The sequence below is a fragment of the Modestobacter sp. VKM Ac-2979 genome (assembly GCF_026967995.1).
Taxonomy (GTDB): Bacteria; Actinomycetota; Actinomycetes; order Mycobacteriales; family Geodermatophilaceae; genus Modestobacter.
The window spans coordinates 619,722-675,842 of record NZ_JAPVBO010000001.1 but is presented as its reverse complement, the minus strand read 5'-3'; the positions used below and the strand labels follow the sequence as shown (position 1 = coordinate 675,842).

Below are 56,121 nucleotides of genomic sequence, written 5' to 3'. Positions count from 1 at the left end.
CTGCTGGAGGAGGCGCACGAGGCCTACGACGCGATCGTCGACGACGACCCCGTGGCGATGCGGGAGGAGCTGGGTGACGTGCTGCTCCAGGTCGCCTTCCACGCCCGGGTCGCCGCCGAGGCCGAGCCCGGCCGGCGGTTCGACGTCGACGACGTGGCCGGTGACCTGGTCGACAAGCTGGTCCGCCGGCACCCGCACGTGTTCGCCGACGCCGGGCCGCGGGACGTCGCCGCCGTGGAGCGTGGCTGGGACGAGATCAAGGCGACCGAGAAGCAGCGCCGCTCGCCGACCGAGGGGGTGTCCCGCTCGCAGCCGGCCAGCTCGTGGGGGGCCGCCCTGGCCGGGCGGGCCGCGCGGGCCGGGCTGCCCACCCCGCCGGCCGCCGAGCTGACCGCCGCCGACCCGGCCGAGCTGGGGGAGCAGCTGCTCGGGCTGGTCGTCGCCGCCCGGCAGCGCGGGTGGGACGCCGAGGACGCGCTGCGCACCGCCGTCCGCCGCTACGCCGAGGAGCTCGACGCCGCCGCGCACGCCCGCGCCGACGGCTGACCTGCCCCGTCCGGGTCATCGCCGGACACCGGTGCCCGTCCCGGCCCCTAGCGTGGACGGCGACCGGCCGAGGAGGTGCCCGGTCGACCGCCCCGCCCACGAAGGAGTTCCCGCCGCGTGCCGCTGACACCCCCGCCCCCGTTCGCCGCCGCCGACGTCGTCTCCGCGGCGCTGCCCCGGAGCACCTGGCTGCTGCTGCTGGTGGTCGCCGGCGCCGCGCTGGTGGCCTGGCTGGTCGCCGTCGCCATCGGCGCGCTGGTGCGCCGCTTCGCCGGGCCCTCGCCGGTCGCGGCCGACCTGTCCCGGCGGGGGCGCCGGCCGCTGCGGGTGCTCCTCGTGCTGCTCGCGGTCACGCTGGTGCTGGACGCCGCGCCGGGGGTGGGCGACTGGCGCGACGTCGTCGTCCGGGTCCTCGGGCTGGTCCTGATCGGGGTGGTGGCCTGGCTCATCGCGGTCGCCGTGTTCGTCGTCGAGGACCTGGCGCTGGCCCGCTACGACGTCGACGTCGACGACAACCGGCACGCCCGGCGGGTGCGCACCCAGGTCACGCTGATCCGCCGGCTGACCGTGGCGGTGATCGCGGTGCTGGCGATCGCCGGCATGCTGCTGACCTTCCCCGCGGCCCGGGCGGCCGGCACCAGCATCCTGGCCAGCGCCGGGGTGCTGTCGGTGGTGGCCGGGCTCGCCGCGCAGACCTCGCTGGCCAACGTGTTCGCCGGGATGCAGCTGGCGTTCACCGACGCCATCCGGGTCGACGACGTCGTCGTGGTCGAGGGCGAGTGGGGCCGGATCGAGGAGATCACGCTGACCTACGTCGTGGTGCACGTCTGGGACGACCGGCGGCTGGTGCTGCCCTCCACCCACTTCACCACGACGCCCTTCCAGAACTGGACCCGCAAGGAGTCCGCCGTCCTCGGGTCGGTCGAGCTGGACGTCGACTGGACGGCGCCCCTGGACGAGATGCGCGCCGAGCTCGACCGGCTCGTGGTGGGCAACGAGCTGTGGGACGAGCGGGTCGTGGTGCTGCAGGTGACCGACGCCGTCGGCGCCGTGGTGCGGGTCCGGGTGCTGGTCAGCGCCAAGGACGGCCCCACCCTGTTCGACCTGCGCTGCCACGTGCGGGAGGGCCTGGTCGGGTGGCTGCAGCGCGAGCACCCGACCGCGCTGCCCAAGGTGCGCAACGAGGGCGTCGCCGGTCCGGACGTCGCGCCGCCGCGCCGACCGGTCGCGGGCGACGGCGGCGTGCGGGCGCCCGGCGCGCAGACCGGGCTGTTCACCGGGAGCGAGGAGGCGCGGGAGCGCTCCCGCGCCTTCACCGGGCCCAGCGAGGCGGAGCTGGCCGAGCGGTCCCGGCTCGACGAGGAGTCCCGGGAGCAGCCGCTCGCCTGAGGGTCAGCCCTGGCGGGTGGCCTGCGGGTCCGAGCCCAGCAGCTGGGGCACCCAGAACAGCACCGCGGCCGACAGCGCGGTCGCCACGGCGAAGCCCGCAGCGCCGCTGCTGTCGACGTAGGCCCACAGCAGGCCCAGTACCGGGGCGAGGAAGGGCAGGACGCCGTCCGCCCGGGCCTGCCGGGCCATCCCCAGCTCGACGGCGTCGGGGACGACGGGCGCCTGCCGCATCTCCCCGAGCGGTTCCTGGCTGCGCAGCCGACCCGAGGGCCACACCTCCGTGCCGTCGAGCACCGGCAGCACCAGCCGGCCGCGGGCCGGGTTCCCGCGCACCTCGATCCGGGTGGCCGGGGACAGCCGGTCCAGCTCCGGTGCCCAGTGGACGGGCAGCCAGCGCCGCCCGGCCGGCGTCTCCAGCTCCAGCCAGCTGCGCACCAGCAGACCGAGGTTCACCACGACGTGGGTGGCGGTCACCGCGGCGGCGGGCCGCGACCGCAGCCGCGGCCGGGTGAGCAGGCGGGCGAGGGTCAGCGCGGCGACGGCGAGCAGCACCAGCACGACGACGACCAGGCCGAAGACGACGTCCCCGACCGCGGCGTGCGCGGCGTCCCCGTCGGTGTGGACCCGGACCGGGTCGCTCGCGGGGGCAGCCGAGGGGTACTGCACCGTCAGCTCGGCGCCGACCGGCACGTCGAGCGGCTCGTCCAGCTCCAGGGTGCCGCTCCGCTCCCGGCCGGAGTCGTCGCGGAAGGCGACGTCCAGCCCACGGCCCTCGGGCGCGGTGCCGGCCGCGGTGACCGTCCCGGTCGCGGTGCGGTCGGCGGCGGCCAGCGGCGCCTGCACGTCGGACAGCCGCAGTGCCAGCGCGACCAGCACGACGACCCCGACCAGCAGCACCGGGGACAGCCCGAGGAGGAGTTGCCGGACGGCGCGCCGGTGCTGGCGGGGCGGGGTCGGGGGAGTCATCGCCGGCCATCGTCCCAGGCGTCCGCCGGCGGTCTGCCCGGCTGCTCCCGGCGCGGGTGTGCCGCACAGCCCCGGGAGCTGGCTAGGCTGCAGCCCGTGGCCAGCATCGATGCAGTAGGCGCGCGGGAGATCCTCGACTCGCGCGGAAACCCCACCGTCGAGGTCGAGGTGGCACTCGACGACGGGACGATCACCCGGGCAGCCGTGCCCAGCGGCGCCTCGACCGGCGCCTTCGAGGCGGTGGAGCTCCGGGACGGCGGGACCCGCTACGGCGGCAAGGGCGTGACCCAGGCCGTCGACGGCGTCCTGGACGTGATCGGCCCGGAGCTCGTCGGGTACGACGCCGCCGAGCAGCGGATGGTCGACCAGCGGCTGATCGACCTCGACGGCACACCGGACAAGTCCCGGCTCGGCGCCAACGCGATCCTCGGCGTCTCCCTCGCCGTCGCCAAGGCCGCTGCGGAGTCCGCCGGCCTGCCGCTGTTCCGCTACGTCGGCGGCCCCTCGGCGCACCTGCTCCCGGTGCCGATGATGAACATCCTCAACGGTGGCGCCCACGCCGACAGCAACGTCGACGTGCAGGAGTTCATGATCGCCCCGATCGGCGCGGCGACCTTCGCCGAGGCGCTGCAGGTCGGCACCGAGACCTACCACGCCCTCAAGTCCGTGCTGAAGAAGCGCGGCCTCGCCACCGGCCTGGGTGACGAGGGCGGTTTCGCTCCGTCGCTGCCCAGCAACCGGGACGCCCTGGACCTGATCGTCGAGGCCGTGCAGGCCGCCGGCTACACCGTCGGCACCGACATCGCCTTCGCCCTCGACGTCGCCGCGACCGAGTTCCACAGCGACGCCGGCTACGCCTTCGAGGGGAAGACCCTCAGCTCCGACGACCTGATCGAGTACTACCGCGGGCTGGTCGACGCCTACCCGATCGTCTCCATCGAGGACCCGCTGTCCGAGGAGGACTGGGACGGCTGGGTGTCGATGACCCAGGCGCTCGGCGACCGCGTGCAGATCGTCGGCGACGACCTGTTCGTCACCAACCCGACCCGGCTCGCCGACGGCATTGCCCGGGGTGCGGCGAACGCGCTGCTGGTGAAGGTGAACCAGATCGGCACGCTCACCGAGACCCTGGACGCGGTCAACATGGCCCACCGGGGCGGCTACCGGTCGATGATGAGCCACCGCTCGGGCGAGACCGAGGACACCACGATCGCCGACCTCGCCGTCGCCACCGACTGCGGGCAGATCAAGACCGGTGCCCCGGCCCGCAGCGAGCGCGTGGCCAAGTACAACCAGCTGCTCCGGATCGAGGAGGAGCTGGACGACGCCGCGCGCTACGCCGGCGCCGCCGCGTTCCCGCGCCTGGCCGCCCGCAGCTGAGCCCGGGCACTCCGTGAGCACCGCCCGCACCCGCCGCGCCCGGCCCGGTGGCACCCGCCGCCGGAGCTCCTCGCGGCCGGTGCGGGCCGGTGCCCGCGGCGCGGCCGACAACCGGCCGGGCCGCCGCACCACCCGGCGACCGGCCCGCAGCACCACCCCCCGGCGCGGTCCGCGGTTCACCGGCCGGGCCGTGCTGCTGGGCGCGCTGGTGCTGCTGCTGGCGCTGACCCTGGCCGGGCCGCTGCGCCAGTACGTGGCCGGACGGGCGGAGCTCGCCGAGCTGGCCGCCGAGCAGCAGGCGCTCGACCAGCGCGCCGCCGACCTGCAGGCCCAGCTGGACCGCCAGGCCGACCCGGCCTACATCGCCCAGCAGGCCCGGGAGCGGCTCACCATGGTGCTGCCCGGCGACCGGCTGGTCGTCGTCGGGGACGCCGGCGACCCCGGGGACACCGCCCAGGACCCGGCCGGCAGCACCGCCCGGAACGCGCCCGTGCCCTGGTACGAGGGGCTGCTCGGCTCGATCGCCGCAGCCGACGGCAGCCCCTCGGAGACCGATCCGGGCCCTCCCGCAGACTAGGGACGTGCACAGCCCCGACCCCGTGCCGGTCTCGCCGCCGGTCACCGACGCCGAGCGCGCCGTCATCGCCCGTCAGCTGGGCCGCCCGCCGCGCGCGCTGGTCGGCGTCGCGCACCGCTGCCCCTGCGGCCAGCCCGACGTGGTGGAGACCGCGCCCCGGCTGGAGGACGGCACCCCGTTCCCGACGCTCTACTACCTGACCTGCCCGCGGGCGACCGCGGCCGCCAGCCGGCTGGAGTCGGCCGGCCGGATGCGGGACTGGCAGGCGGAGCTGGCCACCGACCCGGAGCTCGCGGCGGGCTACCGGGCGGCGCACGAGTCCTTCCTGGCCACCCGGGACTCCCGGGACGTGCTGCCCACCCGGGCCAGCGCCGGGGGCATGCCCGATCGGGTCAAGTGCCTGCACGCCCTGGCCGGCCATGCCCTGGCCGCCGGCCCCGGGGTGAACCCGGTCGGCGACCGTGCGGTCGCGGAGATGGGGGAGTGGTGGGCGGCGGGGCCGTGCGCCCAGCCGTCCCCGCAGGACCCCGAGGACGTCCGATGACCCGGGTCGCCGCCATCGACTGCGGCACCAACTCGATCCGGCTGCTGGTCGCCGACGTGCCCGTCGAGGGCGCGCACACCGACCTGCTCCGCCGGATGGAGGTCGTGCGGCTCGGCCAGGGGGTGGACGCGACCGGCCGGTTGGCGCCCGAGGCGATCGAGCGCACCCGCCGGGTGCTCGCCGAGTACGCCGCCCAGGCGCGTGAGCTGGGTGCCGAGCGGGTGCGGATGGTGGCCACCAGCGCCAGCCGGGACGCCGCCAACCGCGACGAGTTCGAGGCGATGGTGACCGCGACCCTGGGTCAGCTGCCCGACGTGGTGACCGGGCTGGAGGAGGCCGAGCTCTCCTTCCTCGGCGCCACCGCCTCGCTGGCCGCCGCCGCACGGGTGCACGGTGCCACCGCGCCGCGGCCGCCGTACCTGGTCGTCGACATCGGGGGCGGTTCGACGGAGTTCGTGCTCGGGGATGCCGGCGGGGTGCGGGCGGCGCGGTCGGTGGACGTGGGGTGCGTCCGGCTCACCGAGCGGCACCTGCGCAGCGACCCGCCGCCCGCGGACGAGGTGCAGGGCGCGGAGGCCGACGTGCGGGCGGCCCTGGAGCTGGTCGCCGCCGAGGTGCCGGTGGGGGAGACCGCCACCCTCGTCGGGCTGGCCGGTTCGGTGACCACGGTGGCCGCCCTGGCGCTCGGCCTGCCCGCCTACGACCCGGTCGCCATCCACGGGTCACGGATCCCGGTGGGCGCCGTCCGCTCGGTGTCGGCCGGTCTGCTGACCGCGACCCGGGGGCGGCGGGCGGCCTACCCCGTGATGCACCCGGGCCGGGTCGACGTGATCGGCGCCGGCGCCCTGGTGCTGCGGGTGGTCATGGACGCGTTCGACCTCGACGAGGTGGTCGTCAGCGAGCACGACATCCTCGACGGCATCGCCCTCCGCCTCGGACGCCCCTGACGCCGTCCGCGGCGTCAGGGGCGTTTCGGCCCCCTGCAGGGCCCCGCCGCGAGCTTGCGAGCGGTGGGGGGCAGGGGGTCCTTTCTCAGGCCGCGCTGTCGGAGTTGATGCCCGGCGGCAGGCTGCCGGTGATCTTCTCGTAGACGGTGGCGGCGCCGGCGGCAGCGACCAGCCGGCCGGCGGCGTACAGGGCGCCGGAGATGGCGGCCCAGGCCAGCGCGTCGGGCCAGCTCACCCCGGCGGCCACCGGGTTCTTCGGCGGCGGGTAGCCGCGCACCTTCTCCCAGGTCGTGTCCGCGAGCTTCTTGACCACGATGCCAGCGGGGATGGCCATCGCCGGGCCGAGCAGCTTGTACAGCAACGGGGTCTTCACCTTCTGCTTCTTCGCCACCCCCCGATCATGCCGTGGGGGCGGCTCCGGCGCCCTTCGCGGCCTCGTGCTGTGCTGTCGGGGTGGCACGTGACGCCGACGGCTTCCCCGTCACCCGCAGTCCGGCCGGCGTCGTCCGCGCCGCCGCCGGCAGCCACGAGCTGACGGTCCTGGACGAACGGGTCTCCGGCTGCCGGGCCTGTCCGCGGCTGGTGACCTGGCGCGAGGAGGTGGCCCGGGTGAAGCGGGCGTCCTTCCGCTCGGAGGAGTACTGGGGACGTCCGGTGCCGGGGATGGGGCCCGCCGATGCGCGGATCGGCGTCGTCGGCCTGGCCCCCGCCGCGCACGGCGGGAACCGCACCGGCCGGGTGTTCACCGGCGACCGCAGCGGCGACTGGATCTTCGCCGCGCTGTGGCGGGCCGGGCTGGCCAACCAGCCGACCTCGGTGGCCAAGGACGACGGGCTGGAGCTGACCGACGTCCGGGTGTGCGCCGCGGTGCGGTGCGCGCCACCGGCCAACGCGCCCACGCCGGAGGAGCGGGACACCTGCTCGCCGTGGCTGGCTCGGGAGCTGGCGCTGTTGCCCCGGCTGCGGGTGATCGTGGTGCTCGGCGGGTTCGGCTGGACGGCGCTGTGGCCGGTGCTGGCCGGCGCCGGCGTGCCGCTGCCCCGGCCGCGGCCGGCCTTCGGGCACGGCGTGGAGGTGTCGCTCGCCGGCCCGAACGGCCCGCTGACCCTGCTCGGCAGCTACCACGTCAGCCAGCAGAACACCTTCACCGGCCGGCTCACCGAGCCGATGCTGGACGCGGTGCTGGACCGGGCGAAGGCGCTCGCCGCCGCGGGGTGAGCCGGCGGCAGGTGTCCGTCGGGGCGCGTGCGGGCCTACGGTGAGTCCATGGCCCAGCGACCGGTGATCCTGATCGTGGGCGGCGGCTACGTCGGCCTCTACACCGCCCTGCGCTTGCAGAAGAAGCTGCGTCGCGGGCGGGCGGAGATCATCGTGGTCGACCCGCAACCGCACATGACGTACCAGCCGTTCCTGCCCGAGGCGGCGGCCGGCTCGGTGGAGCCCCGGCACGTCGTCGTCCCGCTGCGGCGCACGCTGGACCAGTGCCGCGTCATCACCGGTGCGGTGGCCGGGCTCAGCCACGCCGACCGGACCGCGACGGTGACGCCGGCCGAGGGCGACTCCTTCGAGCTGCGCTACGACGTGCTGGTGATGGCCGCCGGCTCGGTGGCCCGCACCCTCCCCATCCCGGGGCTCGCCGAGCACGGCATCGGTTTCAAGAACGTCGGCGAGGCCATCTACCTGCGCAACCACGTGCTGGCCCGGCTGGACGCCGCGAGCTCCACCGACGACCCGCAGGTGCGCCGGCGGGCGCTGACCTTCACCTTCGTCGGTGGGGGCTACGCCGGGATCGAGGCGTTCGCCGAGCTGGAGGACATGGCCCGCTACGCCCTGGAGCGCTACTACCCCCGGCTGTCCCCGGCGGACATGCGCTGGGTCCTGGTGGAGGCGACCGGCCGGATCCTGCCCGAGGTCGACGCGGACATGGGTGCCTGGACGGTGCAGCAGCTGCAGGCCCGCGGCATGGAGGTCAAGCTCAACACCACGCTGGACTCCGTCTCCGACGACGGCGTCGTGCGCACCGGCGACGGCGACGAGTTCGCCAGCGACACCCTGGTCTGGACGGCGGGCACCAAGCCGCACCCGATGCTCGCCCAGACCGACCTGCCGCTGGACGAGCGCGGCCGGGTCCGCTGCCGGGCCACGCTGCAGGTCGAGGGCCCCGAGGGTGCGGCTCTGGACGGTGCGTGGGCCGCCGGTGACCTGGCCGCCGTCCCGGACCTGACCAAGGACGACCCCGGCGCCACGACCGCCCCGAACGCCCAGCACGCGGTGCGGCAGGCCAAGCGGCTGGCCGACAACATCGTGGCCGTGCTGGACGGCGAGCAGCCCACGGAGTACCGGCACGCCTACGCGGGGTCGGTGGCCAGCCTCGGGCTGCACAAGGGCGTCGCCCAGGTCTACGGGGTCAAGCTCAAGGGCCGGCCGGCCTGGTGGATGCACCGCGCCTACCACGTCAGCCGGGTGCCCACCCTGAACCGCAAGGTGCGGGTGGTCGCCGACTGGGCGCTCGCCTCGGTGTTCCGGCGCGAGGTCATCGCGCTGGGCCAGCTGCAGAACCCGCGGCGGGAGTTCGTCGCCGCGGCCACCGGCGGCCAGGCCCCGTCGATCCCGCCGCCCAGCGCGGCCGATCGGGACCAGTCGGGCCCGCGCGCCAGCTAGGGTCCGGGGCGGGCCACGAGCCCGCGCGCCCCCGTAGCCCAATCGGCAGAGGCAGGCCCCTTAAAAGGGTCCCGGTGTCGGTTCGAACCCGACCGGGGGCACCCGTCCGGGTGGTCCCGGGCACACGGGAACTACCGGCACTGACCTGGCGTTACACCAGACAGCGTGGGGCGGACAAGTTGAGCCCCACGGCCCGACCAGTCACCTCGAGGAGATGACGATGCCCAGCAGCAACCCGGCCTTCCGGGGCCTCCCGGCAGCCGGCAACGGCCAGTCCGCCGGCTGGGGCCCCGCCCCGCAGCAGACGTACGGCGGGGCACCCACCCAGCACGACCCGTACGCCGCTCCGTCGCCGTACGCCGCGACCGACCGCGCCTACATGACGATGGACGACGTCGTCACCAAGACCGGCATGAGCTTCCTGGTGACGGTGCTCTCCGCTGCCGTGACCTGGGCCGTGCTGCCGGACAGCCTCGCCCTGGGGCTGGCGCTGCCGGCCATCCTGGTCGCTCTCGTGCTGGGCCTGGTGATCGCGTTCAAGCAGGTCGCCAACCCGGTCGCGACGCTGACGTACGGCGCTCTCTACGGCGTCGCGCTCGGCGCGATCAGCGAGATGTTCAACGACCAGTACAGCGGCATCGTGGCGCAGGCGCTGATCGGCACCTTCGGTGTCTTCGCCGGGATGCTGGTGGTCTACAAGACCGGTGCCATCCGGGTCACCCCGAAGCTCACCCGCTGGATCGTGGGCGCGCTCTTCGGCGTCCTGGCGCTCGTGATCGTCAACCTGGTCGCCAGCTTCTTCATCCCGGGCGGCCTGGGCCTGCGCGACGGTGGCCCGCTGGCCATCATCTTCAGCATCGTCGTCATCGGCGTCGCGGCGTTCACGCTGCTGCTGGACTTCGACATGGCCGACGAGGCGATCCGTCGCGGCGTCGAGCCGAAGTTCGCCTGGTACATCGCCTTCGGCCTGCTCGTCACGGTCATCTGGCTGTACATCGAGATCCTGCGGCTGCTCAGCTACTTCCGCGAGTGATCGCAGGGCCCCGTCCCGGGGCCCGACACACGACGACCGTGGCCCGGTCCCCGCGAGGGGGCCGGGCCACGGTCGTCTGTGCGCGCGGCCCCGGGCGGCCGGTCGGCCGCCCGGGGCGCGACGTCAGGAGAGGCGCTCGAGCACCATCGCCATGCCCTGCCCGCCGCCGACGCACATCGTCTCCAGGCCGAACTGGCCGTCGCGGGCGCGCAGCCCGTTGAGCAGCGTGCCGGTGATCCGGGCGCCGGTCATGCCGAACGGGTGCCCGACGGCGATCGCGCCACCGTGCACGTTCAGCTTGTCGATGTCGATGCCCAGGTCGCGGTAGCTGGGGATGACCTGCGCCGCGAACGCCTCGTTGATCTCCACGAGGTCCATGTCCGAGATGGACATGCCCGCCCGGGCCAGCGCCTGCTCCGAGGCCGCGACCGGGCCGTAGCCCATGATCTCCGGCGACAGCCCGGTGACGCCGGTGGAGACGATCCGGGCCAGCGGGGTGATGCCCAGGTCCTGCGCCTTGCGGTCGCTCATGATCACCAGGGCCGCCGCACCGTCGTTGAGCGGGCAGGCGTTGCCCGCGGTCACCCGGCCGTCGGGCCGGAAGACCGGCTTGAGGCCGGCGAGCCCCTCGAGGGTGGTGCCGGCGCGCGGGCCGTCGTCCTTGCTGACCACGGTGCCGTCCGGCGTGGTGACCGGGGTGATCTCCCGCTCCCAGAAGCCGTTGGCGATCGCCTGCTCGGCCAGGTTCTGGCTGCGCACGGCGAACTCGTCCATCTCCTGGCGGGAGACGTCCTTGAGCAGCGCGAGGTTCTCCGCGGTCTGGCCCATGGCGATGTAGGCGTTGGGGAGTTCGCCGTCCTCGCGCGGGTCCTGCCAGCTCTCCGCGCCGCTCTCGGCGGTCTTGGCGACCCGGGCCTCGGCGTCGGCGAAGCGCGGGTTGTGGGTGTCCGGGATGGCGTCGGAGTTGCCCTTGGTGAAGCGGGACACCAGCTCGACGCCGGCGGAGATGAACACGTCGCCCTCGCCGGCCTTGATGGCGTGCAGCGCCATCCGGGTGGTCTGCAGCGACGAGGAGCAGTACCGGGTGATCGTCGTCCCGGGCAGGTGGTCCATCCCCATCAGGACGGCGACGACCCGGCCCATGTTGAAGCCCTGCTCACCGCCGGGCAGGCCACAGCCCAGCATCAGGTCGTCGATGTCGGTCGGGTCCAGCTGCGGCACCTGGTCCAGCGCGGCCCGGGTGATCGTCGCGGCCAGGTCGTCCGGACGGAGGTCCTTGAGCGACCCCTTGAACGCGCGGCCGATGGGGGAGCGGGCGGCGGCGACGATGACGGCTTCGGGCATGGGTCCTCCACGATGAGGCGCGCCACCTCGCGGGCGGCGACGGACGTCAGATGACCCGAACCTACCCCCGGGTAGCTCCGCCGTCCGTCGGCGGCGGGGGGCTCACCGCGGTGCGGCCTCGAGCGCGGACTCGTCGGCCTGCTCGGGCGTCGGGATCTCCGGGGGCTGCCGTCGACGGAGCCGGGCCCACGGGCCCCGGGGACCGGTCTCGTTCCCGCGGACGGCGGTCGGCTGCACCTCGGTGCCGGTGCGGCCGGCGGCCCGGGCCGCGGCCTGGGCGACCGGGCGGACGGTGTCCCGGCGCAGCCGCAGTCCCCGGTCGGCTGCCGCGGGCCACACGCCGATCGAGTCGGCGATCGAGGGCAGCACCGAGGCGGCCGCCGCGGCGTACCCGGCCGCCGACGGGTGGAACTCGTCGTGGCTGAACAGCTCCCGGTCGCTGGCGAACGAGGGGCCGAGCACCGAGCCGAGGGAGACGGTGCGCCCGCCCTCGGCGACCACGGCGATCGTCTGCGCGGCGGCCAGCTGGCGGCTCCAGCGCCGGGCCAGCACCCGCAGCGGCTGGGCGATCGGCCGGATGGTGCCCAGGTCGGGGCAGGTGCCGACGACGACCTGGCAGTCGGCGGCGATCAGCCGGCGCACGGCCTCGGCCAGCGCCCGCACCGAGTCCGCGGGCCGGGCCCGACTGGTGACGTCGTTGGCGCCGATCATGATCAGGGCGACGGCCGGGCGTTCGAGCAGGGCCTGGTCCACCTGGGCGGCGAGGTCCTTGGACACGGCGCCGGACCGGGCGAACTTGGCCAGCCGGACCGGCCGCTCGGCCAGCTCGGCCAGCGCAGCAGCGACCAGCACACCAGGGGTCTCCCGGGCGTCGTCCACCCCGAGCCCCACGGCGCTGGAGTCGCCGAGCACCGCGAACACGAGCGGCTTGCCTCGACCGCGGCCGTACACGCCGTTGCCGGTGGGAGGGTCGGCCTCGGACGGGTTCGCCTTGACCCGGCGTCGGGCGGCCCGGGCCTCCTGGCGCAACAGCGCCACCAGCGCGGCGCCGGCCAGCCCCACACCGCCACCGCCGTAGGCGGCGCCGGTCGCCAGCCGCCGCGCCCTGCTCGCTCGCGTCACCCGGCCCGTCCTCTCTCCTGGCTCCTCGGCCGCGTGCTGCGGTCGAGAGCGCTGAATCCCAGGCTAGCCACCCCCTACGGTGGCGCCGTGGACGAACGCACCCAGATCACCCCTGCTGGCGAGGACCCCGCCGACCGGCAGCAGCAGATCGTCGACGTCCTCGTCGACGCCTTCTCCGACCTCATGGCCGCCGATGCCGACGCCTTCCGCACCAAGTTCCGCAAGATGGCGGCGGACCCGTTCGCCTTCTACCGCGGGTCGGCATGTCTGTTCTACGCCGACATGGCAACGCTCACGGACCCGTGGTGTGACGAGCGGACGTCGCGGGTGTGGATCCAGGGTGACCTGCACGCGGAGAACTTCGGCACTTACATGGACGGGCAGGGGCGGATCGTCTTCGACGTCAACGACTTCGACGAGGCCTACCTCGGCCACGTCAGCTGGGACCTCCGCCGGTTCGCCGCCAGCTTCGCCCTCCTCGCCTGGCGCAAGGCGCTCGGCGACGACGTGATCGACGCCGTACTGCGCCGCTACCTGGAGTCCTACCTGGACCAGGTGCACGCCTTCGTCGCCGCCGACGACGACCGCTCCTTCGCCCTCCGCCGGGAGAACACCGAGGGTGCGGTGCACGAGCTCGTGCTGGAGACCACCGAGCACACCCGGATCGCGCTGCTGGAGCGGATGACGGTGATCGAGGCGCACCAGCGCCGCTTCGCCGACCGTCCGCGCACCCGCCGGCTGGACGACGGCGAGCGGGACCGCGTGCTGGCCGCCGTGGAGCGGTACCGGGAGACGCTGCCGCCCGGCAAGCGCCGCCGGGAGGTGACCTACGACGTGAAGGACGTCGTCGCCGCCGGTGGCTTCGGCATCGGCAGCGCCGGGTTGCCGGCCTACAACGTGCTGATCGAGGGGTACGACCAGGCGCTGGAGAACGACGTCGTCCTGTCGATGAAGCAGGGCAACGTGCCGGCGCCGAGCCGGGTGGTGACCGACCCGGAGATCCGCCGGCACTTCGAGCACGAAGGTCACCGGACGGCGATGAGCCAGCGGGCGCTGCAGTCCTACGCCTCGGCCTTCCTCGGGCACACCGAGATCGACGGTGTGGGCTTCGTGGTCGCCGAGCTCTCGCCCTACGAGCTCGACCTGGACTGGGACGACCTGACCGAGCCGGAGGAGATCCTGCCCGTGGTCGCCCAGCTGGGGCGGGCCACGGCCAAGATGCACTGCGTCGGGGACGCCGACAGCGACCACGAACTGGTCGACTTCCAGACCGAGGACGCGATCACCGAGATGATCGGCGACCGGCGCGAGGAGTTCATCGCCGACCTGATCGACTTCGCGCACTCCTACGCCGAGCGGACCCGCGCCGACCACCGGCTCTTCGTCAACGCCTTCCGGTCCGGTCAGATCCCCGGGGTCAGCTCCAGCGGGGCCCTCACGGTCACCTGATCGGCAGCTCGATCAGCATGCCCCGGTGCGCGCCCACCGGCCGCAGGTCGTACTCGTCGGTGACGATCTGGAAGCCCAGGCGCTCGTAGAAGCCGACGGCGGAGGCCCGGGCGTCGCACCAGACCAGCTGCCCGCCGCAGGCGGCGACCCGGGCCAGCCCCGCGGCCACCAGCGCCCGGCCGGCCCCGAGCCCCCGCACCCGCGGGTCGGTGGCCATGCCCCGCAGCTGCCAGGAGCCCTCGCCCTCCCGCCAGGGGCAGTCCCGCGGGTGGAAGCGGACCACGCCGACCACCTCGTCGCCGTCGATCCGGGCGGCCAGGTGCAGCGTGTACGGAGCGTCATCCTCGTCGATCCCGAGCGGTCGGCCCTGGCGCAGCTCCTGGGCACGCAGCGGGTAGGTCGTCGCCGCGTCGACCTGCTCGATGGTGATCGTCCCGGTCTCCGCCTCGATGGTCACCACAACAGTGTCCCCGATCCTGGCCCGGCGCGTCTCCGATCCCCGGTTCTTCACCGGATCCCCTGACCGGACGCGGTCCGCGCGCTCCCGCACCGGTGCAGAGGACAGCGCTGCTCACCTCATCTGGTCACTGTCCGTCACCGACCGCGTCGTCCGCGGCGTGTCCGGAGGTAGTCGGCGACGACGTACTCGCCCAGCCGCTCGCTGTCGGGCTGGAACACCCGGCCGCCGGCCCGTGCGGTGATGTCGTGCACGAACTCCACCAGCCCGGGCTCCGGGTCCAGGGCGAAGACGTTGAGCGTCGCGCCCGCGCGGGCCACCCGCTCCACCTCGGCCACCGTGCGGGCGATCGTCTCGGGCATCGGCGGCCAGCAGAAGTACGGCGTCCCGTCGTCCTCCAGGTGCGCGGTCGGCTCCCCGTCGGTCACCACGAGGACCACCGGCTCGGCGTCCCGGTGCCGGGCCAGGAAGCGGCGGGCCAGCATCAGCCCGTGCTGCAGGTTGGTGCCCTGCAGGGTGTCCACGCTCAGCTCGGCGAGGGTCTCCGGGCGGAGCACCTGGGCGGTGGAGGAGAAGCCGATGATCTCGATGGCGTCCTGCGGGAACTGGGTGGTCACCAGCGAGTGCAGGGCCATCGCGGTGGACTTGGCCGCGCCCCAGGTGCCGCGCAGCGCCATCGAGTACGAGAGGTCGACCAGCAGCGCCACCGCGGCCCCGGTGCGCCGTTCGGTCTCCACCACCTCGAAGTCCTCGACGGCGATCTGCACCCGGCGCTGGCCGTCCTCCCGGGGTGTGCCGGCGCTGCGCAGCACGGCGTTGCGCACCGTGCGGACGACGTCCAGCGGCTGCTCGTCGCCGAACCGCCACTCCCGCGAGGCGCCGGTCAGCTCCCCGGCGGCGCCGGCGTCGGCGACGTCGTGCTCGCCGCGCCCGGTGGCCGACAGCTTCGCGAACACCCGGCGCAGGGCCGTGGCGCCCAGCCGGCGCACCGCCTTGGGGGAGAGCTGCAGCGCCCCCTCCGAGCGGTCGAGCCAGCCCTGCCGCTCCAGTTCCCGCTCGAGCCGGCGCAGCGCGGCGAGGTCGTCGACGGCCGAGCGGCCCAGCGCCTGCTCCAGCAGCTCCTCGTCCACGTCGGCCAGGGAGGCGCCGGCGTACCCCTGGGACAGCTGCTGGGACAGCGCCTCCAGGTCGGCCAGCTCGGCGACGGCGGTCGTCGCGTCGCCCAGCCCCAGCGGCTGGTCCCCGTCGGGCACCGGGCCGCGCTGGCCCCACGGCAGGTCCGGCCGGGCCTGCCGCAGCGCATCGGACAGGTGCGCCATCTCGCTCTGCAGCCCGAGGTCGCCCATCGCCTGGCCCATCAGGTCCTGCAGCTCGGCCCGCTGCTCGGGCGACAGCCCGGCCATCATCCGTTCCTGGGCGGCCGCGCGGCGGGCGAGAGAGTCGATCAGCTCCTCCACCGACTGCGGGTCGTCGGGGAAGAACTGCCCGTGCTTGTCCATGAAGTCGGCGAACTGCTGGTCGGTGTCCTCGCCGCGGTTGTGCGCGTCGACCAGCGCGGAGAGGTCGGCGACCATGTCCTTGACCGCCTGCATCGCGGCGCCGTCGCCGTCCTGCATCTGCTGCAGGGCCTGCTTCATCCCCTGGAACGAGCTGTCCAGCACCTCCTGCCGGAGCAGGTCCTCGATCTCCCGGTAGGCCTGGGCCGCCTCGGGGGAGCGCCAGGCGTGGTCCTTGAGCGCGCGGACGGCCCCGGCGGTGTCCTCCGGCAGCGCGTCGAGCTCGGCCTCGGCCAGCCGGGCCGCGTCGTCGGGGTCGGGGAACAGCGCGGTCCGCTCGGCCTCGACGGCCCGGTCCAGCAGCTCCCGGACCTGCTCCAGCGTGCCGTCCAGCCGGCCGGCCTCGCGGGCCTGGCGCAGCCGGTCCCGGACGGTGCGGCGCAGCTGGTCCAGGCCCCGCCGGCCGTCGACGCCGCGGCGCAGCAGGTCGCGCATCGCCTCCCGCACGCCGCTGCCGGCCAGCACCTGGTCGCCGATCTCGTCGACCGCGGACCCCACGTCGTAGGGCGGCGCCAGGGGGTCGGGCCCGCCCCGCCACTTGCCGTACCGGTACCCGCCGTGCCGTCGCTGCGGCATCTCAGGCTCCGTAGACCGTGCGCGAGCCGTCGGTGTCCTTGGCCAGCCGGCGGGTCAGCCACAGGCCCTCGAGCGCGAACTCGACGGCGGCGGCGGCCTGCTCGGCGGACTGCTCGCCCTCGGGCACCCCGAGCCGGCCGAGCAGCTGGGCCAGGTGCGGGATGGTGCCCAGCTGTCCGAGCAGGACGGCGGCCGGCACCAGGTCACCGGACTCCACGGTGTCCCCGCCGGTGAAGTGCTCCTGCAGACCGGTGAGGTCCAGGCCGCCGCAGCGGGCCCGGAAGGTCTGGGCGGTGGCCTGGCGCAGCAGGTGCTCGAGCACCTCCAGGTCACGGTCGTCGTCGGCGTCGCTGCCGGAGTCGGCGAACTCCACCTTCCCGCGGCTGGCCGGGACGATGCTGGGCAGGTCGACCACCCGCGCCACCGGCCGGCTCTCCCCGGCGACGGCGGCCCGGCGCACCGCGGAGGCGGCCACCGTCTCCAGCCCGGCGATGGCGAACCGGGCGCTGACCCCGGAGCGCTGGTCGACGTGGCTGGACTCGCGGACCAGCCGGGTGAACCGGGCGACGATCTCCACCAGGTGCTGCGGCACCAGCGGGGTGCCGAGCTCACCGCTCCCGCCCAGCCAGGTGGTCTGCGCCTCCTGCTCCAGCAGTCGTACCTCGTCGGCGAGCTCGATCGGGTAGTGGGTGCGCACCTCGGCGCCGAACCGGTCCTTGAGCGGGGTGATGATCCGGCCGCGGTTGGTGTAGTCCTCGGGGTTGGCGCTGGCGACGAGCAGCAGGTCCAGCGGCAGCCGCACCCGGTACCCGCGGATCTGGATGTCCCGCTCCTCCAGCACGTTGAGCAGCGCGACCTGGATCCGCTCGGCCAGGTCGGGCAGCTCGTTGACGCTGAAGATGCCGCGGTTGGTGCGCGGGACGAGCCCGTAGTGGACCGTCTCCGGGTCGCCCAGGGTCCGGCCCTCGGCCACCTTGATCGGGTCGACGTCGCCGATCAGGTCGCCGACGCTGGTGTCGGGGGTGGCCAGCTTCTCGCCGAACCGCTCGCTGCGGTGCAGCCAGCCGACCGGGGTCGCGTCGCCGTGCTCGGCGACCTGGCGGTGCCCCCAGACGCTGATCGGCTGCAGCGGGTGCTCGTTGAGCTCGCTGCCGACCAGCACCGGGGTCCACTCGTCGAGCAGGCCGACCAGGGTGCGGATCAGCCGGGTCTTGCCCTGGCCGCGTTCACCGAGCAGCACCAGGTCGTGCCCGGCGATGAGCGCCCGCTCGACCTCGGGGACGACGGTGTCCTCGAACCCGACGATGCCGGGCAGCGTGGGCTCGCCGGCGGCCAGCCGGGCGAGGAGGTTCTGGCGGATCTCGGCCTTGACCGGCCGGGGGGCGGCCCCGCTGGCGCGGAGCTCGCCGAGAGTGGTGGGAGCGGGAGGGGTGGGGGACTGGGAGGTCCCCGTCAGTGCGGCGTCCGTCACCTCGACCACGGTACGACGGACCTGTGACACCCGGGTGTCCGTCGCACCGCGCATCCGCGGACTGCGAGGATCGGCGGCGTGTCCGTCCCCGGTGCAGTGCCCCTGGTCAGCGGTGCCGACGTCGAGTCGGCCGCCCGGTTGCTGGACGGCGTGGTGCGCCGGACGCCGCTGGAGCACTCCCGGGCGCTGGCGGAGCGGGTGGGCGGTCCCGCGTGGCTCAAGTGCGAGAACCTGCAGCGCACCGGCTCGTTCAAGATCCGCGGCGCCTACACCCGGATCGCCCGGCTCAGCGACGCCGAGCGCGCCCGGGGCGTGGTCGCGGCCAGCGCCGGCAACCACGCCCAGGGCGTCGCGCTGGCCGCCCGCGAGCTCGGTGCGGCCGCGACCGTGTTCATGCCGGAGAGCGCCCCGCTGCCCAAGGTCGCCGCCACGCGCGGCTACGGCGCGGACGCGCGGCTCGGCGGGGAGACCCTCACCGAGGCGATCGTCTCGGCGGTGGAGTACGCCGACCGGACCGGCTCGGTGTTCATCCACCCCTTCGACCACCCCGACGTCATCGCCGGGCAGGGCACCGTGGGCCTGGAAGTGCTCGAGCAGTGCCCGGACGTGGCGACGGTGGTCGTCTGCACCGGCGGCGGCGGGCTGGTGTCCGGGATCGCCGCCGCGGTGAAGGCCCGCCGTCCCGACGTCCGGGTGGTCGCGGTCCAGGCGGCGACGGCGGCCGCCTTCCCCGCCTCGCTGGCCGCCGGCCGGCCGGTGCGGCTGACCAGCATGGCGACGATGGCCGACGGCATCGCCGTCGCCGCCCCCGGTGACCTCACCCTGGCGCACGTCACCGGCCTGGTCGACGACGTCGTGACGGTGAGCGAGGGCGACCTCTCCCGGGCGCTGCTGTTCTGCCTCGAGCGCGCCAAGCTGGTGGTCGAGCCGGCCGGGGTCGCCGCGGTCGCCGCGCTGCTGGCCGACCCCGCCGCGTTCGCCCCGCCGGTCGTGGCGGTCGTCTCCGGCGGCAACATCGACCCGGTGCTGATGATGAAGGTCGTCCAGCACGGCATGGCCGCCGCCGGGCGCTACCTGTCGCTGCGGGTGCAGGTGCCCGACCGGCCGGGCTCGCTCGCCGGGCTGCTCCGGGAGCTGGCCGGTCTGGCCGCCAACGTGCTCTCCGTCGAGCACGAGCGGTTGACGCCGCGCCTGGTGCTGGGCGAGGTGGAGGTCGGCGTGCACCTGGAGACCCGCGGCCCCGACCACGCCGAGCACGTGCTGGCCGCACTCTCCGCGGCCGGGTACGCCCCTCGCGTCGACTGACCGGAGCGGACCGATGACTTCTCCGGGCGGGGCGGGTCTGCACCCGGTGAGCCGTCGCACCGCGACGGCCGGACGGACCACGCGTCGTCGGAGGAGTTGTTCATGGAACGGACCCGTCGGGTGCCCGGAAAAGACAGTGAGAACTGTCGGTGGGCGGGCCTAGCGTGCGCGGCATGACCGATGCCGTCGTCGTCGAGGGGCTCGTGAAGCGCTTCGGGGAGAACACCGCGCTCGGTGGGGTCGACCTCACCGTGTCCGAGGGGACCGTCCTCGGGCTGCTGGGGCCCAACGGCGCCGGCAAGACCACCGTCGTCCGGATCCTGAGCACGCTGCTGCAGCCCGACGCGGGGCGGGCGGAGGTGGCCGGGCTGGACGTGCGCACCCAGGCCGACCAGGTGCGCGCCATGATCGGATTGACCGGGCAGTACGCCGCGGTCGACGAGTACCTGACGGGTGCGGAGAACCTGGAGATGGTCGGGCGGCTCTACCGCCTGGGCAAGCGGGAGGCCAGGTCGCGCGCCGGCCAGCTGCTGGAGCGCTTCGACCTGTCCGACGCGGCCAACCGCCCGGCGAAGACGTACTCCGGCGGCATGCGCCGTCGGCTGGACATCGCCGCCTCCCTCATCGCCCGGCCCCGGGTGCTGTTCCTCGACGAGCCGACGACCGGGCTCGACCCGCGCAGCCGGCTGGGCATGTGGGAGTTCATCGCCGACCTGGTCAGCGACGGGACGACGATCCTGCTCACCACCCAGTACCTGGAGGAGGCCGACCGGCTGGCCGACCGGATGGTGGTCATCGACCGCGGCAAGGTGATCGCCCGGGGCACCGCCGACGAGCTGAAGGCCCAGGTGGGCGGCGAGCGGCTGGAGCTCACCGTGGGCACCGTCGAGCAGCTCGCGGTGGTGACCGACGCCCTGCGCCCGCTCTCCCACGGCGAGCTGCACGCCGACCGGCAGACCCGGCGGCTGTCGGTGCCGGTCACCGGCGGGACCGACACGCTGGCCGAGGCGCTGCGCCGGCTCGCCGGCACCAGCGCGCAAGTGCTCGACATCGGCCTGCGCAGACCCGACCTGGACGACGTCTTCCTGACCCTCACCGGGCGCTCCGCCGAGGACGCCGACACCACCACCGACGCCGAGGACTCGGCCACCGTCAGCGCAGGAGCGCAGTCATGACCACCCTGGCCGAGACCGTCTCCGACAGCGTCGTCATCACCAAGCGGAACCTGATCAAGGTCAAGCGGGTCCCCGACCTGATCGTCTTCGCGACCCTGTCGCCGATCATGTTCGTGGTGCTGTTCCGCTACATCTTCGGCGGTGCCATCAACCTGCCGCCGGGCATCAGCTACGCCGAGTTCCTGCTGCCGGGGATCTTCGCCCAGACGGTGGTCTTCGGCTCCACCGTCACCGGGGCGAGCATCGCGGAGGACCTGCAGAAGGGGCTGATCGACCGGTTCCGGTCGCTGCCGATGTCGCGGTCGGCGGTGCTGATCGGCCGCACCGTCGCCGACCTGGGGCTCAACGTCATCTCGATCACGGTGATGGCGCTGACCGGGCTCGCCGTGGGCTGGCGGATCAACTCCTCGATCGGGGAGGCGATCGGCGGGTTCCTGGTGCTGCTGGTCTTCGCGTTCGCCATCTCCTGGCTGATGGCGCTGGTCGGCCTGCTGGTCCGCACCCCGGAGGTGGTCAACAACGCGAGCTTCATCGTGATCTTCCCGTTGACCTTCGCCTCCAACGCCTTCGTCCCGCTGGAGAGCTTCCCGGCGCCGCTGCGGGCCTTCGCCGAGTGGAACCCGGTCTCCACCGTCGTCCAGGCGGCCCGGGAGCTGTTCGGCAACGTCCCCGCCGGGGCCCCGGTCCCCGACGTCTGGTCGCTGCAGAACCCGGCGCTGTACACGGTGCTGTGGACCGTCGCGATCCTGGTGGTCTTCGTGCCGCTGGCGGTCCGGGCCTACCTGCGCACCGCCAGCCGCTGATGAAGGACCCCGCTGCCCCCCGCCACTCGCAGGCTCGCGGCGGGACCCTGCAGCGGGGCCGATCCAGGTGACGGCCGGCCGGGCGTGGGGGTGAAGATGAGCGGGATGAGCACCACTGCACCGGCTCCCTCGCCGGACTCCGCGCCCCTGTCCGCGTCCAACCCGCTGGCCGCCCCGTCGGCGCTGCCCTACGAGCTGCCGCCGTTCGCCGACATCTCGCTGGAGCACTGCCGGGAGGCGCTGCTGGCCGGGATGGCCGAGCAGCGGGCCGAGGTCGCCGTCCTGCTGGCCGACCAGGCCGAGCCGACGTTCGACAACACCGTCGTGGCCCTCGAGCGCTCCGGCCAGCTGCTCGGCCGGGCGGAGGCGGTGTTCTGGAACCTGTCCTCGTCGATGTCCAGCGACCGGTTGCGGGAGATCGAGCGGGAGGTCGCCCCGCTGTCGGCGGCGCACTCCGACGCGCTGCGCCTGGACCCGGCGCTGTTCGCCCGGATCGACGCGGTCCACGCCGGGCGGGACGACGCCGGCCTCGACGAGGAGGCGGTCCGCCTGGTCGAGCGCTACCACCTGGACTTCGTGCTCGCCGGGGCCGGGCTGGACGACGCCGGCCGGGAACAGCTCCGCGAGCTCAACCAGCGGCTGTCCGAGCTGTCCACGACCTTCGGGCAGAACCTGGTGGTGGCCACCGAGGCGGCGGCGGTGCTGGTCACCGACGAGGCCGAGCTGGACGGGTTGAGCCCGGCCGAGGTCCAGGCCGCCGCCGGTGCGGCCGCCGAGCGCGGTCACGAGGGCGGGTACCTGCTCACCCTGGTGCTGCCCAGCGGCCAGCCGGCCATGGCCAAGCTGCGCAACCGGGAGCTGCGCCGCCGGCTGCACGAGGCGTCGCTGACCCGGGCCTCGGCCGGGGAGCACGACAACGGCCCGATCGCGGTGGAGATGGCGCACCTGCGCGCGGTCCGGGCGCAGCTGCTGGGCTTCGACACCCACGCCGACCTGATCGCCGCCGACCAGACCGCCCGTACGTCGGCCGCCGTCGACGAGCTGCTCGGTGCGCTGGTGCCGCCGGCGATGGCCAACGCGAAGGCCGAGGCCGAGGTGCTCGCCGAGGTGGCCGCCGCCGACGGGGTCGAGCTGGCCGCCTGGGACTGGTCGTTCTACTCCGAGCGGGTGCGGGCCGAGCGCTACGCCGTCGACAGCGCCGCGCTACGGCCGTGGTTCGAGCTGGACCGGGTGCTGGTCGACGGGGTGTTCCGCGCCGCCGAGCTGCTCTACGGCCTCACCTTCACCCCGCGTCCGGACCTGCAGGGCTACCACCCCGACGTCCGTGTCTGGGAGGTCTTCGCCGACGAGCAGCCGATCGGGCTCTACCTGGGTGACTTCTTCGCCCGGGAGGGCAAGCGCGGCGGGGCCTGGATGAGCTCGTTCGTCAGCCAGTCCGGCCTGCTGGACACCCGCCCGGTGGTGTTCAACTGCCTCAACGTCACCCGGGCCGCGGCCGGGCAGCCGACGCTGCTGACCCTGGACGAGGTGACGACGCTCTTCCACGAGTTCGGGCACGCGCTGCACGGGCTCTCCTCGGCGGTCACCTACCCGCGGTTCAGCGGTACCAGCGTGCCGCGCGACTTCGTGGAGTTCCCCAGCCAGGTCAACGAGATGTGGGCGCTGTGGCCGGAGGTGCTGGCGCACTACGCGAAGCACGTCGAGACCGGGGAGCCGCTGGCGCAGGAGACGGTCGACTCGCTCGAGGCCGCGGCCCTGTGGGGCGAGGGGTTCGCGACCGTCGAGTACCTGGGGGCCACGCTGCTCGACCAGGCCTGGCATCGGATCGGGCCGGACACCGAGGTCGCCGACGCGCAGGCCTTCGAGGCCCAGGCGCTGGCCGACGCCGGCGTCGCCTTCGACCTGGTGCCGCCGCGGTACCGGACGACGTACTTCCAGCACGTCTTCGCCGGCGGCTACTCGGCCGGCTACTACTCCTACATCTGGTCGGAGGTGCTGGACGCCGACACCGTGGAGTGGTTCAAGGAGAACGGTGGGCTGCGCCGGGAGAACGGCGACGTCTTCCGCGGTGAGCTGCTCTCCCGTGGTGGCTCGGTCGACCCGTTGGGCGCCTTCGCCGCCGTCCGCGGCCGGGCCGCCGACACCGGGCCGCTGCTGCGCCGCCGGGGGCTGACGCCCGTCGCCTGACCCCGACACGCAGAACGCCCCCGCGGACGACGTCCGCAGGGGCGTTCTGCGTGCTGACCGCCCCCGGCCGGGCGGGCTCGTGCCCCGTCCGTCAGGCGGCGGGCGCCGCTCTGCACGCCTTCCGTCTGCTCTGCCCGCGCTGCAGCACGTGCAGAGCAGAGGAAGAGCGTGCAGAGCGGCGGAGGGGGCGGCCGGTTCAGAGCCAGGGGAGGGCGAGCACCAGGTCGAGGTCGTCGGGGGCGGCGCCGTCCCGGACCAGGCGGTTGGGCTGGCGGTGGCCGCAGGCGGTGCAGCGGTGCACCACCTGCCAGCCCTTGCCCGACTTCTCGACCAAGCCGATGGGCTCCATCAGCTGCCGGCACTCGCTGGCCCGGTCGCCCGGCAGGTCGTCGACGTGCAACGACCACAGGCACCACGGGCAGTGGTTGCGGTAGTGCCCGTCGGTGTTCGCCGGCACCAGGGTCTGGCAGTGCCCGCAGACGAAGGTGGTGTTCTCCGCCCGTCGGGAACGAGCCCGCCCGCCGTCCACCGTGCCGGCCTCGTCCATCGCGCTCGTCACTGCCCTGACCTCACTGCCCTGGCCGTGAGGTCAGGGGATGAACGGCTCGACGGCCAGGACCTTCACGGAGATGTCCTTGCCGTTGGGTGCCTGGTAGGTGACCGTCGCGCCCGGCGCGGCGCCCACGATCGCCGCACCCAGCGCGGACTCGGGGGAGTAGACGGTCAGGTCGGTGGTGCCGGCGATCTCCCGCGAGCCCAGCAGGAACTTGTCGGTGTCGTCCTCGTCGCCGTCGAAGGCGATGGTGATGACCGTGCCGACGGCGGCGTTGGTCGCCGTCGTGGGCGGCTGGCCGACCCGGGCCTTGCGCAGCAGGTCGGTGAGCTGCCGGATCCGGCCCTCCGCCTTGCCCTGCTCCTCGCGGGCCGCGTGGTAGCCGCCGTTCTCCTTGAGGTCACCCTCCTCGCGGCGGTCGTTGATCTCCTTGGCCATCGCCGGTCGGCTCGCCACCAGCTGCTCGAGCTCGGCTCGCAGCCGGTCGTGGGCCTCCTGCGTCAGCCAGACGCCCTGGTCCTGCTCGTCAGTGGGGGTGGCCACAGTTGCTCCCGGTGCTCGTCGTCGCGACCCGCTGCGCTCGCAGGTCACCGGTGGTCAATCCGAGCAACGTAACACCGGAGCGCGGCCCCGTGCAGCCGTCTACGGAACGGATCCGGCCGGGACGGCTCTCCGACCTCGGAGCCCGCCGGAGTGGCGCGGGGCACACCAGGAGTCGCCGGGGTGCGTGCCACGACCCGTCGGCCGGGGGGACAATGGTGCCTGCGACCGGGCGTGCGTGTCGCGCACGGAGCAGGGCACCGTCGGGCACGGGTTCGACGAGCGGAGCGAGGAGCAGCACACGTGACCGAACCGGACCAGTTGCGCCTGCTCGCGGTGCACGCCCACCCCGACGACGAGTCGAGCAAGGGCGCCGCGACCATGGCCAAGTACGTCGCCGAGGGCGCCCGCGTGATGGTGGCGACCTGCACCGGCGGGGAGCGCGGGTCGGTGTTGAACCCGGCGATGGACCGCCCCGAGGTGTGGGAGCGGATGGCCGAGATCCGCAGCGAGGAGATGGCCCGGGCCCGGGAGGTCCTCGGTGTCGAGCAGGAGTTCCTCGGCTTCGTCGACTCCGGGCTGCCCGAGGGTGATCCGCTGCCGCCGCTCCCGGAGGGCTGCTTCGCCCTGGTGCCGGTCGAGGAGGCCGCCGCGCCCCTGGTCGAGCTCATCCGGCGGTTCCGGCCGCAGGTGGTGCTCACCTACGACGAGCGGGGCGGCTACCCGCACCCCGACCACATCAAGACCCACGACATCTCGGTGCACGCCTTCGAGGCAGCCGGTGACCCGGACCGCTACCCCGACCTCGGGGAGCCCTGGCAGCCGAGCAAGCTCTACTACCACATGGGCTTCACGCTGCCCCGGACGAAGGCGCTGCACGAGGCGATGCTGGCCGAGGGGGCCGAGTCGCCGTACACCGAGTGGCTGGCGAAGTGGGACCCGGCCAACGACATCTCCCACCGGGTGACCACCCGGGTGCCCTGCGCCGAGTACTTCCCGGTGCGGGACGCCGCCCTGATCGCCCACGCCACCCAGATCGACCCCACCGGCCGCTGGTTCTCGGTCCCGCTGGACCTGCAGACCCGCACCTGGCCGACCGAGGACTACGAGCTGGCGCGGTCGCTGGTCGATGTCCCTGTCCCGGAGGACGACCTGTTCGCCGGCGTCCGCACCTCGGAGCGTGTCTCGTGACCACTGCACTCACCCTGCTCGCCGTCCAACAGCAGCCGGTGCCGGAGGACGTCGGCAAGGGCGGTCCGTTCGGGCTGTTGCTCATCGTCGTGCTGCTGATCGCGGTGCTGTGGCTGGGCCGGTCGATGGGCCGGCACCTCAAGAAGGTGCCGCGCAGCTTCGACCCGGCCGACCAGGTCCCGGACAGCCCGGCCGAGCTGATGGTCGACGTCCCGGCCCGGGAGCCGGGGGCCGAGCTGCTGGACACGCTGCGCCGGGCGCCGCTGGCCATCGAGCCGCCACGTCGTCCGCAGGACGGCGGCACTCCGGGTGGGCGGCCCGCCGCCGGCTGACCGATCGCCGGCACGGGGACTGACCCGGGCGAGGGACGCTCGCCGGCGTCTGGCGCGCGAGGGGGCGCGGTCGGCGATGATCTCCCGATGGCGACCCAGCAGGCCCGGCGGGACCCCGGACGGCAGGAACGACCCGGGCTCGGCCGATTCGGCACCCGTGCGCTCGAGGTGGGCGAGAACGTCGTCTACGCAGGGATCGCGCTGTTCCTGGTGGTCAGCGCGCTCGTGCTGCTCGTCGTGGCCGGGAAGACGACGTGGGGGATGGTCGGCGACCTCTCCCAGGCCCCGGTGCTCGAGCTGCTCGACGTGCTGTTGCTCGTCTTCATCATCGTCGAGCTGCTGTTCGCGGTGCGGATCACCGTGGAGCGCCGCGAGCTGGTGGCCGAGCCCTTCCTGCTGGTCGGGATCATCGCCTCGATCAAGGAGATCGTCGTGCTGTCGGTCGAGGCGGCGGGGGTCCTGGGCAAGGGGGCGCAGTTCGACGACCGGATGACCGAGATCGGCGTCCTCGGCGTGCTGGTCGTCCTGCTCGGCTGCACGGCCTGGCTGCTGCGGCTGAAGGAGCGCGAGCCCGACGAGGGTGACGCGCCGCCACCGGGCTGATCGGTCGGATCAGCCCCGCGGGCCTCACCAGCGGTGGGCGACGTCCACCACGACGCGAGCGCCGTCGGGCTGTCCCGGCGCACCGGCGAGCACGAACACCCGGAAGGGCAGCCGGGCCCGGGTGCCGACGGCCAGCGTCGTCTGCCCCTCGAAGGAGCCGCCCCAGGCGACCTGGCGCAGCGTGCGCGCGCCGGTGACGTCCACGACCTCGGTGCGGTCGGCGGGCTGGTACGTCGACTCGTAGGTGTCGTCGAACGCGGGAGCCTGGACGACCACCTGCAGCACCGCGCCGCCCCGGACGGGCACCGGCGCCCCGGAGCCCTGGGCGCCCACCTGATCGACGTACCGGACGAAGTAGCCGGCCGACCCGTCGGCACCCTGCAGGTCGACGACCAGCCGGTCGAAGCACGGGTGCTGCCCGGTGCGGACGTCGGTGATCGTGCCCCACGGGCTGGCGGGCGGCTGGCTCTCCAGCAGCGATCCCCAGCGGATGCCGCAGTACGGGTCGCTGGCCGCCTGGGCCGGCAGTGCGCCGCCCAGCAGCCCGAGGGTGCTGAGCAGCACCACGACCAACATGCGTGGGCTCGTTCCGTTCCGGTTCACGGCCACCTCCTCGACGTCGTCCCAGGATCTGTATCCCATCCGGCGGCGGGGGAACATGACGATCTTGTGACGCCGCCCGTCAGGCGGTGCCCTCCGCGGCGATCAGGTCGGCGACCTCCTGAGGGCGCTCGCTGCAGTCGTCGCCGGAGTCAGGCTCGTCGGCGGCCAGCCCGGTGATGCCGACGTCCTCGACCGGCTGGAACCCCAGCCGGTCGAGGTGGCGGGGCAGCCGGTTCTGCGCGTTGACCACGTGCGAGCGGGACAGCCAGCCCAAGCCGTCCTCGACCTCGAAGTCGAGCCCACCACCCGGGGCGCGGCGGACGTGCCCGGGGGAGGGGAGCAGGCCGGCCAGCTGGATCGCCTGCTCGGGGTACAGGGTGTCCGGCGGCGTGTCGAAGTAGTACCAGCTGGCCGTGCAGACGCCGTACAGCGTGGGGCCGAACTGGGCGTGGTTGACGTAGAGCTCGAGCATCCGCCGGTCGTCGACGACCAGGGCCAGCTCCGCGGCCAGGCCGGCCTCCACCGCCTTGCGCCAGGCGCTCAGCTCCTGGTTGAGGAACAGGTTCTTGGCCACCTGCTGCGGGATGGTCGAGCCGGACGGGTCGTCCTCGCCGCGCAGGTGGGCCTGCGCGCGGGAGAACAGCACATCCCACTCGAAGGCGCCCGAGCGGTAGGGGAGCGGGGCGTCCTCGTGGGCGATGACCGCGGCGAGGAAGTTCCGGGAGACGTGCTCGACCGGCACGGACTGCTGGATCGAGCCGGCCGGGTTGGCGGCCATGAACGCCGTCGTGGGCGGGTCCACCCACCGCAGCGCGACCATCACCAGGGCCTGGACGACGAACACCACGGCGAGCAGTCGACCGATCCTCCGGAGGACGCCGCGGCGTCGTCCCGGGGACCGGTCCCGCCGCCACCGGCGCCGGGGCTGCTCCGGAGTCGGCGGTCGCCCGGCGGCGGGACGATCGCGCCGCCAGGACCGCCGCGGGCGGGACGGCTCGTCCGCCGCTGCGGGCGGGTACCGGTCCGCAGCGCCCGGCGGCGGGCCGTACCGGCCGTCGTGGGCAAATGGGAACTGGTCGAACGGCGGGCCGGGCGGGTACGCGGGGTCCGGCGGTGGCCCGTCGGCCGGGCGGCGGAACCGCGCGGTCGGCCGGCGATCCGGCGGGACGTGGGCCATGGGTGGAGCTCCAGGTGCTGACAGCGAGCCGTCATCGTACGTGCGGCGGTCGTGGCCCCCGGCCCACCGCGCGCTCCCGGGCGGGGCGCGCGAGCGAGCGCAGCGTGTCCGCTCTCAGCGCAGCGCCGAGGCGGCCGACGAGGTGATTACACGATTACGGTGTTCGTGTTGGCTTGAATCGAGGAGGAACCGTGCACGCACACCACCGTTTCCCACCCGAGGGCTTCCCCGGTCGCGGGCGTGCCCGTGGCCGCGCCGCGGACGCCCCACCGCCGGTCGAACGCGCCGAGGTCGCCGGCTGGTTCGCCGGCCGGCTCCCCGACGAGTGGTTCACCGGCCCGGTCGAGCTGGTCGTCGACCGGGACGAGATCACCGTCGTGGGGTCGGTCCCCGAGCCCGAGGTGGGTGAGGGCGACCCGGCGGCCGCCCGCGCGGGGCGGATCGCCCGCTTCCGGGAGCAGACCCGCGGCCAGCGGATGGCGATCGCCGATGCCGCCCAGGAACGCTACGGCCGCTCGGTCGCCTGGGGTGCGACCTGCGGCGACGTCCGGGAGCTGTTCACCACGCTCTCGGTCCCGGTGATGACCCGACTGCGCCAGCCCGAGCGTCTGGTGCTGGACACCCTGGTCGACGCCGGCGTGGCCCGGTCCCGGTCCGAGGCGCTGGTCTGGGCCGTGCGCCTGGTCGGCCAGCACGCCGACGACTGGCTGGCCGAGCTGCGGCAGGCCATGGCCGCCGTGGAGGAGGTGCGCGCGCGGGGTCCCCGGTAGGAGGGCCGCGGCCCGTGCGGGGACCAGGGGACACTGGGTGCCGTGCCCGACACCGCTGAGCCCACCGCCACCGACGTGCTCGTGGTGGGGGCCGGTCCCGCCGGGGCGGCTGCGGCCGCCTGGGCCGCGCGCGGCGGCGCCGACGTCGTCCTCGCCGACGCCGCCGTCTTCCCCCGCGACAAGACCTGCGGTGACGGCCTGACCCCCCGGGCCATCGCCGAGCTCGACCGGCTGGGGCTCGGTGACTGGGTGCGCTCGCACGGCCGCAACCGAGGGCTCCGGGCGGCCGGCTTCGGCCAGGAGCTGCTGCTGCCCTGGCCCGGTGGCGCGCTGCCCGACCACGGCGGCGCCGTCCCCCGCACGGAGCTGGACGCTCGGATCCGCTCGGTGGCCCTGGACTCGGGCGCCACCCCGCTGGAGGGTGCCCGCGCGGTGGACGTCGAGCGGGACGGCGACCGGGTGGCCGCGGTGGTGTTCCGCCGTCCCGACGGGTCGACGACGACGGTCCGCTGCCGCCGGCTCGTGGTGGCCGACGGCGTCCGCTCGCCGCTGGGCCGGGTGCTCGGCCGGGAGTGGCACCGCGACACCGTCTACGGGGTGGCCGCACGCGGCTACGTGCGCTCCGGTCGCAGCGACGACGAGTGGATCAGCTCGCACCTGGAGCTGCGCGGGGCCGAGGGGGAGCTGCTGTCCGGCTACGGCTGGGTGTTCCCGCTGGGTGCCGAGCGCGGTGAGGTCAACGTCGGGGTCGGCACGCTGGCGACCGAGCGCCGTCCGGCCGAGGTGCGGCTGCGCAGCCTGCTGGAGCTCTACACCGACCAGCGGCGCGCGGAGTGGCAGATCGACGGCGCCGTGCAGGCCCCGGCCAGTGCGCTGCTGCCGATGGGCGGTGCGGTCTCCGGCGTGGCCGGGCGCAACTGGGCGCTGGTCGGGGACGCCGCGGGCTGCGTCAACCCGCTCAACGGCGAGGGCATCGACTACGGGCTGGAGACCGGCCGCAGCGTGGTCGACCTGTTCGACGACGACGACTGGTCGCAGGCCTGGCCCACGACGCTGCGCCGGCACTACGGCGAGGCGTTCTCCATCGCCCGCCGGCTGGCCGGGCTGCTCACCGTGCCCCGGTTCCTGCCGGCCGCCGGCCCGGTGGGCATGCGGTCGCGGGTGCTGATGACCGTCGCCCTGCGGGTCATGGGCAACCTGGTGACCGACACCGACCGGGACGTCGTCGCCCGCGCCTGGCGCCGGGCCGGCCGGCTCTCGGTGCGGCTGGACCACCGCCCGCCGTTCGCCTGAGCTGCTCCCTGCGCAGGCTCGTGCACGACGCGCCGGACCGCCGGGTGCCGGCTACTGCGTGATGCGCAGTACTGTGCGTTCCACACCGACGAGCCGGAGGACCCCGATGGACACCACGCAACTGCTCAAGGGGGTGCTGGACCTCGCCGTCCTCGCGGTGCTCGATGGTGAGGACGGCTACGGCTACGACGTCGTCCGGCGGCTGCGCGCCGGGGGGCTGGAGGAGGTCGGCGACGCCTCGGTCTACGGCACGCTGCGGCGGCTGTACGCCGCGGGCCACCTGACCAGCTACGTCGTCCCCTCGGCCGAGGGGCCGCACCGCAAGTACTACGGGCTCAACGTCTCCGGGCGGGCACAGCTGGAGATCGCGACCAAGACCTGGCAGGGCTTCGCCGACACGATGGCGGCCCTGCTGACGACCGACCGGGAGGTGGCGGCATGACCGGCGCGACGAGTGTGGGCCGGCAGGCCGAGGTGGCGGAGTACGCGGCGGCGGTGCGCGCTGCGCTGACCGACGTCCCGGCCGACCGGTACGAAGAGCTGTTGGAGGACCTCGAGGACCACCTGGCGGAGGTGGCCGCGGACGGCGATGCGCCGCTGGAGTTCCGGCTGGGCTCGCCCCGCCACTACGCCGACGAGCTGCGGACCGCCGCCGGGTTGCCGGCTGCGCCGGCGGCCGAGGACGAGCAGGTCGGCCTGACCGAGCTGGTCGCCCGGCTCCGGTCGTGGGCGCCGGTGCGGCAGGTCGAGGCGTTCCTCCCCGAGCTGCGGCCGGCCTGGTGGGTGGTGCGGGCCTGGGCGGCGGTGACCGCGGTGGACGTGGTGTTCGTCGGGGGCACGTCCTTCCCGGTGCCCACCCTCGGGCTCGGCCCGGTCGGCCTGCTGGTCACCGGTGCCGCGATCGCCTGGTCGGTGCGGCTCGGCCTGCAGGCCCGGGCGGAGGGGCGGGAGCCGGGGCGCCGCGCCGCGCTGGTCAACGCCGGGCTGGGGCTGCTGACGCTCGTCGCCCTCGTCGGCCTGGCCGACGGACCCGGCGTCGCCACCGCCGAGCAGGTGTACGTCGAGGACGCGCAGCCGGACCACCTGGTGCACGAGGACGGCACACCGATCACCAACATCCTGCCGTTCTCCTCGACCGGGGAACCGCTGACCGGCGTCCTGCTCTACGACCAGGACGGGCGCCCGATCGACGGGCTCGCCGACGTGACGGTCGACGGCGAGCAGGTCGAGACGGTGCCGGACGCACCGCTGCAGCCGGGGAACGCCTACCCGCAGCAGCGACAGGTGCTGAGCTGGGACCAGTACGGCGAGGAGACCGCCGTCCCGATGCCGCTGCCGAGCATCGCCCCCAGCACCGACGTCGCCCCCAGCACCGGCGTCGCCCCCAGCACCGGCGTCACGCCGGAAGCGGAGCCGGCGCCGGCGCCGGCCGTGCCGGGGGAGACCCCCCTGACCGATCCGGGCGCGCCGCCGACGCCCTGAGCGGCCGACCGGCTCAGGCGAGTGGGGAGCGGTAGATCACGAAGTAGATGGCGATGTAGTGGCAGAGGGCGGCCACGATCGTCAGCGCGTGGAACACCTCGTGGTAGCCGAAGGTGCCCGGCCAGGGGTTGGGCCGCTTGCTGGCGTAGGCGATCGCCCCGACGCTGTAGAGCAGTCCGCCGACGCACAGCAGCACCAGTGCGGTGACGCCGGCCAGTTGCAGGATGTCGACCAGCACGAACACCGCTGCCCAGCCCAGGGCCAGGTAGATCGGCACCCCCAGCCAGCGGGGTGCGTGCGGCCAGGCCACCTTCAGCGCCACGCCCAGCACGGCACCGGCCCAGACGAGGGCGAGCAGCCACCGGCCGGTCGGTTCGGGGACGGCGAGCAGCGCGAACGGCGTGTACGTGCCGGCGATGAACACGAAGATCATCGAGTGGTCGGCGCGCTTCATCAGCTGCCAGCCGCGCGGTGACCAGCGTCGGCGGTGGTAGAGGGCGCTGACCCCGAAGAGCCCGAGGATTGTGACGCAGTACAACGCCACCGACCACCCGGCGCGCGCGCCCTGCACGGCGGCCAGCGGGATGAGCACCGCCCCGGCGATGACCGACCCGAAGAACGCGAAGAGGTGCAGCCAGCCCCGCATCCGGGGGCGGGTGTCGGGGTGGTCGTGCTCGCCGTCTTCCGCCAGTGGCCACTCGCCCTGGCGCTCGACGGACTCGACCCGTTCGCCCTCCGCATGGACGGCGGCCACCGCCTCGCCGGCCGGCGCCTCGATCTCAGCGCCGTCAGCGGTGACCCGGGCGTGGTCCTCGTGGTCTGAGGAGACGCTCATGAGCCGAGGCTACGGAGCAGGGGGTGACGCGTCATCCCGGGCCGGGTGTGATCTCCCTGGGAACGCGCCGGCCCGGTCCGGCGCGCGGTCCGGCCGCACGGGGAGGCGGCACCTAGGGTGAGGGCGTGGGGGTGCGCGCGAGGGTCCGGGACGCGCTCACCGTCGTCTACGAGCGCCGGCTGGCCCGCGGCCTGGTGGGCGCCGACACCCCACGGCACGTCGGCGTGATCATCGACGGGAACCGGCGCTGGGCCCGGGCCATCGGCCTGGAGGACGTCAGCGAGGGGCACCGCCGCGGCGCGGACAAGATCGCCGACCTGCTCTCCTGGTGCGACGAGGCCGGCGTCGAGGTGGTCACCCTCTTCCTGCTGTCGACCGACAACCTGAGCCGGCCGGCCCCCGAGCTCACCCCGCTGCTCCGGATCATCGAGGGCGTCGCCTGCGACCTGGCCGGTCCGGACCGGCGGTGGCACCTGCGGGCGGTGGGCGCACTGGAGCTGCTGCCGGCGGAGACCGTCGCCGTGCTGACCCGGGCCGAGCGCGACACCCGGGAGCGGCCGGGGGCGACGGTGAACCTGGCGGTCGGCTACGGCGGACGCCGGGAGATCGCCGACGCCGTCCGGTCGCTGCTGGCCGAGCACGTCCAGCGGGGGACGACGCTGCCGGACCTGATCGAGGTGCTCGACGCCGACCACATCGCCGAGCACCTCTACACCCGTGGGCAGCCCGACCCGGACCTCGTCATCCGCACCAGCGGCGAGCAGCGGCTCTCCGGGTTCCTGACCTGGCAGACGGCCCACTCGGAGTTCTACTTCACCGACGTCTACTGGCCGGAGTTCCGCCGGGTCGACTTCCTGCGGGCGCTGCGCGCCTACGCCGCCCGGCACCGCCGCTTCGGCGGCTGAGACCCCGGCTGACAGACTCGCGGCATGGCAGCCGGCGCGGTCGACGTCCCCCTGGAGTACGTGCGGCTGGGGCTGCGCTTCGACCGGATCGAGCCCGGCTTCGTCGACGCCTACACCGGCGAGCCGCGGCTGCGGGCCCAGGTCGCCGACGAGCCGGCGCCGCAGCCGCACCAGCTGCGCGACCAGGCCCGGGCGCTGCTGGGCGAGCTCGACTCCGCCGCCCTGCCGGCCGACCGGACCGCCTACCTGCGCGGTCAGCTCACCGGACTGGAGTGCTCCGCCCGCAAGCTGGGCGGTGAGCCGGTCGGCTTCATCGCCGAGGTCGAGGCCTACTTCCAGGTGTCGGTCGCCCTCGGCGACCCGGCCGAGTACGCCGCCGCGCACGCCGAGCTCGAGCAGCTGCTGCCCGGCAGCGGGACGCTGGCGGAGCGATACGCGGTGCACCGGCGGCGGGAGGAGTGCCCGCCCTCGCGGCTGGAGGAGGCGGTGCACGCGCTCTCCTCCGCACTGCGCGACCGGGTGCGCGGCCAGTACGGCCTGCCCGAGGCCGAGACGGTGCGCTACGAGGTGGTCACCGACAAGCCGTGGTCGGGGTTCAACTACTACGAGGGCGACTACCGCTCCCGGGTCGCGATCAACGCCGACCTGCCGCACCGGCTCGCGCAGCTGCCGCACCTGGTCGCGCACGAGTCCTACCCTGGGCACCACACCGAGCACTGCCGCAAGGAGCGCGGGCTGGTCGAGCGCGACCAGCACCTGGAGCACACCGTGTTCCTGGTCAACACCCCCGAGTGCCTGATGGCCGAGGGGCTGGCCGACCTGGGCGTCGAGGCGTCGATCGGCGCCGGGTGGGGGCCCTGGGCCGCCGACGTGCTCGGTGACCTGGGCCTGCGCTTCGACGGGCACCTGGCCGAGCGGGTCGCCGCCGCGGCCGCACCGCTGAACCGGGTGCGCCAGGACGCCGCCATCCTGCTGCACGACCGCGGCGCCGACCCCGACGTGGTGATCGCCCACCTCCAGCGCTGGGGTCTGGTGAGCCACGACCGTGCCGTCCAGCAGCTGCGCTTCCTCACCGACCCGCTGTGGCGGGCCTACATCTCCACCTACGTCGAGGGCTTCGACCTGCTCTCCGCGTGGCTGGCCGCCCGGCCGGCCGGGCAGCCCGTCGCCGACCGGTTCCTGCGGCTGCTGGACGAGCCGCTGACGCCGGCGGTCGTCACCGCCGAGCTGGCCGGCGCCTGACCGTCGTGGCGAGCGGGACGACGGAGGAGCGGCAGGCCCTGGGGCTGTGGACGGCGGGCTGGCTGGCGCTGTTCCTGCTGGCCGGACTGCTGTGGCTGGGCGACGTGTCGCTGCAGTGGCCGGTGCTGCTGGTCCCGGCGGCCTGGGCGCTCGTCGTGCTCCGGCCGCGCCGGTCGTCCACCGAGAGCTGAACCCGGTCGACTCCTGTCGGTGCGCCGGTGGAGGATCCCCGGCGTGATCCACGCCCGCGGGCTCGCCCGCACCTTCCGGAAGCAGAAGCAGGAGGTCCACGCCGTCGCCGGCGTGGACCTCGACGTCGAGGCCGGGGAGATCGTCGGCTTCCTGGGTCCCAACGGCGCGGGCAAGACCACCACGCTGCGGATGCTGACCACCCTGCTGGAGCCCACCGCCGGCACCGCCACCGTGGCCGGCTGCGACCTGATCGCCGACCCGGTCGGGGTGCGCCGCCGGATCGGCTACGTCTCGCAGAGCGGCTCGACCGCGCCCGAGGCCCGGGCCGGGGAGGAGGTCGTCGACCACGCCCGGCTCTACGGGATCAGCACCGAGGAGGCGACCGCCCGCGGCAAGCAGCTGTTCCGTGAGCTCGACCTCGACGGCCTCTGGGAGCGTCAGCCGAAGGCCATGTCCGGCGGCCAGCGCCGTCGGCTGGACATCGCGCTGGGCCTGGTGCACGTCCCGGGCCTGGTCTTCCTCGACGAGCCGACCACCGGGCTCGACCCGCAGGCCCGGGCGAACCTGTGGCAGCACATCCGCGGCCTGCGCGCCGAGCGCGGGACGACGGTCTTCCTGACCACGCACTACCTCGACGAGGCGGACGCGCTGTGCGACCGGATCCTGGTCATCGACTCCGGCCGCATCGTCGCCGCCGGCACCCCCGACCAGCTCAAGTCCGACGTCGGCGGCGACGTCCTGACCGTCACCGCCGAGCACGCGGACGCCGCCGGGCAGGTCGCCGCCCTGATGGCCGCACTGCCCGGGGCGGAGGCGCCCCAGGTCGACGGCACCCGGGTGGTCGGCCGCGCCCCGAACGGGGGTGCCGCGCTGGTCGCGCTCGTCCGTGAGCTGGACGCCGCCGGCATCGCCGTGGCCGGCATCGAGAGCCGCCGGCCCAGCCTGGACGACGTGTTCCTCGGCCTCACCGGCCGGTCGCTGCGGGAGACCGGGGCGCCGCCCGCCGTCCCCACCGAGTCGCTGGAGGCAGCCCGATGAGCACGGTCGCGACCCCGCCGGAGGCCACGCCGCCCGCGACCACCACGACCAGTGCCACCGCGACCAGCAACCTGGTCCGGGACACCTACACCGTCTTCGCCCGGGCGATGCGGATGTCGCTGCGCAACCCGGCCTGGCTGGTGATCAGCCTGATGCAGCCGATCCTGTACATCACCCTCTTCGGCCCGCTGCTGACCTCCGACGCCGTCCAGCTCGGCGCGGGCAACGCCTACCAGGTGTTCGTGCCCGGGATCCTCGTCCAGCTGGGCATCTTCGGTGCGCTGTTCGTCGGGTTCGGGCTGATCGCGGAGTACCGGGCCGGGGTCATCGAGAGCCAGCGGGTCACCCCGGCCAGCCGCACGGCGCTGTTGCTGGGGCGGGTGCTGCGCGACGTCGTCGTCCTGCTGGTGCAGGGCACGCTGCTCGTGCTGGTGGCCATCCCGCTCGGGCTGCGCGCACCGGTGGCCGGGGTGCTGCTGACCCTGGTGGTCATCGCGCTGCTGGGTGCCGCGTTCGCCTCGGTCTCCTACGCGCTCGCGCTGACGCTGAAGAGCGAGGACGCCTTCGCGCCGCTGCTCAACGCCGTCGTCCTGCCGGTGCTGCTGCTGTCGGGCATCCTGCTGCCGATGTCGCTGGCCCCCGGCTGGCTGCAGGCGATCAGCGACGTCAACCCGCTCAAGCACGTGGTCGAGGGCACCCGTGCCTTCTTCGACGGCGACTACGGCAGCAGCACCGCGTGGTGGGGTGCTGGGCTCACCGTCGCCATGGGCGTGGCGGGCTGGTGGTTCGGCGTCCGACGTTTCCGGCAGGAGTCCAGCTGACGAACGGCGCACCACGGGTCACCCGATGGCGTGTCGGGGGGGTGCTTTCGTCGGTACCGGGGCCTAGCGTCGGCGGTGGAGGACGAGCTCACCTCGCCCTCCACGGGAGGCCCGGTTGGTGCGAGGCAGTTCATCCACCAGAGGGGCCGCGTCCTGGCCCCAGCGCCGGGGCCCGGCCACCTTCGAGCCGGGGCGCGCCTTGTCATCAGGGTGTCGCTCCACGGGAGCCGACTCGTGAGCACTCGCCGTACCTACGTCCTCGACACCTCCGTGCTCCTCTCCGACCCGGGCGCCCTGTTGCGCTTCGACGAACACGACGTCGTCGTGCCGCTCGTCGTCATCGGTGAGCTCGAGGACAAGCGCGACCACCCCGACCTCGGCTGGTTCGCCCGGCAGACCCTGCGGATGCTCGACGACCTGCGGGTGCAGCACGGCCGGCTGGACGCCCCGCTGCCGGTCGGCGACCAGGGCGGATCGCTGCACGTCGAGCTGAACCACAGCGACCCGTCGGTGCTGCCGCCCGGGTTCCGCAACGACAGCAACGACAGCCGGATCATGGTCGTCGCGCTCAACCTGCGCAGCGAGGGCCGGGACGTCTGCCTGGTGACGAAGGACGTCCCGCTCCGGGTCAAGGCCGCCGCCGTGGGGCTGGACACCGAGGAGTACCGCGGGCTGGGGGCGGTCGACACCGGCTGGACCGGGATGGCCGAGCTGGCGGTCGAGGAGTCCGACGTGCAGGCGCTGTACGACGCCGGCACGGTGTACCTGGAGGCCGCCGCGGAGCTGCCCACCCACACCGGGCTGGTCATGCTCTCCGGCCGCGGGTCCGCGCTGGGCCGGGTGACCCCGGACAAGCAGGTGCGGCTGGTCCGCGGCGACCGGGACGCCTTCGGGCTGCACGGGCGCTCCGCCGAGCAGCGGGTCGCTCTCGACCTGCTGCTCGACCCGGAGATCGGCATCGTCTCGATGGGCGGCCGGGCCGGCACCGGCAAGTCGGCGCTGGCGCTGTGCGCGGGGCTGGAGTCGGTGATGGAGCGGCGGGCGCACAAGAAGGTGGTCATCTTCCGGCCGCTGTACGCCGTCGGCGGGCAGGAGCTCGGCTACCTGCCGGGCAGCGAGGGCGAGAAGATGGCGCCCTGGGCCCAGGCGGTCTTCGACACGCTGGGGGCCCTGGTCTCCGGCGACGTCGTCCAGGAGATCGTGGCCCGCGGGCTGATCGAGGTGCTGCCGCTGACCCACATCCGCGGCCGCTCGTTGCACGACTCGTTCGTGATCGTCGACGAGGCGCAGTCGCTGGAGCGCGGTGTGCTGCTCACCGTGCTCTCCCGGCTGGGCACCAACTCCCGCGTCGTCCTCACCCACGACGTGGCGCAGCGGGACAACCTCCGGGTCGGCCGGCACGACGGCGTGACCGCGGTGATCGACCGCCTCAAGGGCCACCCGCTCTTCGCCCACGTGACCCTGACCCGCTCGGAGCGCTCGCCCATCGCCGCCCTGGTGACCGAGATGCTGGAAGACCTCCCCCTCTGAGGGGCCGCCTGACCCCCGCTCTTGCGCCGTTCCTGTCGCTCTCGCGCACCTGCACCAGCGCGAGAGCGTGGACAACGGCGCAAGAGCGGGGTCAGCGGCGGTTCCCCCGGGTGAACGCTCGCCGCAGCCGCGCCGCCACGACCCCGGCCTCGTCGATCTCGGGCCACGTCCAGCGGGCCACCTCCCACCCGAGATCGCGCATCTCGTCCTCGCGCAGCTTCTCCCGGTAGACCGCGTCGCCGGCTGACTCGCCGGGGCGGAGCAGCCGTCCGTACTTGATCCGACCGTCGAACTCCCCGAGCGTGCGCGAGGCGGCCCAGCCGAAGTCGCTGCGCCCGACCAGGGACCCGTCGCGCCGGCGCACCTCGACCTGCAGCTCCGGAGGGGTCAGGCCCGACCGAGCGAGCAGCACCCTGCTCCGGCTCTCACCGACGCTCTCGCTGCGCGCGTCGGCGAAGGCGATCACCCGAGCCGCCCGACGCGTTCCGGGCACGGAGCCCATCCGTTGCAGCACCACCCTGAGCTGCGCGGCGGTGGTGGAGCCGAATGCGAGCGCGGCGTCGGCCGTGACGACCGCTGACTCGAACGTCAGCGTCCGGGCGAGGTCGACGACGGTCCGGGTGACGTCGGTCGTGAGCACGCCGTCCACCACGGTGGTCTCCTCGGCGTCCAGCCGGGCGACGTGCAGGTGCACCCGCCTGCTGCTGGCTCCGGACGCGGGGGGAGTGCGGGTCACGTGCACGCGGGCCGAGCCGACCCGCCACGTGGGCAACCCGTGCAGGAATGCTGCCGAGCCGTGGCTGACGGCTCCCGGCAGTCGGAGCCCCGCCACGGTCGCGATGATGACCGCTCGGGCGCGAGCAGCTGGATCAGCGTGCGGGTCGATGTACGCCCCGCGCTGCATGCGGTCGAGCTGCTCGGAGCGGACCAGGCGCGCCAGCTCGCCGTCGTCGAAGCCCTGGCGCACCGCCGATGCGCGCAGCAGCACCCCAGAAGGCAACGGGTCGGTCATCCAGCCAGCCTGGCCGTTTCCGCCGCTCCAGGGAGGGGTGGCGGTCAACTTGTGGACGAGGACTGACATCGCTCTTGCGCCGGAAGCCGCGCCACGGCGCCGTTGCAGCAGCGGACATCCGAGCGCAACTGCGCGAGAGTGCAGGCCGGGCGTCAGGAGGGGGCGGGCTCGTCCGCCGGGGCCGGGCTCGGCCGGGCGTGGCGGGCCGGTGGCGGAGGGGTGCTGGCCCAGCGCAGCAGGCCGACGGCGACCCAGCCGGCGCCGAGGCACCACAGCAGGCGGGTGGTGACGTCGTCCACGGTGAAGTCACCGCGCAGTCCCAGCAGGAACACCGGGATGGCCAGCACGAAGCCGGTCACCACGACGTCCCAGCGGAACGGGCTGATCACGCCTCCATCTCCTCCAGCCGCTCACACAGCAGCGAGGCCCAGCGGTGGGCGGTGGCCCGGGTGCCGTCGACCATGGCCACCGGCACCGGGACGTGGTTCAGCGCGGCAGCCGGGTCGGCGGTCGAGTCGGTGTCCTCGACGACGACGGCGTCCAGGCGGGGCAGCCCGTCCAGCCACGGGACGAGGTCCTCGGGCTTGCGGGTGGCGTCCATGACCGCCCAGACCGCCGACGGCGACCAGACCTGGAGCATGTGCTCCATCCACGGCCCGCCGGACGTGCGCAGCGGGGCGTCCACGGCGACGACGGTGACCGCGCCGGTCGCCGCGCTGGTCCGGCGGCGTGCCAGGGCGGTCTCCAGCGAGGTGATCCGGCTGGACTCCGGGGCCAGGCCGGCGAGCGCACCGGAGGCGGCCCACAGCACGGCCTCGGGCTCCAGCCGCAGCGAGGAGGCCAGCGACCGGGCGGCGGCGAAGGTCTCGGCGCCGGGGCCGACCAGCATCAGCACGTCGCCCGGCTCCGTCGGCGCCGGCGGAGCTGCGGGCAGCCGCTCGGACAGGGTCCGGGTCAGCGCCGCGTACACGCCGCGGGCGGCCGCGTCACTGGTGAAGTCCGGCCCCAGGAGCGAGTCGGGCAGCCCGAGGGTCAGCAGCCGGATGACCAGCTCCTCGGGCCCGCTCATCGGGTAGGGGGCCAGCGCCGTCGACGACGGTGCGGGGACCAGCCGGGTCACGGTTGCGAGGCGGCCGCCGGGTTCGTCGGCGGCCGGCAGCGCGGCGGCCGGACGGGGCGCCACCGGGAGGGGGGTCGGGCGGGTCGAGGCCTGCGGACGGCCGGACAGCGCGGGGCGGGTGCTCGCCGGCACCGGCGGGCGCGACCGGCGGACCGGCGGGACTCCGGGACGGGAGGCCAGCAGCGGCTGCTGTCCACCGCCGAAGTGCCCCGGCGGCATCAGCGACAGCGGCGGCAGGACGGTGGTGGCGTCCAGCGGCAGCGGAGCCGGGTCGCTCGCGGTCCGCGCCATGGCGGGCGCCATGACCGGGGACATGACCGGGGACATGACCGGGGACATGACCGGCGACATGGCCACCGGGACGGCGAACCGCTCCCGCTGGTCGGTCGATGGTGACTCCATGATGCGGACCTCCTCGGCCGGGGACTCGTCGACGACGACGGCGTCCACGACGAGGTTCTGGGCGGCCGCGAACTGCGCCGCACGCTGTGCGACCCGGGCATCGCTGGCGTAGCTGGTGTGGGCGTCGGTCCGGTAGGCGCCGGTGTCGTAGGCGTTGGGCTCGGCGGCGGTGGTCTGGTAGGCCCACGGCTGCGGGACGTCGCGCACCCGGTCCTCGGTGACCGCCGGGGCCGGCCAGGCGCGCGAGGCAGCGGCCTCGATGATCGCCGACGCGGCCGCGAGCGCGGCGTCACCGTCCTGGGCGGCCTCGGCGGCGGTGCGGTCGGCACCCGCCTCGGGGGAGCGGTGCCGGCCGCGACCGGAGCCGTTGGCGGCCAGGACCTCCTCGAGCAGGTCGGCCAGCTCCTCGTCCGCACTCCGGACGGACTCGACCATCGACAGGGCCGGGGTCGCCGCCTCGAGGCGGGCGAGCTCCGTGCGGGCGGCGTCGATCCGGGCCGCCTCGACGGCGGCCTCGGCCTGACGGCGGGCGGCCTCGGCGGCGGCAGCGGCCTCGGCCCGGAGGCGGGCGGCCTCCGCAGCAGCGACGGCCTCGGCAGCAGCCTGGACCCGGGCCGCCTCGAGGGCTGCAGCCGCCTCGGCCTGGATCCGTGCGGCCTCGGCGGCAGCATCGGCCTCGGCCTGGACCCGTGCGGCCTCGGCGGCTGCGTCGGCTTCGGCCTGGATGCGGGCGGCCTCGGCGGCGGCAGCGGCCTCGGCCTGGATCCGTGCGGCCTCGGCGGCAGCATCGGCCTCGGCCTGGACCCGTGCGGCCTCGGCGGCTGCGTCGGCTTCGGCCTGGATGCGGGCGGCCTCGGCGGCCGCGGCAGCCTCGGCCTCCGCCTGGATGCGAGCAGCCGCGACCCGCGCTGCCTCGACCCGCGCTGCCTCGACCCGCGCTGCCTCGACCCGCGCTGCCTCGACCCGCGCAGCCTCGGCCTGCACCCGGGCGGCCTCGGCGGCAGCCGCCTCGATGCGCGCCGTGGCCAGCCGTGCGGCCTCTGCCGCGGCTGCCTCGACCGCTGCCGTCTGGGCTGCGGCCGCCTCGGCCGCAGCCAGCTCCGCAGCAGCGGCCACGGCAGCGTCCTCGACAGCGGCGTCGGCCGCCGCCTGCACGGGGCTCGAGGCGACCATCCGGGTGAGCGCCGCGGCGAACGGCGAGGGGCCCGAGGGCTGCTCGGCGACCGGCGCCGGGGCGGGCCCCGGCGCCAGGTCCTCCGGCGCGAGCATCAGCGTGTGCTTGCTGGGGGTGAACGGCTTGGCCGCCGCCGGGCTCGCGGCGGCGGTCGCCGCACGCGCCGGCCGCGCCGTGGACCGGGCGGCCGAGGGAGAGCTCGTCGAGGAGGGGGCCGACCGTTCGGTCGACGGCGCCGCAGCTGCGGTCGGCTCGGGCGCGGTCCGCACCGAGCCGGAACGGCCGTAGAGGTCCACGGCCGGGCTGCCCTGGGCCGCTGCCCCCAGCAGGTCGGCGAGCTCCTTCATCCGGTCGTCCATCGACGGCCCGGCCGGGCGTGCGGGGGCGGCCGGGTCCTTCAGCACGGCGGCCGAACCGGTGCTCGGCCCGGTGGCCGGCCCGGCCGCGGGCACCTCGACCTCGGCGATGAACCGCTCGTTGGTGAAGAAGCCGAACATGCCGCCGGAACGGATGCGGCGCACCCCGACCACTCGGGCCGAGGCCCCGAACTCTGCACGCGCGGCCGCGATGGCCTCGTCACGCGTGGCTGCCTCAACGGATCGCGACGGCACCGCTCACCACTCCCAGCGACTCGATCTGTGCCGTGCGGGACACCTCGTTGTACGAGATGACCGACAGGCGGGGCAGGACCTGGCGGACCAGGCGGGACAGTGCGGCTCGCACCTGCGGTGAGCAGACGAGCACGGGGGAGAGGTTCAGGCGCTCTGCGTCGTCGAGGAGCTCGGTGCAGCCGCGGACGAGGACGTCGACGGTGTGCCCGTCCAGGGCGAGCACCTGGCCGCCCTCGGTGGGGCGCACGGCCTCCAGGAGCCGCTGCTCGAACGACGGCTCGAGGGTGATGACGTGCAGTCGCTCCTCCTCGGTCACGTACGGGTGGCTGATGGCCGCGCCGAGGGCGGCGCGGGCCGCCTCGACCAGGCCGTCGAGGTCGGTGGAGACCTTGGCCCGCAGGGAGAGGGCCTCGAAGATGCGCACCAGGTCGCGGATCGACACCCCCTCGTCCAGCAGGGCCTGCAGCACCCGCTGCACCTCGCCGAGGCTGAGCAGCGCCGGGGTGAGCTCGTCGGCGACGGCCGGGTGCGAGCGGCGGATCATCTCGACCAGCACCTTGACGTCCTCCCGGCCCAGCAGCGCCGAGGCGTTCTGCCGGACGACCTCGGCCAGGTGGGTGGTGATGACCGAGGAGCGGTCGACGACGGTCGCGCCGGCCATCTCGGCCTGCCGCTGCAGCTCGGCGGGCACCCACTTGGCGGCCAGCCCGAAGACCGGCTCCCGGGTCGCCTTGCCCGGCAGCCCGTCGAGGTGGTCACCGATGGCGAGGACCGTGCCGGCCGGGGACGTGCCCTTGGCCGCGGGGACGCCGTTGAGCCAGATCACGTACTGCGAGGCGGGCAGGTCCAGGTTGTCCCGGGTGCGGACCAGCGGGATGACCAGCCCGGTCTCCATGGCGACCTTGCGGCGCAGCGCCTTGACGCGGTCGAGGAGGTCGCCGCCGCGGGCGGTGTCCACCAGCTCGACCAGGTCGAAGGCGACCTCCAGCTCCAGCGGGTCCACCCGCATCCGGTCGGCGATCGCCTCGGGGGAGTCCGGCTGCGGCTCGGCGGCGACGGCGTCCGCGGGCGTGCCCTCGTCGTCGTCCTCGTCGACCCGGTCGGTGAGCCGGGTGGAGATGAACAGGACCAGGCCGCCGATCAGCAGGAACGGCAGCTTGGGCAGGCCGGGGATCAGGCACAGGGCCAGGGAGGCGAGGCCGGCGATGCGCACCGGCTGCTTGGCGCGGCTGAGCTGGCTGATCAGGTCCGAGCCCATGTCGCCCTGGGAGGCCGAGCGGGTGACGATCAGGCCGGTGGCGGTGGAGATCAGCAGCGCCGGGATCTGGGAGACCAGGCCGTCGCCGACCGACAGCAGCGAGTAGGTGGTGACGGCCTCGCCCGGGGCCATGCCGCGCTGCAGCACGCCGATCGCGAAGCCGCCGATCAGGTTGATCAGCGTGACGATGATGGCGGCGATGGCGTCGCCCTTGACGAACTTGCTGGCGCCGTCCATCGAGCCGTAGAAGTCGGCCTCGGAGGTGACCTCCATGCGCCGCTTGCGGGCCTGCTTCTCGTTGATCAGGCCGGCGTTCAGGTCGGCGTCGATGGCCATCTGCTTGCCGGGCATCGCGTCGAGGGTGAAGCGGGCGCCGACCTCGGCGACGCGGCCGGCACCGTTGGTGATGACGACGAACTGGATGATCGTGAGGATCACGAAGATGACCAGGCCGACGATCAGCGAGCCACCGATCACGAAGTGCCCGAAGGCCTCGATGACCTTGCCGGCGTAACCGTCGGTGAGGACCAGCCGGGTCGAGGAGACGTTGAGCGCCAGGCGCATCAGCGTCGCGATCAGCACCAGGGACGGGAAGATCGCGAAGTCCAGCGGCCGCCTGATGTTCATCGACACCAGCAGGATCAGCAGCGACCCGACGATGTTCAGTGCCAGGAGCAGGTCCAGCACGGGGGCCGGCAGCGGCACCACGAGCATCAGGACGATCGAGACGACCCCGATGGGGACGGCGGCCTTCGTCAGCTTTCCCACGAGACCTCGTTCCTGTGCGGTGCGCTACGGCGGCGGAGGAATGCGCCGGTGCGCCCCCCACCGCCTTCTCGGCAGTCCGGGGAACGGGCGGTACCGCTGGGCGGGGCCGCCACACCGTGCGTCACAACCGCTCCGCGGGCCTCAGGGAGACCGGTCAGCGGCGCCGGCCGGCGCGGGGGAGCCCTTCGGTGGCCGGTGCCTCGAAGCCGGGCCGGTGCATGCCGCCGCTCACGCCGCGCGCCGAGAGGTGCATGACGAAGGCCAGCACCCGGGCGACGGCGGTGAACAGCTGGGCCGGCACCTCCTGACCCAGGTCGCAGGAGGCGTGCAGGGCCCGGGCCAGGGGGATGTCCTGGACCATCGGGACCTTGCACTCCTCGGCCCGGGCCCGCAGCCGGGCGGCCATCTCGTCGGCGCCCTTGGCCACCACCCGGGGGGCGCCCTTCAGCGGGTCGTACTTGAGCGCGACGGCGACGTGGGTGGGGTTGACCAGCAGGACGTCGGCGTCGGCGACCTCGGCCATCATCCGGTTGCGGGACATCGACAGCTGGGTGGAGCGGCGCTGGGCCTTCATCTGCGGGTCGCCCTCGGCCTGTTTGTGCTCCTGCTTGATCTCGTAGACGCTCATCTTGAGCTGCTTCATCATCTTGTGCCGCACCACCACGTAGTCGGCGACCGCGATGACCAGGCCGGTGATGCCCACGACGCGGAACATCAGCACCGCGGAGTCGGTGAAGGTGTGCACGACCTCCGACAGCGGCAGCGCGCCGGAGGCGGAGACCAGCTGCATGGCGTTGTCGGACGTCACGCCGATGACGGTCGCCAGCGCGACGGTCTTGATGATCGCCTTGGTCGCCTCCCAGAGGCCCTGGGTGCCGAACATCCGCTTGATCCCCGGGAACGGGTTCAGCTTCTTCAGCGTCGGCTTCATCGCCTTCGTGGCGATCGTGACCCCGCCCTGGGACGCCGAGGCGATGGTGCCGATCACCATCATCGCCAGCGCCATCGGCAGCAGCGCGGTCATGAAGACGGCCAGCGCGGTGCCGAAGAGCGCCTGCATCGTGGCCTGCTCGGGGTCGTTGGCGATCACCCCGACCTGCACGAACAGTTCCTGGATGGAGCTGAAGGCGCCGCCCACGAGCATGGGCAGCAGCACGCTCGCCGCGGCCGCGCCCAGCCAGGTGCCCAGTTCCTGGGTGCGGGGGATCTGCCCGTCCTTGCGGGCCTTCTTCAGCTTCTGCGGTGTCGGCTTCTCTGTCTTCTCACCGCCGGGACCGTCCTTGGCCATCAGTCACCTCCTCCAGGTCAGCCGCTGCGCAGCGAGGTCATCGCGTCGAGCGCGGAGTCCAGGAGCCCGTCCAGCGCCGGCGGCAGCAGCGGGAAGGTCAGCCCCAGCAGGGTCAGGGTGATCATGATCTTGAGCGGGAACCCGAAGGCGAAGATGTTCAGCGCCGGCGCGGCCTTGGACAGCAGGGCGAGCGCGACGTCGGCCAGCAGCAGCACCGCCACCAACGGCCCGGCGATCTGCAGCGCGGCCAGGAACATCATCGAGAAGGCGGTGATCAGGACCGAGCCCAGCTGGTCGGTGGGCAGCGAGCCGCCCACCGGCAGCCCCTCGTAGGAGGTGACGAAACCCCGCACCAGCAGCAGGTGGCCGTTGCTGGTGAACAGCAGGGTGATGGCGAGCAGGTAGTGCAGCCGGCCGATCACGCCCTGCGTGGTCAGCGACATCGGGTCGTAGGCCGGCTGCAGGGAGAACCCGCCGGTCACGTCGATCAGGTCACCGGCCAGCTGGACGGCGCTGAACAGCAGCTGGACGACGAAGCCCAGCGCGGCGCCGATGACCGCCTCGGTGACCGCAGTCCCGATGAGGAAGCCGGCGGTGACCTCCGGGATGGTGCCGGAGATGTGCGGGAACGTGACCAGGGCGATGCAGAGGGCGAGTGCGCCCTTGACCACCCGCGGGATGCCGTTGGAGTTGAACGGCGGGGCCAGGGCGATGAACCCGGCAGCCCGCGTGCTGGCCAGCAGCAGCGCCGCGAGGGTCGCGGAGGGGACCTCGAGGTCCACTGCGGCCTCAGGTCCTGCCGAGCAGCCGCGGCAGCGACTCGAACAGCTGATCGGTGAAGGAGACCAGCTCCGAGAGCACCCAGTTGCCGGTCACCAGCAGCGCGATCGCCACCGCGATCATCTTCGGCACGAAGGACAGCGTCGGTTCCTGGATCTGGGTGGCCGCCTGGAACAGCGAGATCATGAAGCCGACCAGCAGCGCGGTCAGCAGGATCGGGGCGGACACCTTCGCCGCCACGATCATCGTCTGGGTGGCGATCTCGGTGACGTCGGCGTCGCTCATCCGTAGGACCCCACCAGCGCCGTGGTCACCAGCGCCCAGCCGTCGACGATCACGAAGAGCATCAGCTTGAAGGGCAGCGACACGATCGTCGGCGGCACCATCATCATGCCCATCGCCATCAGCGCGGCGCTGACCAGCATGTCCAGCACCAGGAACGGGATGAAGACGACCAGGCCGATGATGAAGGCGCTCTTCAGCTCTGAGAGCACGAACGCCGGGACCAGGGTCAGCATGCTCACCGATGCCGCGTCCGCCGGCGCCTCCTCACCGGAGAGCCCGACCATCAGCTTGAGCTCGTCGTCCCGGGTGTTGGCGAGCAGGAAGTCCTTCAGCGGCTCGACCCCGGTGTCGTAGGCGGCCGAGGCGTTCATGGTGCCGTCCAGGTAGGGCTGGACGGCGAGCTCGTTGATCTCGCTGAACACCGGGCCCATCACGAAGATGGTCAGGAACAGCGCGATCCCGGTGAGCACCTGGTTCGGCGGTGAGGTGGGCAGGCCCAGTGCGTTGCGGGTCAGCGCCAGCACCACGAGGATCTTGGTGAACGAGGTCACCAGCAGCAGGGCCGACGGCGCGATCGACAGCACGGTGATCGCCAGGATCAGCGTCACCGCGGTGCTCGGGCTGTCCCCGCCGATGGAGATGTCCAGGCCGCCGTCGTCCAGGACCGGGGCGACCGGCTCGGACGGCGGGACCGGCGCGGTGGGGGCGGCCGAGGCGGGGCCGGCCAGCAGGAGCATCAGGACGACCGTGCCCAGCAGCAGCAACGGCAGCAGCCAGGCCGCGCGGCGGCGGGCGGGGCCGGACGTCGGCGGCGGCGCCGACAGCCGGACGGGGACGGCGGTCATCAGCGGCGCACCGTCCGCTCACGCAGCTCGTGCACGACCGACGTCCACGTGCCGCGGTCGAGCACCGAGCCGGCCAGGGCACCGTTGCCCGCCCGCGGCACCGGGACCCGGGCGGCAGGCAGCTCGGTGGTCTCGCCGTTGGCACCGACCGCAGGGCGGGCCTGGGCGGCGAGGGCGGCCTGCAGTTCCTCGTCCTCGACCTCGGCCAGCAGGGTGACGTGCTCCTCGGTCGAACCGACCACCAGCACCCGGCCGGCGACGCGCAGCACCGAGACGCTGCTGGCCCGGCCCATCCGCTGGCGGGCGACGACCTCGATGACGCCGGTGGGGCCACCGAGCCCGCGCTTCTTCGCGACCTTGCTGGCGAAGAGCAGGACCGCGGCGACGAACACCAGCGACAGGACCAGGCGGACGATCATCCAGCTCATGCGGGCGGAGTCCCGTACTCGCCGGCCTCGGTCACGATCTCGCTGATCCGCAGGCCGAAGTCCTCGTCGACGACGACGATCTCGCCGCGGGCGATCAGGGTGCCGTTGACCAGCAGGTCCGCCGGCGCACCGGCGGCGCGGTCGAGCTCGATGACCTCGCCGGGGTGGAGGGAGAGCAGCTCGGACACGGTCATCCGGGTCCGGCCGATCTCGACGGTGACCTCCATGGCCACGTTGCGCAGCAGGTCCAGGCTGCCGCGCCGCTCCCGCGGACGGGGCAGGGTGACCTGCAGGGCCAGCGTGGCGGCGATCTCCGTGCCGTTGATCAGCGGGACGGCGAGGAAGACGCCCTTGTCCCGCAGCCCGTCCAGCGCCGCGACGACGTCCTCGACCCGTTCGGCCGCCACCCGGACCCGGCCGAGGGCGCCGGCGGCGGCCTCGAGCGCGGGGCGCAGGGCGGTGGCGACGTCCATCGGCCCGACCGGGGAGTTGGTCAGCGCGCTGACGATCTCCTCGGAGAGCACCAGCACGATGTCGCCGCTGACCTCGCCGCCCAGTGCGGCGGTGACGGCCGCGCCGGGGGTCGGGGGGAGCGGGACCGACTCGGGGTCGGCCACCGTCTCCCCGGCCCGGAGGACGAGCTCGGCGGGCATGGCGGCTGCTGCGGCCTGGGCCGCGGCAGCGACGGCTGCAGCGATGGTGTCGGAGTCCGACGAGCGGTCGGTGCCGAAGGCGGTGGTCATGCGGGGTCCTTTCCGCCGGTCGAGGTGTCGGGGACGATCTCGGCCGCCAGGCGGCGCCGGTGGTTGCTGGGGAGGGCGTGGGCGAAGGTCACGTCGTTGGTGGTGACCTGGAGCGGGCTGTCCTGGGCGTGGCGGAGCAGCAGCACGTCGCCGACGGCCAGGGACAACAGGTCACCGGAGGGGACGTCCAGCGGGTTGAACCGCACGCTCACATCGACGGGGACGTCGTTGATCCGCTCGGTGATCGCCTCGAGCGCCCGCTGCCGCTTGTGCTTCGCGACGTCCGACAGCTGCGGGGAGGCGGCGTTGTTCAGCGGGCCGGCGAAGGAGGCGAAGGGCAGCACGAGGGTGACCTCGGGCTCCCGGGCGCCGATCCGCATGCTGTAGGTCGCGACCATGACGGTCTCGGAACCGGAGGCGGCCTGGGCGAGCTGCGGGTTGTACTCGACGCTGTCCAGCGCGGGCGTCAGCGCGGTGACCGGGGCGAACGCCTGGCCGAGCTCGTCGAGCAGCCGGGCCAGGAGGTGGCCGGTGATGGCGCTCTCCATGCCCGTCATCGGCCGGTTCGGCTGGTCGCCGGCACCGGAGCCGCCGAGCATGTGGTCGACCATCGCCATCGCGGAGTCCAGCGGCCAGGCGAGCACGCCCTTGCCGGCCAGCGGCTCGAGGGTGAACGTCGCCACGAAGTACGACGACGGCAGGGTGGCGATGTAGTCGTCGTAGGAGAACTGCTCGATGCCGGTCAGCTCGACCCGGACGCCGGTGCGGAGCAGGGAGGTCAGGGTCGTCGTCGCCTGACGGGCGAAGGACTCCTGGGTGATCTGCAGGATCCGGACGTGCTCACGGGAGAGCTTCGTGGGACGACGGAAGTCGTAGGTGCGCGGTTCCCGGCGTCGGGCGCGCGCCTGCCCCTCGGGGAGTCGGGGGGCGGCGGCGCTCGGGGCGTCGGCCACGGTGTCGGACAGGCTCACGCATGTCCTCATCGGCGGGGGGCGCGGTGACCCTGACCGCCGGACACCAGCCGGCGCCGAGGAGCTGGGCGCCGGCTGGTGCAGGTGTTCCCCGGTGGGGACGGTGGGGGAGGAGCGGCTGGTGCGGTTGCTGGAGCGGCCCCCTCGCAGGGCCCCGGCACGAGCCTGCGAGTGCTGGGGGGCGAGGGGGTCCTTCCACTACTGGGTGACGTACTCCGTGTACCAGAGCTCGTAGACGTCGCCGTGGTACGCCTCGACGACCGCCGCCTCGAACGCGGCCTTCATCGCCTCCCGGTTGGTCTGCACGTCGGACAGGGCAGCTCCGGAGAACTGGGAGATGGCGATGTCCATCGCCTTCGAACCGTCCGGGGTGGCGCCACCGCCGTGCCCGCCGCCACCGGCGTGTTCGTCGTAGGCGAGGGAGAACTGCAGCGTGAAGCCGAGCTTCAGGTAGCTCCCGCCGGCCAGGTTGATGGCCACCGACTCCACCGGGAGGACGACGCTGCCGGCCTCCGGCGCGGGCTCGGCAACCGCCTCGCCGCTGCCGCTGAAGACGAAGAAGTACGCGGCGGCGCCGATCGCCAGGACGGCGACCAGCCCCATGATCAGCAACTTCTTCTTGCCGCCGCCCTTGGCGCCGTCGGCGTCCTCGGGCTCTTCCTGCTTCTTCTTGCTCATTCCTGGCTCCCCTCGGAGGTCGTGCCGTTGGCCTGGGTGGTCTGCGTGGTCTGGGTGGCCGCCTCGATGCCGGGCAGCAGTGCGTTGGCCTCGGGGGAGGCGGTGGACAGGAGGACGACGTCCACCCGTCGGTTCACGGTCACGTAGGACGGGTCGGTGTCGGGCACGAGCGGCCGGGTGTCGCTGTAGCCGACCGCCGACATCCGGTCCTGCCCGACGTCGTTGGCGTCGACCAGGTGCCGCAGCACGGTGGTGGCCCGGACGGCGGAGAGCTCCCAGTTCGACGGCCACGGGCCGCCGCGGGTGACCGGCAGTGAGTTCGCGTGGCCCTCGACCCGGACCAGGTTGGGCAGGTCCCGGATCGCCGGGCCCATGGCGTTGAGCACGGTGACCCCCTGTGGCAGGAGGGCCGCGGACTCCGGGGCGAAGAGCACCGGGTCGGAGACCACGCGCACCACCAGCCCCCGCTCGTCGATGATGAACTGGGCGGCTCCGGACTGGCCGGCTTCGGCCAGCGCCGCGGCGATCGCTGCCCGCGCCGCCGCGAGCTGGTCGTAGGCCGACTCCGCCTCGGCGGCGACGGCCCGCGCCTTCGCCTCGGCGGCGGCCACCGCCGCTGCCTGCTCCGCCTCGGTCTGCGCGGTGCCGTCGATGGCGGCCTCCTGGGCCACCTGGACCGGCTTGAGCGGGCTGTCGTTCTCGATCGGCGCGGCGATGGCGGCGCCGTCGTTGAGGATGGTGACCGGGGCGCCGGCGCCGTCCCGCGCGCCGTTGGCGAAGGCGGTGAACTTGGCCAGGTCGATCGAGCTCATCGCGTAGAGCACCACGAAGAGCACGAACAGCAGCGTCATCATGTCGAAGCCGGACACCAGCCACCGTTCGTGGTTCTCGTGTTCCTCGTGCTCCTCGTGCTTCTTGGCGCGACGGCCACCGTGGCCGCCGTGCCCGCCGCCCTTGCTCATGCCGCCTCGCGCTGCTGCTCACTGGGCGGCACCAGCGAGGTCAGCTTGGCGCGCACGGTCCGCGGGCTGGTGCCCGCCTGGATCTCGGCGATGCCCTCGACGAGCAGCTCCATCTGCGCGGCCTGCAGCGCGCTGACCCGCAGGATCTTCGCGCCCATCGGCAGGAACCAGAAGTTGGCCGCCATGACGCCCCACAGCGTGGCGATGAAGGCCGCGGAGACCATCGGACCCAGCAGCTCGGGGTTGCTGAGGTTGCCCATGACGTTCATCAGGCCGACGATGCAGCCGAGGATCCCGATGGTCGGCGCGTAGCCGCCCATGTTGTTCATGAACTTGGCGGCGACCTTGTCCTCGGTCTTCTTCGCCGAGATCTCGCCCTCGAGGATGCTGCGCAGGTCCTCCGGGTCGGTGCCGTCGATGCTCATCTGCAGACCGCGCTTGAGGAACGGGTCGTCGATGTCCTTGACCTGGGCCTCGAGGGCGAGCAGGCCCTCCTTGCGGGCCTTCTCGGCCAGGCTGACCAGGACCTGGATCTGCTCGGTGGCCGGCGGCACCTTGGCCGGCAGCACGGCCATCTTGAACCAGTTGGGCATCTTCTTCAGGTCGTCCATCGTCTGGCTGGCCAGCGCCGCGCCGAAGGTCGCGATGACGACCAGGATGATCGCCGGGAGGAAGATCAGCGACGTCGGGTCGGCGCCCTCCAGGATCATGAAGAAGACCAGGGCGATGATGGAGACGACGAACCCGATCAGGGTGGCGGGGTCCATGGCTCAGCGCTCTTCTCGGCTCGGGAACGGCAGGACCGAGGAGTCCTCGGTGCCCTTCGCGTGGTGTGCGGTCGGCATCCGGTACTCGCCGCGGTCCATCTGGAAGGCGACCGCCTGGATGCTGGCCCGGTAGTCGCGGACCGCGCGGACCACCTCGTCGACGGTCTCGGTGACGACGTACTTGGTGTCGTCGCGGAGCGTGATGACGGTGTCGGGGTGGCCCTCCACGCGCTGGATGAGCTCGACGTTGAGCACGAAGTGCTCGCCGTTGAGGCGCGTCAGACGGATCACGGACTGCTCCAGGGGTCGGGTTGTGGCGGTGTCGCCACGAACGGGCCTCATCGCGCCGCAGTCAGGTCATCGGCGTGTCGAGGGCGGTGCTTGAGCTGAACGGCCCGGTCCCCCCGACGGGGTGACCGGGCCATCCGCGCAGGTGAGCGCCTCACCCACCACCAAGATGGCCACCTTGGTGGTGGGAGGGATCAGCGCTTGAGCTGGACCAGGTCCTGGAGGATCTCGTCGGAGGTGGTGATCACGCGGCTGTTGGCCTGGAAGCCGCGCTGGGCCACGATCAGGCCGGTGAACTCCTCGGCCAGGTCCACGTTGGACATCTCCAGCGCGCCGGCCGACAGGCTGCCGCGGCCACCGGTGCCGGCCTGCCCGACCAGCGGGTTGCCGGAGTTGTCGCCGGCCCGGAACGAGCTGTTGCCGGCCTTCTCCAGGCCACCCGGGTTGGTGAAGGTGGCCAGCGCGAGCTGCCCGATGTTCTGCCGCAGCCCGTTGGAGTAGATGCCGACGATCGTGCCGTCGTTGGCCAGCGAGTAGCCCTCCAGCACGCCCATGGCCGAGCCGCTCTGGGCCGTCGTCTTGGCCGCGGCGTCGCTCTTGCCACCGAACTGGGTGATGGCGGACAGGTCGATGTCCACGTCCTGCGTCCAGGCGGCGACGCCGGCGGCCGAGGTGGGCAGCTCGAACGTGGCCGGGTTCGGCGTCGCGAGGGTCCCGGCCTGGCGGGGCTGGCCGTTCGCGTCCAGGTAGGTGTTGCTGCCGTCGGCGAACTGCAGCGTGACGCTGCCCAGCGCGGTGCCGGTCGAGGTGGCCGTCGCGGTGGAGGTGTCGGTGAAGGTCACGTTCCAGCTGTTGGCCGGGGTGGCGTTGCGGGTCATCTCGACGTTGACCGGGTGGGCGTTGCCCAGGTCGTCGTACATGTTGACCTGGCTGGTCACGGGGGTCTCGCCGGCGACCACGGTGGCCGATAGGTTGCCGGCCAGCGCAGCGCCGGTGGTGGCGACCGGGGCGAGCACCTGACCGGTGGGGATCCGCAGGTCCTGGATCGGGCCGTTGGGGTCGACGACCCCGAGCGCGTTGGCCATCCAGCCCTGCAGCTTCGCCCCGTCGGGGGTGACCAGGTTGCCGACGCCGTCGGTGTCGAAGGAGCCGGCCCGGGTGTAGAGCTGCTCGTTGCCGACCTTGGTCACGAAGAAGCCGTCGCCGCTGATCATGAAGTCGCTGGCCCGGCCGGTGTTCTGGGTCGAGCCCTGGCCGAAGTTCGTGGTGATGCCGGCGACCTTCACGCCGAGGCCGACCTGCGCCGGGTTGGTGCCGGCGACGTCGCCGTTGGGTGCCGCGCCGTTGCGCAGCACCTGGCTCAGCGTGTCCTCGAAGACGGTCTGACTGGCCTTGAAACCGACGGTGTTGACGTTGGCGATGTTGTTGCCGGCGACGTCGAGCTTGGTCTGGTGGGCGCGCAGGCCGGAGATGGCCGAGAACATGGAACGAAGCACGGTGGAGCTCCTCGCGATCGGTGATCGGTGTGGGGGGAGGGCGGGGGCGCCGGGGTCAGCCGGCGGGCTTCGCCGGGGTGGTTGCGGGGGTGTCGACCTCGGGGACGGTGATCTCGGTGATCCGGCCCAGCGGCACGGCCTTGTCGCCGACCACCGCCCGCGGCTCGACGCCGCCGGTCACGATCACCGAGGAGACGGCACCGGTGACGGTGCTGCCGTCGTCGGCGGTGTAGGCGACGTGCTTGCCGACGAGCGCGCCGGCGCTCAGCGAGCGCTGCAGGGTGAGCAGCTCGGCGTTCTGCTTGGCGATCTCCTCGAGCTTCTCCACCTGGGTGAAGGTCGCGGTCTGCGCCATGAACTCGCTGCTGCTGGTCGGGTTGCTGGGGTCCTGGAAGCGCATCTGGGCGACCAGCAGCTTGAGGAAGGTGTCCTTGCCCATCTGGTCGGAGCGCGCGGTCGAGGTGGACGCGGTGGTGGTCGGCGTACCGACGGTCCCGGTGATCGGGGTGGTCATCGCACGGTCTCCAGATCAGACACGGACGTCCACGCCGGCTGACGTGGACTGGTCGGCGGCTCGCGCGGCACTGCCGGGGCCGAGGTGGTCGGCGGTCTGACCGCCGCGGCGGGAGCCGCCCTGCTGGTCCGGCTGACCGGACCGGCCCTGCTGGTCGGCCCGGGCGTCGAAGAGCTCCTGCGCGGTCCGCGCGCCGGAGCCGGCGTTGCCGCTGCCCGCACCGACCTCGACCCGGCCGGTGGCCAGGCCGGCGCCGTCGAGCTCGCGGCGCAGGTCGGGCAGGGCATCGAGCAGTGCCTGCCGGCCGGCCTCGTGGGCCCCGTGCAGGGTCACCTCCAGGACGCCGCGGGTGACGGTGACCTGGACGGACACCGGCCCCAGGTCGTCCGGGGTGAGCACCACCGTCATCGTCTGGCTGCCGTCCGGGGCGTTGTGCAGGACGGCGAGCTGGCGGCCGAGCTGGGCGGCGACGGGGGTCTCTGCGGGAGCCGGCACCGGTGCGCCGGTGCCGGCGACCGGCGTGGCGGTGGCCGGCATCGGGCCGGGGACGGTGAAGACGGCGTCGGTCTCGGCGGCCGACGGGGTGACCCCGGTGGTCGCCGCGGTCGCGGTGGACTCGTCCCCGGTGGTCCCCGACCCGGTGTCGGCGGTGTCGGCGGCACCGCCGGCGGTGGGCAGCGGCACCGGCGCCCCGACGCCGTCGGTCGAGGTCGCCGGGCCGGCCCCGGGCGCGGACCCGGCGGTGGGACCAGCCGCGGCCGAGGTGCCGAGCGGGTCGACGACGACGGTGAGCCCGGCGGCCTCGGCCAGCGCAGCGGCGGCAGCTGCGGCCGGCCCGGCCGTGGCCGGGGGAACGGGCGAGGTGGACACGTCGGGCGCGGTGGCCGGCGGCACGACCGCGGACACGGGGACGCCCGGCAGGGGGCCGCCCGGGAGGGGGACCGAGCCGTCGACGGCCTGCCCGGTGCCGGTCACGACGCCGATCAGGCCGGCCGCGGCGGACGCCGTCCCGAGGCCCGCGGTCGGCTCGGCGGTCAGGGGGGCGGCGGCGGCCAGCAACGCCCACAGCCCGGGCTGCAACGGCACCGGCGGAGCGGCGGCGACGGTGTCGCTGCTGGCGTCGGTGGCCTCCGCCG

Annotated in this window: 57 protein-coding genes and 1 tRNA gene (2 of these 58 running past the window's edge); 28 read left to right on the top strand and 30 right to left on the bottom strand. The window is 73.9% G+C overall.

Annotated elements, in window-relative coordinates; genetic code table 11:
• Positions 1–546: the 3' portion of a MazG family protein gene (locus O2W15_RS03370; RefSeq protein WP_269178355.1), read on the top strand. The gene continues 378 nt to the left of window position 1, outside the view; the window shows 546 of its 924 coding nt (coding positions 379–924); its start codon lies beyond the left edge, outside the window; it ends in the stop codon at positions 544–546.
• Between the two features lie 117 nt (positions 547–663).
• Entirely contained in the window at positions 664–1,935 is a 1,272-nt protein-coding gene (locus O2W15_RS03365) for a mechanosensitive ion channel family protein (RefSeq protein WP_269178354.1), read from the top strand.
• Positions 1,936–1,938: 3 nt separating this feature from the next.
• Here the strand turns inward: O2W15_RS03365 and O2W15_RS03360 are convergent, their stop codons facing one another.
• Positions 1,939–2,901, bottom strand: a complete 963-nt coding sequence (locus O2W15_RS03360; protein WP_269178353.1) for a hypothetical protein — start codon at positions 2,899–2,901, stop codon at positions 1,939–1,941.
• 96 nt (positions 2,902–2,997) lie between these two features.
• Between O2W15_RS03360 and eno the strand changes: the two genes are divergently transcribed.
• Genes eno through O2W15_RS03340 form a run of 4 tightly spaced genes read left to right on the top strand, consistent with a single transcriptional unit; the run spans position 2,998 to position 6,349 of the window.
• Positions 2,998–4,281: a phosphopyruvate hydratase gene (gene eno / locus O2W15_RS03355; protein ID WP_269161604.1), complete on the top strand. Its 1,284-nt coding sequence runs from the start codon at positions 2,998–3,000 to the stop codon at positions 4,279–4,281.
• 13 nt (positions 4,282–4,294) lie between these two features.
• The gene (locus O2W15_RS03350) at positions 4,295–4,858 is read left to right on the top strand and encodes an FtsB family cell division protein (protein WP_269178352.1); all 564 of its coding nucleotides are present in this window, start codon (positions 4,295–4,297) and stop codon (positions 4,856–4,858) included.
• 4 nt (positions 4,859–4,862) lie between these two features.
• Positions 4,863–5,402, top strand: a complete 540-nt coding sequence (locus O2W15_RS03345) for a DUF501 domain-containing protein (protein ID WP_269178351.1) — start codon at positions 4,863–4,865, stop codon at positions 5,400–5,402.
• Positions 5,399–6,349, top strand: a complete 951-nt coding sequence (locus tag O2W15_RS03340) for a Ppx/GppA phosphatase family protein (protein WP_269178350.1) — start codon at positions 5,399–5,401, stop codon at positions 6,347–6,349. Before O2W15_RS03345 ends, O2W15_RS03340 begins: the two co-directional genes overlap by 4 nt.
• Positions 6,350–6,434: 85 nt before the next feature.
• On the opposite strand, the gene O2W15_RS03335 is transcribed toward O2W15_RS03340, so the two are convergent.
• On the bottom strand, positions 6,435–6,740 hold the full coding sequence (locus tag O2W15_RS03335; RefSeq protein ID WP_269161607.1) for a DUF4235 domain-containing protein: 306 nt from the start codon (positions 6,738–6,740) through the stop codon (positions 6,435–6,437).
• Positions 6,741–6,802: 62 nt separating this feature from the next.
• Here O2W15_RS03335 and O2W15_RS03330 point away from each other — a divergent pair, with 62 nt between their 5' ends.
• From O2W15_RS03330 to O2W15_RS03315, 4 genes are all read left to right on the top strand, one after another.
• Positions 6,803–7,567: a uracil-DNA glycosylase gene (locus O2W15_RS03330; RefSeq protein ID WP_269178349.1), complete on the top strand. Its 765-nt coding sequence runs from the start codon at positions 6,803–6,805 to the stop codon at positions 7,565–7,567.
• Between the two features lie 48 nt (positions 7,568–7,615).
• Entirely contained in the window at positions 7,616–9,010 is a 1,395-nt protein-coding gene (locus O2W15_RS03325) for an NAD(P)/FAD-dependent oxidoreductase (RefSeq protein ID WP_269178348.1), read from the top strand.
• Between the two features lie 27 nt (positions 9,011–9,037).
• A tRNA-Leu gene (locus tag O2W15_RS03320) sits at positions 9,038–9,111 on the top strand.
• Between the two features lie 119 nt (positions 9,112–9,230).
• Complete coding sequence (locus tag O2W15_RS03315; RefSeq protein ID WP_269178347.1) at positions 9,231–10,043, top strand: Bax inhibitor-1/YccA family protein; 813 nt, start codon at positions 9,231–9,233, stop codon at positions 10,041–10,043.
• A gap of 123 nt (positions 10,044–10,166) precedes the next feature.
• On the opposite strand, the gene O2W15_RS03310 is transcribed toward O2W15_RS03315, so the two are convergent.
• Together O2W15_RS03310 and O2W15_RS03305 are read right to left on the bottom strand one after the other, a co-directional pair.
• On the bottom strand, positions 10,167–11,387 hold the full coding sequence (locus tag O2W15_RS03310; protein WP_269161611.1) for an acetyl-CoA C-acetyltransferase: 1,221 nt from the start codon (positions 11,385–11,387) through the stop codon (positions 10,167–10,169).
• A gap of 102 nt (positions 11,388–11,489) precedes the next feature.
• Entirely contained in the window at positions 11,490–12,509 is a 1,020-nt protein-coding gene (locus O2W15_RS03305) for an SGNH/GDSL hydrolase family protein (RefSeq protein ID WP_269161612.1), read from the bottom strand.
• 87 nt (positions 12,510–12,596) lie between these two features.
• Here O2W15_RS03305 and O2W15_RS03300 point away from each other — a divergent pair, with 87 nt between their 5' ends.
• A complete protein-coding gene (locus tag O2W15_RS03300) occupies positions 12,597–13,958 on the top strand; it encodes a DUF2252 domain-containing protein (RefSeq protein ID WP_269178346.1) in 1,362 nt (453 codons plus the stop codon).
• Here O2W15_RS03300 and O2W15_RS03295 read toward each other — a convergent pair.
• From O2W15_RS03295 to O2W15_RS03285, 3 genes are all read right to left on the bottom strand, one after another.
• Positions 13,951–14,415 (bottom strand): GNAT family N-acetyltransferase, encoded by a 465-nt coding sequence (locus tag O2W15_RS03295; RefSeq protein WP_269161614.1) that lies wholly within the window; start codon positions 14,413–14,415, stop codon positions 13,951–13,953. The genes O2W15_RS03300 and O2W15_RS03295 overlap by 8 nt on opposite strands.
• Before the next feature lie 137 nt (positions 14,416–14,552).
• Positions 14,553–16,547 carry a VWA domain-containing protein gene (locus tag O2W15_RS03290; RefSeq protein ID WP_269178345.1) on the bottom strand — a complete coding sequence of 665 codons (1,995 nt, stop codon included), beginning with the start codon at positions 16,545–16,547 and terminating at the stop codon, positions 14,553–14,555.
• 1 nt (position 16,548) lies between these two features.
• The gene (locus O2W15_RS03285; protein ID WP_269161616.1) at positions 16,549–18,018 is read right to left on the bottom strand and encodes a sigma 54-interacting transcriptional regulator; all 1,470 of its coding nucleotides are present in this window, start codon (positions 18,016–18,018) and stop codon (positions 16,549–16,551) included.
• Between the two features lie 78 nt (positions 18,019–18,096).
• Here O2W15_RS03285 and ilvA point away from each other — a divergent pair, with 78 nt between their 5' ends.
• The 4 genes from ilvA to O2W15_RS03265 all read left to right on the top strand — a co-directional run bounded on the left by ilvA (position 18,097) and on the right by O2W15_RS03265 (position 23,488).
• Positions 18,097–19,323, top strand: a complete 1,227-nt coding sequence (gene ilvA, locus O2W15_RS03280; RefSeq protein ID WP_269161617.1) for a threonine ammonia-lyase — start codon at positions 18,097–18,099, stop codon at positions 19,321–19,323.
• 173 nt (positions 19,324–19,496) lie between these two features.
• A complete protein-coding gene (locus tag O2W15_RS03275) occupies positions 19,497–20,498 on the top strand; it encodes an ATP-binding cassette domain-containing protein (protein WP_269178344.1) in 1,002 nt (333 codons plus the stop codon).
• Positions 20,495–21,301 carry an ABC transporter permease gene (locus tag O2W15_RS03270; protein WP_269161619.1) on the top strand — a complete coding sequence of 269 codons (807 nt, stop codon included), beginning with the start codon at positions 20,495–20,497 and terminating at the stop codon, positions 21,299–21,301. The genes O2W15_RS03275 and O2W15_RS03270 overlap by 4 nt, the downstream gene beginning before the upstream one ends.
• 105 nt (positions 21,302–21,406) lie before the next feature.
• Entirely contained in the window at positions 21,407–23,488 is a 2,082-nt protein-coding gene (locus O2W15_RS03265; protein WP_269178343.1) for a M3 family metallopeptidase, read from the top strand.
• A 196-nt stretch (positions 23,489–23,684) separates the two neighbouring features.
• Here O2W15_RS03265 and O2W15_RS03260 read toward each other — a convergent pair whose 3' ends face one another.
• Together O2W15_RS03260 and greA are read right to left on the bottom strand one after the other, a co-directional pair.
• Complete coding sequence (locus tag O2W15_RS03260; protein ID WP_231558541.1) at positions 23,685–24,047, bottom strand: RNHCP domain-containing protein; 363 nt, start codon at positions 24,045–24,047, stop codon at positions 23,685–23,687.
• 30 nt (positions 24,048–24,077) lie between these two features.
• The gene (gene greA / locus O2W15_RS03255; protein ID WP_269161621.1) at positions 24,078–24,584 is read right to left on the bottom strand and encodes a transcription elongation factor GreA; all 507 of its coding nucleotides are present in this window, start codon (positions 24,582–24,584) and stop codon (positions 24,078–24,080) included.
• A 300-nt stretch (positions 24,585–24,884) separates the two neighbouring features.
• Here greA and mca point away from each other — a divergent pair, with 300 nt between their 5' ends.
• The 3 genes from mca (at position 24,885) to O2W15_RS03240 (ending at position 26,707) form a co-directional block, all read left to right on the top strand.
• Positions 24,885–25,772 carry a mycothiol conjugate amidase Mca gene (gene mca, locus O2W15_RS03250; protein ID WP_164700049.1) on the top strand — a complete coding sequence of 296 codons (888 nt, stop codon included), beginning with the start codon at positions 24,885–24,887 and terminating at the stop codon, positions 25,770–25,772.
• Complete coding sequence (locus O2W15_RS03245; RefSeq protein ID WP_269178342.1) at positions 25,769–26,104, top strand: hypothetical protein; 336 nt, start codon at positions 25,769–25,771, stop codon at positions 26,102–26,104. The genes mca and O2W15_RS03245 overlap by 4 nt, the downstream gene beginning before the upstream one ends.
• Before the next feature lie 87 nt (positions 26,105–26,191).
• Positions 26,192–26,707: a phosphate-starvation-inducible PsiE family protein gene (locus tag O2W15_RS03240; RefSeq protein WP_269178341.1), complete on the top strand. Its 516-nt coding sequence runs from the start codon at positions 26,192–26,194 to the stop codon at positions 26,705–26,707.
• Positions 26,708–26,731: 24 nt separating this feature from the next.
• On the opposite strand, the gene O2W15_RS03235 is transcribed toward O2W15_RS03240, so the two are convergent.
• Together O2W15_RS03235 and O2W15_RS03230 are read right to left on the bottom strand one after the other, a co-directional pair.
• Complete coding sequence (locus tag O2W15_RS03235; RefSeq protein ID WP_269161624.1) at positions 26,732–27,283, bottom strand: AMIN-like domain-containing (lipo)protein; 552 nt, start codon at positions 27,281–27,283, stop codon at positions 26,732–26,734.
• A 106-nt stretch (positions 27,284–27,389) separates the two neighbouring features.
• Positions 27,390–28,157 (bottom strand): transglycosylase domain-containing protein, encoded by a 768-nt coding sequence (locus tag O2W15_RS03230; protein WP_269178340.1) that lies wholly within the window; start codon positions 28,155–28,157, stop codon positions 27,390–27,392.
• Positions 28,158–28,678: 521 nt separating this feature from the next.
• Here O2W15_RS03230 and O2W15_RS03225 point away from each other — a divergent pair.
• From O2W15_RS03225 to O2W15_RS03210, 4 genes are all read left to right on the top strand, one after another.
• Positions 28,679–29,257 (top strand): hypothetical protein, encoded by a 579-nt coding sequence (locus O2W15_RS03225; RefSeq protein ID WP_269178339.1) that lies wholly within the window; start codon positions 28,679–28,681, stop codon positions 29,255–29,257.
• 42 nt (positions 29,258–29,299) lie between these two features.
• Complete coding sequence (locus O2W15_RS03220) at positions 29,300–30,550, top strand: geranylgeranyl reductase family protein (RefSeq protein ID WP_269161627.1); 1,251 nt, start codon at positions 29,300–29,302, stop codon at positions 30,548–30,550.
• A 106-nt stretch (positions 30,551–30,656) separates the two neighbouring features.
• Positions 30,657–30,992, top strand: coding sequence for a PadR family transcriptional regulator (locus O2W15_RS03215; RefSeq protein WP_269161628.1), 336 nt, complete (start codon positions 30,657–30,659; stop codon positions 30,990–30,992).
• The gene (locus O2W15_RS03210) at positions 30,989–32,032 is read left to right on the top strand and encodes an HAAS signaling domain-containing protein (protein WP_269178338.1); all 1,044 of its coding nucleotides are present in this window, start codon (positions 30,989–30,991) and stop codon (positions 32,030–32,032) included. The genes O2W15_RS03215 and O2W15_RS03210 overlap by 4 nt, the downstream gene beginning before the upstream one ends.
• A gap of 13 nt (positions 32,033–32,045) precedes the next feature.
• On the opposite strand, the gene trhA is transcribed toward O2W15_RS03210, so the two are convergent.
• Positions 32,046–32,867, bottom strand: coding sequence for a PAQR family membrane homeostasis protein TrhA (trhA, locus tag O2W15_RS03205; RefSeq protein WP_269161630.1), 822 nt, complete (start codon positions 32,865–32,867; stop codon positions 32,046–32,048).
• A gap of 125 nt (positions 32,868–32,992) precedes the next feature.
• Here trhA and O2W15_RS03200 point away from each other — a divergent pair, with 125 nt between their 5' ends.
• The 6 genes from O2W15_RS03200 to O2W15_RS03175 all read left to right on the top strand — a co-directional run bounded on the left by O2W15_RS03200 (position 32,993) and on the right by O2W15_RS03175 (position 38,595).
• The gene (locus O2W15_RS03200) at positions 32,993–33,772 is read left to right on the top strand and encodes an isoprenyl transferase (protein ID WP_269161631.1); all 780 of its coding nucleotides are present in this window, start codon (positions 32,993–32,995) and stop codon (positions 33,770–33,772) included.
• 24 nt (positions 33,773–33,796) lie between these two features.
• Positions 33,797–35,014: a DUF885 domain-containing protein gene (locus O2W15_RS03195; RefSeq protein WP_269178337.1), complete on the top strand. Its 1,218-nt coding sequence runs from the start codon at positions 33,797–33,799 to the stop codon at positions 35,012–35,014.
• 5 nt (positions 35,015–35,019) lie between these two features.
• Positions 35,020–35,205, top strand: coding sequence for a hypothetical protein (locus O2W15_RS03190; RefSeq protein WP_269161633.1), 186 nt, complete (start codon positions 35,020–35,022; stop codon positions 35,203–35,205).
• 43 nt (positions 35,206–35,248) lie between these two features.
• Complete coding sequence (locus O2W15_RS03185) at positions 35,249–36,244, top strand: ATP-binding cassette domain-containing protein (RefSeq protein ID WP_269178336.1); 996 nt, start codon at positions 35,249–35,251, stop codon at positions 36,242–36,244.
• On the top strand, positions 36,241–37,065 hold the full coding sequence (locus O2W15_RS03180) for an ABC transporter permease (protein ID WP_269161635.1): 825 nt from the start codon (positions 36,241–36,243) through the stop codon (positions 37,063–37,065). Before O2W15_RS03185 ends, O2W15_RS03180 begins: the two co-directional genes overlap by 4 nt.
• A gap of 234 nt (positions 37,066–37,299) precedes the next feature.
• Complete coding sequence (locus tag O2W15_RS03175; RefSeq protein ID WP_269161636.1) at positions 37,300–38,595, top strand: PhoH family protein; 1,296 nt, start codon at positions 37,300–37,302, stop codon at positions 38,593–38,595.
• A 91-nt stretch (positions 38,596–38,686) separates the two neighbouring features.
• On the opposite strand, the gene O2W15_RS03170 is transcribed toward O2W15_RS03175, so the two are convergent.
• The 18 genes from O2W15_RS03170 to O2W15_RS03085 all read right to left on the bottom strand — a co-directional run.
• Positions 38,687–39,607, bottom strand: coding sequence for a hypothetical protein (locus O2W15_RS03170; RefSeq protein WP_269178335.1), 921 nt, complete (start codon positions 39,605–39,607; stop codon positions 38,687–38,689).
• 152 nt (positions 39,608–39,759) lie between these two features.
• Positions 39,760–39,996 carry a hypothetical protein gene (locus O2W15_RS03165; RefSeq protein ID WP_269178334.1) on the bottom strand — a complete coding sequence of 79 codons (237 nt, stop codon included), beginning with the start codon at positions 39,994–39,996 and terminating at the stop codon, positions 39,760–39,762.
• A complete protein-coding gene (locus tag O2W15_RS03160) occupies positions 39,993–42,824 on the bottom strand; it encodes a hypothetical protein (protein ID WP_269178333.1) in 2,832 nt (943 codons plus the stop codon). Before O2W15_RS03160 ends, O2W15_RS03165 begins: the two co-directional genes overlap by 4 nt.
• A gap of 70 nt (positions 42,825–42,894) precedes the next feature.
• A complete protein-coding gene (flhA, locus tag O2W15_RS03155; protein ID WP_269178332.1) occupies positions 42,895–44,940 on the bottom strand; it encodes a flagellar biosynthesis protein FlhA in 2,046 nt (681 codons plus the stop codon).
• A 154-nt stretch (positions 44,941–45,094) separates the two neighbouring features.
• Positions 45,095–46,228 (bottom strand): EscU/YscU/HrcU family type III secretion system export apparatus switch protein, encoded by a 1,134-nt coding sequence (locus O2W15_RS03150; RefSeq protein ID WP_269178331.1) that lies wholly within the window; start codon positions 46,226–46,228, stop codon positions 45,095–45,097.
• 17 nt (positions 46,229–46,245) lie between these two features.
• Entirely contained in the window at positions 46,246–47,010 is a 765-nt protein-coding gene (gene fliR / locus O2W15_RS03145; RefSeq protein WP_269159997.1) for a flagellar biosynthetic protein FliR, read from the bottom strand.
• A 7-nt stretch (positions 47,011–47,017) separates the two neighbouring features.
• Complete coding sequence (fliQ, locus tag O2W15_RS03140) at positions 47,018–47,293, bottom strand: flagellar biosynthesis protein FliQ (protein ID WP_036336255.1); 276 nt, start codon at positions 47,291–47,293, stop codon at positions 47,018–47,020.
• Entirely contained in the window at positions 47,290–48,138 is an 849-nt protein-coding gene (gene fliP / locus O2W15_RS03135) for a flagellar type III secretion system pore protein FliP (RefSeq protein WP_269178330.1), read from the bottom strand. The genes fliQ and fliP overlap by 4 nt, the downstream gene beginning before the upstream one ends.
• Positions 48,138–48,566, bottom strand: coding sequence for a FliO/MopB family protein (locus tag O2W15_RS03130; RefSeq protein ID WP_269161643.1), 429 nt, complete (start codon positions 48,564–48,566; stop codon positions 48,138–48,140). The genes fliP and O2W15_RS03130 overlap by 1 nt, the downstream gene beginning before the upstream one ends.
• Positions 48,563–49,309 (bottom strand): flagellar motor switch protein FliN, encoded by a 747-nt coding sequence (fliN, locus tag O2W15_RS03125; RefSeq protein WP_269161644.1) that lies wholly within the window; start codon positions 49,307–49,309, stop codon positions 48,563–48,565. Before fliN ends, O2W15_RS03130 begins: the two co-directional genes overlap by 4 nt.
• Positions 49,306–50,280 carry a flagellar motor switch protein FliM gene (locus O2W15_RS03120; protein WP_269161645.1) on the bottom strand — a complete coding sequence of 325 codons (975 nt, stop codon included), beginning with the start codon at positions 50,278–50,280 and terminating at the stop codon, positions 49,306–49,308. The genes fliN and O2W15_RS03120 overlap by 4 nt, the downstream gene beginning before the upstream one ends.
• A gap of 198 nt (positions 50,281–50,478) precedes the next feature.
• Complete coding sequence (locus O2W15_RS03115; protein ID WP_269178329.1) at positions 50,479–50,958, bottom strand: flagellar basal body-associated FliL family protein; 480 nt, start codon at positions 50,956–50,958, stop codon at positions 50,479–50,481.
• Positions 50,955–51,920: a flagellar motor protein MotB gene (locus tag O2W15_RS03110; protein ID WP_269161647.1), complete on the bottom strand. Its 966-nt coding sequence runs from the start codon at positions 51,918–51,920 to the stop codon at positions 50,955–50,957. Before O2W15_RS03110 ends, O2W15_RS03115 begins: the two co-directional genes overlap by 4 nt.
• Positions 51,917–52,687 (bottom strand): motility protein A, encoded by a 771-nt coding sequence (locus O2W15_RS03105; protein ID WP_269161648.1) that lies wholly within the window; start codon positions 52,685–52,687, stop codon positions 51,917–51,919. Before O2W15_RS03105 ends, O2W15_RS03110 begins: the two co-directional genes overlap by 4 nt.
• Before the next feature lie 3 nt (positions 52,688–52,690).
• Positions 52,691–52,978: a flagellar FlbD family protein gene (locus tag O2W15_RS03100; protein WP_269161649.1), complete on the bottom strand. Its 288-nt coding sequence runs from the start codon at positions 52,976–52,978 to the stop codon at positions 52,691–52,693.
• Positions 52,979–53,169: 191 nt separating this feature from the next.
• On the bottom strand, positions 53,170–54,471 hold the full coding sequence (locus tag O2W15_RS03095; protein WP_269161650.1) for a flagellar hook protein FlgE: 1,302 nt from the start codon (positions 54,469–54,471) through the stop codon (positions 53,170–53,172).
• Positions 54,472–54,526: 55 nt separating this feature from the next.
• Positions 54,527–54,985, bottom strand: a complete 459-nt coding sequence (locus O2W15_RS03090; protein ID WP_269161651.1) for a flagellar hook assembly protein FlgD — start codon at positions 54,983–54,985, stop codon at positions 54,527–54,529.
• Between the two features lie 15 nt (positions 54,986–55,000).
• Positions 55,001–56,121: the 3' portion of a flagellar hook-length control protein FliK gene (locus O2W15_RS03085; RefSeq protein WP_269178328.1), read on the bottom strand. Its footprint extends 325 nt past the window's final position; only the last 1,121 of its 1,446 coding nucleotides appear in the window; its start codon lies beyond the right edge, outside the window — the gene reads right to left on this strand; its stop codon occupies positions 55,001–55,003.

Bases quoted from the DNA above. Each gene is read 5' to 3' on its own strand.
- O2W15_RS03360 (WP_269178353.1), bottom strand. From the start codon at position 2,901: ATGACTCCCCCGACCCCGCCCCGCCAGCACCGGCGCGCCGTCCGGCAA.
- O2W15_RS03340 (WP_269178350.1), top strand. From the start codon at position 5,399: ATGACCCGGGTCGCCGCCATCGACTGCGGCACCAACTCGATCCGGCTG.
- O2W15_RS03325 (WP_269178348.1), top strand. From the start codon at position 7,616: ATGGCCCAGCGACCGGTGATCCTGATCGTGGGCGGCGGCTACGTCGGC.
- O2W15_RS03315 (WP_269178347.1), top strand. From the start codon at position 9,231: ATGCCCAGCAGCAACCCGGCCTTCCGGGGCCTCCCGGCAGCCGGCAAC.
- O2W15_RS03310 (WP_269161611.1), bottom strand. From the start codon at position 11,387: ATGCCCGAAGCCGTCATCGTCGCCGCCGCCCGCTCCCCCATCGGCCGC.
- O2W15_RS03290 (WP_269178345.1), bottom strand. From the start codon at position 16,547: ATGCCGCAGCGACGGCACGGCGGGTACCGGTACGGCAAGTGGCGGGGC.
- O2W15_RS03275 (WP_269178344.1), top strand. From the start codon at position 19,497: ATGACCGATGCCGTCGTCGTCGAGGGGCTCGTGAAGCGCTTCGGGGAG.
- O2W15_RS03270 (WP_269161619.1), top strand. From the start codon at position 20,495: ATGACCACCCTGGCCGAGACCGTCTCCGACAGCGTCGTCATCACCAAG.
- O2W15_RS03265 (WP_269178343.1), top strand. From the start codon at position 21,407: ATGAGCACCACTGCACCGGCTCCCTCGCCGGACTCCGCGCCCCTGTCC.
- O2W15_RS03240 (WP_269178341.1), top strand. From the start codon at position 26,192: ATGGCGACCCAGCAGGCCCGGCGGGACCCCGGACGGCAGGAACGACCC.
- O2W15_RS03235 (WP_269161624.1), bottom strand. From the start codon at position 27,283: ATGTTGGTCGTGGTGCTGCTCAGCACCCTCGGGCTGCTGGGCGGCGCA.
- O2W15_RS03215 (WP_269161628.1), top strand. From the start codon at position 30,657: ATGGACACCACGCAACTGCTCAAGGGGGTGCTGGACCTCGCCGTCCTC.
- O2W15_RS03210 (WP_269178338.1), top strand. From the start codon at position 30,989: ATGACCGGCGCGACGAGTGTGGGCCGGCAGGCCGAGGTGGCGGAGTAC.
- trhA (WP_269161630.1), bottom strand. From the start codon at position 32,867: ATGAGCGTCTCCTCAGACCACGAGGACCACGCCCGGGTCACCGCTGAC.
- O2W15_RS03195 (WP_269178337.1), top strand. From the start codon at position 33,797: ATGGCAGCCGGCGCGGTCGACGTCCCCCTGGAGTACGTGCGGCTGGGG.
- O2W15_RS03180 (WP_269161635.1), top strand. From the start codon at position 36,241: ATGAGCACGGTCGCGACCCCGCCGGAGGCCACGCCGCCCGCGACCACC.
- O2W15_RS03170 (WP_269178335.1), bottom strand. From the start codon at position 39,607: ATGACCGACCCGTTGCCTTCTGGGGTGCTGCTGCGCGCATCGGCGGTG.
- O2W15_RS03150 (WP_269178331.1), bottom strand. From the start codon at position 46,228: ATGGCCAAGGACGGTCCCGGCGGTGAGAAGACAGAGAAGCCGACACCG.
- fliQ (WP_036336255.1), bottom strand. From the start codon at position 47,293: ATGAGCGACGCCGACGTCACCGAGATCGCCACCCAGACGATGATCGTG.
- fliP (WP_269178330.1), bottom strand. From the start codon at position 48,138: ATGACCGCCGTCCCCGTCCGGCTGTCGGCGCCGCCGCCGACGTCCGGC.
- O2W15_RS03130 (WP_269161643.1), bottom strand. From the start codon at position 48,566: ATGAGCTGGATGATCGTCCGCCTGGTCCTGTCGCTGGTGTTCGTCGCC.
- fliN (WP_269161644.1), bottom strand. From the start codon at position 49,309: ATGACCACCGCCTTCGGCACCGACCGCTCGTCGGACTCCGACACCATC.
- O2W15_RS03115 (WP_269178329.1), bottom strand. From the start codon at position 50,958: ATGAGCAAGAAGAAGCAGGAAGAGCCCGAGGACGCCGACGGCGCCAAG.
- O2W15_RS03110 (WP_269161647.1), bottom strand. From the start codon at position 51,920: ATGAGCAAGGGCGGCGGGCACGGCGGCCACGGTGGCCGTCGCGCCAAG.
- O2W15_RS03105 (WP_269161648.1), bottom strand. From the start codon at position 52,687: ATGGACCCCGCCACCCTGATCGGGTTCGTCGTCTCCATCATCGCCCTG.
- O2W15_RS03090 (WP_269161651.1), bottom strand. From the start codon at position 54,985: ATGACCACCCCGATCACCGGGACCGTCGGTACGCCGACCACCACCGCG.